Source organism: Enterobacter sp. 940_PEND, from assembly GCF_001059415.1.
Taxonomy (GTDB): domain Bacteria; phylum Pseudomonadota; class Gammaproteobacteria; order Enterobacterales; family Enterobacteriaceae; genus Enterobacter; species Enterobacter cloacae_M.
On the sequence record NZ_JUMS01000116.1, the window covers coordinates 1 to 57,671 of the forward strand.

Genomic DNA, 57,671 nt, shown 5'->3' on the forward strand with positions numbered 1-57,671 from the left:
GTGCCCACACAGATTGTCTGATAAATTGTTAAAGAGCAGTGCAACGCGGCGTTAAGCTCACCGTTGCGAGGTCCCGTATATTACGTTTTCCTCATTCAGAGTCAAGCGATTATTTTTGCTTTTCTCTGCCGGCGTTCATCTCTGAACCCCGCTAACCCGGCGGCCTGTAAGCCGTTGTTCAGTGTCAGTGGAGGCGCATTATAGGGAGTTCTCAGACGTTGACAACCCCTCTTTTAAAAAAAACTTTCAACCGTCTCTTTTTTGCTCAAAACCGTGCTACAGCGCCAGTTTTTCGAGCGTTTCAAAGCCATAACGGCGTAAAACGGGTAAAAGTTGCTCAGTCTCTTTCGTGATGGCCATACAAAACGCGATATTCGCGTCGGTAGATTTCGCATCCGGCGCTTCATGCTCCAGTAGCCAGGCCGTACGACGGGCGATAGCCGCGCCGGAATCCACCAGGCGCGTCCCCTCCGGCAATACCTCTAATAACTCTTCCTGTAATAGCGGGAAGTGGGTGCAGCCCAGCACAACGGTATCCGGAGGTTCGGGCATCCGCAGCCACGGACGAAGAATACGACGCAGCTCGTCGAGTGATACCGCTTTTCCATGCAGCTTCGCTTCAGCCATCTCCACCAGCTCAGCCGAACCCAGCATCGCAATCTGGCATTCGTTGGCAAAACGGTCGATCAGCTCGCGAGTATAAGGACGCTTTACCGTGCCTCGCGTTGCCAGCAAACCCACAATGCCGTTCGCCGTCAGGCGCGCGGCAGGCTTTATCGCAGGAACAACGCCCACAACCGGGAACTGGAATTTTTCACGCAGGGCGGGAAGAGAAACGGTGCTTGCCGTATTACAGGCGATGACGGCCAGCGCAAGGGGATAGCGCTTTTGTACAGCGGTGACGATTTCAACCACACGCTCAACAATAAAATCTTCGCTCTTTTCCCCATACGGGAAAGCGACGTTATCGAAGGCGTAGATGTAATGGAGATCCGGCAGGAGATGCCGAATCTCATCATAGACCGAAAGCCCACCGACGCCGGAATCAAACACCAGCACGGTGGGACGCGGATTAGAAGGTGTAGCTGCCAGACAAGGTGTATTCCCGTCCTGCAGTTTGGTAGCCATAAACTGTCTCGTAATCTTTATCGAACAGGTTGGCTATTTTACCACGAACTGTGAGATGTGAGGTGACAGGATACGAAACTGCGACATCCCACAGGCTGACACCACCCATTTTTACTTTCTCAGACGGATAAGCACCAAAGTCAGTGTCGTAACGCGTACCGAGATAGTGATAAGTCAGGCTCCAGTCGAAATCATAGATCTGCGTGTCGAGCTGATATTTCACCTGCTGCTTAGCACGACGGTCCAGAAGTTCGTTGGTTGCGGCATTGCGGGCATCCACATAGTCGTAGCCTACAGTATGCGTCAACGGGCCCGTATCAAACGATGCTGTCGCTTCCACACCTTTAATGCGCGCTTTACCGACGTTGTAATATTGCTGAAGGTTATTATCGAAGTCGATGAGATTATCGACGTCATTACGGTAGCCGGAGACGCGCCAGCTCACGCCCGCCGTCAGGCCTTCAAACGCACCTTCCCACTGCTTACTCTCTTCTGGATCAAGATGGTCATTGCCATAGAAACCATAGAGTTGACCCAGATTCGGAGCCTTATAGGCCGTACCATAAGAAGCAACGAAGCGGTAACCCTCCACGAACTCCCAGGCCGCACTACTTTGCCAGGTGCCATGGCGGCCGAACTGAGAGTTGTCATCGCTGCGAACCGCTCCTTCCAGAGTGAAGTCACCAAACTGCTGCAACCCGGTCAGGTAAACGCCGGTGTTACGCAGGTCGTAGCCGTTGGTCACGTAGTTTGTACCCGGCTCGGTGCTCTGCTTCTGCCAGTCAACGCCCGCGCCAATGTTTCCATGGCCAACATCAACGGAATTCAGCCACTGGACGTTGTACTGTTTGATTTCATCCAGGGTGGCTGTTGAATCGTAGCGGCCCAAATTTGGGTCGTAGTTATAGTCCTTGCTGTGGCTATAGCTGGTGAGCAGCTGTGAATGGAAGATGTCATCGTTGAAGCGCAATCCAGCATCCCAGGTCTGACTATAGAGCTGGCGGGTATCGACCAGTACATCGGGGGTAAATGAGCTGTAGTAACCGTCGTAGGCAGTACGGTTGCTATAGCCAAAGCCGCGAACAAATCCGCTCCACTGCTCCGAGAATGCGTGATCCAGTGCACCATAGAGCGTTTTATTCATAAAGCCGTCGCGATCGGTCTGGGCAAGGCCACCATTGTTGCCGTCCGCAACCACATCAAACCCTTTGGTATAGGTGTAATCACCCGCAAGCGTGACGCGCGTGCTGTCGCCCAATGTTTGCTGAGTACTGCCGCCATAATTCTGGTAACCATGCGACCCTACACCTGCGTTTAGCGTGGTACCGTCCTTCGCGCGAGTGGTAATAATGTTTACGACTCCGCCGATCGCGTCCGAGCCGTATACCGCCGAACGCGGTCCACGAACATATTCGATACGCTGCACCAGGGAGATCGGGAACTGGCTGAGATCGGATGACCCCGTGACGCCCGCCTGGTTAAGGCGGATCCCATCAACAAGGATCAGGACGTGGCTGGAGTTGGTGCCGCGTATAAAGAGAGAAGAGAGTTGCCCCATCCCGCCACTTTGCGCCGTATCCACGCCGGGCAGGCGACGCATAACATCCAGGACTGAGGTTGATTGCCAACGGTCAATATCGGCACGCGTAACAACGGAGGTTGCAGCCAGAATAGTTTTTTCAGGTTGTTCAAAACGATTTGCCGTCACCACCAACGAGTCGGCGCTATCCTGCGCCCAGCCCGAAAATGCCGTGACGGACAACGCCGTCAACAGCGATACTTTTTTAATCATTGTTAAAGCATCCACAATATAAGAAGGATGCCGCAGGCCTCATCGATAGCACGCGATGATGAAACCAAATGCGACGTGATCCCGGCAGGTCTTCGGGCTAGGTGGCTATATAAGGATGAAGACTTCCCATTTTCACAGTGTCTACAACGCTCATCCCGCCAGACTTTACCGCTGCGCGTCAGCTCCAGATTTACACTGGATTCCCTTTTCACTCTCAGGAGACCGGAAACAGAATGCTACAATTAGACACGTATGGATGTCCAGACAGCTATTGCCCATTAAATCTGGACATCCCCTGAACAATGCCTACAATCCCCGCGTAATTCTTTATCACTCAGGACGCATCATGACCCCAGAACACCTCCCGACAGAACAGTACGACGCGCAGCTGGCAGAGAAAGTCGTCCGCCTGCAAAGTATGATGACGCCTTTCAACGCGCCCGTTCCCGAGGTGTTCCGCTCTCCCGTCAGCCACTACCGCATGCGCGCCGAATTCCGCATCTGGCACGACGGCGACGACCTGTACCACATCATTTTCGATCAGCAGACGAAATCCCGTATCCGCGTGGACAGCTTTCCGGCGGCGAGCGAGCTCATTAACCAGTTGATGACGTTGATAATGGACGGCGTGCGCAACAATCCGGTACTGCGTAACAAGCTGTTCCAGATTGACTACCTGACCACGCAAAGCAATCAGGCGATTGTCTCTCTGCTGTATCACAAAGCGCTTAACGACGAGTGGCGCGAGCAGGCAGAAGCGCTGCGCGATGCGCTGCGCGCTCAGAACATCAACGCTCACCTGATTGGCCGCGCGACCAAAACCAAAATCATGCTGGATCAGGACTACATCGACGAGCGCCTGCCGGTGGCAGGTAAAGAGATGGTGTATCGTCAGGTAGAGAACAGCTTCACCCAGCCGAACGCTGCGATGAACGTGCAGATGCTGGAGTGGGCGCTGAAGGCGACGGAAGGATCAACGGGCGATCTGCTGGAGCTTTACTGCGGTAACGGCAACTTCTCGCTGGCGCTGGCGCGTAACTTCGATCGCGTGCTGGCAACGGAAATCGCAAAGCCGTCGGTGGCAGCCGCGCAGTACAACATTGCCGCCAACCATATCGACAACGTGCAGATCATTCGTATGGCCGCAGAAGAGTTCACGCAGGCCATGAACGGCGTACGCCAGTTTAACCGCCTGGAAGGGATCGATCTCAAGAGCTACCAGTGTGAGACGATTTTTGTCGACCCGCCGCGCAGTGGCCTGGACAGCGAAACCGAGAAGATGGTGCAGGCGTACCCGCGTATTTTGTACATCTCCTGTAACCCGGAGACGCTGTGCAAGAACCTCGAAACATTAGGCCAGACGCACAAGGTTGAACGTCTGGCGCTGTTCGATCAGTTCCCATATACGCACCATATGGAGTGCGGCGTACTGCTCACGGCGAAGTAATGTGGGGCTTGTAGGGCAGGTAAGCGAAGCGCCACCTGCCAAAAAAGCCGGATGGCGCTTCGCTTATCCGGCCTACAATGACGAAACCCTTTACTCTGATAACTGGCTTTTACGGCTACGCATGCGGGAGCCAATCCAGAACACCAGCGCCACAGACAGTACGGCAGGGAAGAAGTTAGAGCCGATATCCGGATATTCCGCGCGAACCACCGTGCTATACAGCAATACGCCCAGAATAAAGCTGGCAGCGGCCAGCCCCGGTAGCCCCACCGGCATGGTGCGGTTCAGGTAACGTTGATGCAGGCAGTAAACCGTCAGCACCAGCGCAATAAGCGGGAAAATCGAAAACGGCACGATTGAGCTAAAAATAGCGGCAAACGTACCATTAATGGATAAGCCAGCGATCAATGCCAGCAACAGCGTCCCTTTATCCTGACCTGACTGTTTCATTACTCACCTTCACTCTTCGGTTTGATGTGCCAGTTTCTCTTGTTCACGGCGATACCAGTAGTACGCGCCTTTGGAGATCATCCTGAGCTGCAATACCAGCCGCTCTTCGAGCTGCTTGCGTTGTTCAATGCTGACATCCAGCGCTTCGGCACCCGCGCTGAAAACAATCGTCACCATCGCCTCGGCCTGTGCTTCAGTAAACGCGCGCGGCATATGGTTTTCGAGTTCAAGATAGTCGGCAAGTTCCGCGATGAAATGCTGAATTTCACGCGCGACGGCGGCACGAAACGCCGCCGATGTGCCCGAACGCTCGCGCAGAAGCAGACGAAACGCGTTGGGGTTATTGCCGATAAATTCCATAAAGGTCGATACGGAGGTGCGGATCACGCTGCCCCCTTTGGCGATACGCTGACGCGCCTGGCGCATCAGCTGGCGCAACATCAGGCCGCTCTCGTCGACCATGGTCAGGCCCAGTTCATCCACATCACGGAAATGACGATAGAAGGACGTTGGCGCAATCCCGGCCTCGCGTGCGACTTCGCGCAGGCTCAAACTGGCAAAACTTCGCTCAGCACTCAGTTGACTGAATGCGGCTTCCACCAGCGAACGCCGGGTTTTCTCTTTTTGTTGTGCTCTTACGCCCATCACGATAGTTGAATCCTTCCAAAGGCCTGATGGCACTATACCAGAGAATAAAATTAATCTGTTTGCCTGGCTTTGTGAATGATTGTTTACGTGCGGTTTGTGCTCCACTGCCCGAAAAAAGCACAACGATAATTGGGTTACCCTGGCAATGATGTTATGATTCTGTTGCTTTTATGTATAAGAACAGGTAAGCCTTACCATGCCACATTCCTACGATTACGACGCAATAGTTATTGGTTCCGGCCCCGGCGGCGAAGGTGCTGCTATGGGTCTGGTGAAACAGGGAGCCAGAGTAGCGGTCATCGAGCGCTACCATAATGTCGGCGGCGGTTGCACCCACTGGGGCACCATCCCTTCGAAAGCCCTCCGCCACGCCGTTAGCCGCATTATCGAATTTAACCAGAACCCTCTTTACAGCGACCACTCCCGACTTCTTCGTTCATCCTTTGCTGACATCCTGAATCATGCGGATACCGTTATTAACCAGCAGACACGCATGCGTCAGGGATTTTATGAGCGTAACCACTGTGAAATTTTGCAGGGCAATGCGCATTTTGTGGATGAACACACCCTGGCACTCGAATGCCACGACGGTTCGGTTGAAACCATCACGGCTGAAAAATTTGTTATCGCCTGCGGCTCACGCCCTTACCATCCGGCCGACGTGGACTTCTCGCACCCGCGCGTTTACGACAGCGACTCGATTCTGAGCCTGCACCATGAGCCTCGCCACGTCATTATCTATGGCGCAGGGGTCATTGGTTGCGAATATGCGTCGATCTTCCGCGGAATGGACGTCAAAGTTGACCTGATCAACACCCGTGACCGCCTCCTGGCGTTCCTCGATCAGGAGATGTCGGACTCCCTCTCCTACCACTTCTGGAACAGCGGCGTGGTGATTCGCCACAACGAAGAGTACGAGAAGATTGAGGGCTGTGACGACGGGGTGATCATGCACCTGAAGTCCGGTAAGAAGCTGAAAGCAGACTGCCTGCTGTACGCCAACGGTCGTACCGGCAACACCGATTCACTGCAGCTGGAAAATATCGGGCTTGAAACCGACAGCCGCGGTCAGCTGAAGGTCAACAGCATGTATCAGACCGCCCTGCCGCACGTTTACGCAGTCGGCGACGTGATTGGCTACCCAAGCCTGGCCTCAGCCGCTTACGACCAGGGACGCATTGCCGCACAGGCGCTGGTAAAAGGCGAAGCGACGGCGCACCTGATCGAAGATATTCCGACGGGCATCTATACCATCCCGGAAATCAGTTCTGTCGGCAAAACCGAACAGCAGCTGACGTCAATGAAGGTGCCTTACGAGGTGGGTCGCGCCCAGTTTAAACATCTGGCGCGGGCGCAAATCGTGGGGATGAGCGTGGGAACGCTGAAGATCTTGTTCCATCGCGAGACCAAAGAGATCCTCGGCATTCACTGCTTTGGTGAACGCGCGGCGGAAATCATTCATATCGGCCAGGCGATAATGGAGCAGAAAGGTGGTGGTAACACCATTGAGTACTTCGTTAACACCACCTTTAACTATCCGACCATGGCGGAAGCCTATCGGGTAGCTGCGCTGAACGGCTTAAACCGCCTGTTTTAACGCGCTGTCGAAATGGCCATCCATCGAACCACGGATGGCCTCTGCCAGCTGCTCATAGCGGCTGCGCAGCGGTGAACCCGGACGATACACCAGGCCGATAGTGCGACGCGGCTCCGGCTTAATGCACGGCAGATAAACCACGCCATCACGTTTACGCTCGCGCGGCACGGCCAGCGCAGGCAGCAGCGTAATACCGCTTCCCGCCGCGACCATATTACGCAGCGTTTCCAGGCTGGTTGCGCGGAAATGGGTATCTTCATCCGCACCCGCTTCAAAGCAAAAGCCCATCGCCTGATCGCGCAGGCAGTGGCCATCTTCCAGCATCAGCAGCTTTTCACCGGCCAGATCGGCCATCGGTACGCGATCGCGGTTCGCCCACGGGTGATCTTCATAGATCGCCAGCATCATCGGCTCATCGAACAGCGGCACTTCAATAAAGGCTTCACTCTCTTTCACCAGCGCCAGAATGGCGCAGTCGAGCTTGCCGCTGTCTAACTGCGCCAGCAGCTGATGGGTCTGCGCTTCATGCAGGTACATTTCGAGTTTCGGGAACGTCTGGTGCAGCATCGGAATGATGTGCGGCAACAGGTACGGGCCAACGGTTGGGATCAGGCCAATATGCAGCGGGCCGGACATCGCCTCCCCCTGCTGGCTTGCCATTTCCTTGAGCACTTTGACCTCGCGCAGCACTGTGCGCGCCTGATCCACCAGCAGCAGACCTGCCTGTGTGAACAGAACCTTACGACTGGTGCGCTCCAGCAGCATCACGCCCAGCTCGTCTTCCAGCTTGCGGATCTGACCGCTCAGCGTGGGCTGGCTGACGTGGCAGGAATCTGCCGCGCGGCGAAAGTGACGATGCTCGGCTAACGCTACCAGGTATTCAAGATCACGAATATTCATTATTCATCCTCCGTCGCCACGATAGTTCATGGCGATAGATAGCATAGCAACGAACGATTATCCCTATCAAGCATTCTGTTGAATAATACACCACATAGACGAGGCGGCACGTGTTTGACCCTTGACGTCCCCGCTCCGTCAGCGAGTTTCTCTCAAAACTCGAACAACTAAAGCCAACGTGAACTTTTGCGGACCCCGTGGTCCGCTTTTTTTTGCGTAAAAAACCCCACAGATAAAAGCAAAATGGCAACCGAAGCTGCCATTTTTCGTGTTTACCCCTTTTCCCCGGTACATTCTCATAAGCATCTCTTATCTGACGCAATGGGAATTAAATTTCGTAAATTGCCCTCATTTATTCGTTTGCTGAACCGTTTTCGCAGCAATTGACGACGGGGGTTTTACGTGGCTTTATAAGGGGAGATGACAAAATAATGTCCAGAAAATTTTCGCCTGGGCATAAACAAAAATGATGGGGTGACTGGGTTTTTATGAACGAACAATATTCCGCGTTGCGTAGTAATGTCAGTATGCTCGGCAAAGTGCTTGGAGATACCATCAAAGACGCGTTGGGGGAGAACATCCTCGACCGCGTTGAAACCATCCGCAAGCTGTCTAAATCTTCCCGTGCCGGTAACGAGGCCAGTCGTCAGGAGCTGCTCACCACCTTGCAGAACCTCTCAAACGATGAGCTGCTGCCCGTTGCACGCGCATTCAGCCAGTTCCTGAACCTGGCCAACACCGCTGAGCAATACCACAGCATTTCGCCAAATGGCGAAGCTGCCAGCAACCCGGAAGTCATTGCCCGCACCCTGCGTAAACTGAAAGACCAGCCAGACCTCAACGAAGCCACCATCAAAAAAGCGGTGGAGTCGCTTTCGCTGGAGCTGGTGCTGACCGCACACCCCACTGAAATTACCCGTCGCACCCTGATCCACAAAATGGTGGAAGTGAACAACTGTCTGAAGCAGTTGGATAACAAAGACATTGCCGACTACGAACGCAACCAGCTGATGCGCCGTCTGCGCCAGCTGATTGCCCAGTCCTGGCACACCGATGAAATTCGTAAGCATCGTCCAAGCCCGGTCGACGAAGCCAAATGGGGCTTTGCGGTGGTGGAAAACAGCCTGTGGGAAGGGGTGCCTAACTACCTGCGCGAGCTGAACGAACAGCTGGAAGAGAACCTCGGCTACCGCCTGCCGGTCGACTTCGTTCCGGTCCGCTTCACCTCCTGGATGGGGGGCGACCGCGACGGCAACCCGAACGTGACCGCAGAAATTACCCGTCACGTCCTGCTGCTGAGCCGCTGGAAAGCGACCGACCTGTTCCTGAAAGACATTCAGGTGCTGATCTCCGAGCTGTCGATGGTTGAAGCGACGCCGGAACTGCGCGCGCTGGCCGGAGAAGAAGGCGCCAGCGAGCCGTACCGTTTCCTGATGAAGAAACTGCGTGGTCAGCTGATGGCCACTCAGGCCTGGCTGGAAGCGCGTCTGAAAGGTCAGCGCCTGCCAAAACCAGAGGGTCTGCTCAGCCAGAACGAACAGCTCTGGGAGCCGCTGTATGCCTGTTATAAATCACTGCAGGCCTGCGGGATGGGCATCATCGCTAACGGCGAACTGCTCGACACCCTGCGCCGCGTGAAGTGTTTTGGCGTGCCGCTGGTGCGTATCGACGTACGTCAGGAAAGTACCCGTCATACCGAAGCGCTGGGCGAGCTGACCCGCTATCTCGGCATTGGCGATTATGAAAGCTGGTCCGAAGCCGACAAACAGGCCTTCCTGATCCGCGAGCTGAACTCGAAGCGCCCTCTGCTGCCGCGCAACTGGGAGCCAAGCAACGAAACCCGCGAAGTACTCAACACCTGTAAAGCGATCGTGGACGCGCCGAAAGGATCGGTGGCCGCCTATGTGATCTCCATGGCGAAGACCCCGTCAGACGTGCTGGGCGTTCACCTTCTGCTGAAAGAAGCGGGAATCGACTACGCTCTGCCGGTCGCCCCGCTGTTTGAGACCCTCGACGACCTGAACAACGCCAACGACGTCATGACCCAGCTGCTGAATATCGACTGGTACCGCGGCTTTATTCAGGGCAAACAGATGGTGATGATTGGCTATTCCGACTCCGCGAAAGATGCGGGCGTGATGGCGGCATCCTGGGCGCAGTATCAGGCGCAGGACGCACTGATCAAAACCTGCGAGAAAGCCGGTATTGAGCTGACCCTGTTCCACGGACGCGGTGGCTCGATTGGCCGTGGCGGCGCGCCTGCACACGCAGCGCTGCTGTCGCAGCCGCCGGGAAGCCTCAAAGGCGGCCTGCGCGTCACCGAGCAGGGCGAGATGATCCGCTTCAAGTACGGTCTGCCGGAAGTGACCATCAGCAGCCTGTCGCTCTACACCAGCGCGATCCTGGAAGCAAACCTGCTGCCGCCGCCGGAGCCGAAAGCATCCTGGTGCCATATCATGGACGAGCTGTCTGATATCTCCTGCGATCTGTACCGCGGCTACGTGCGTGAAAACAAAGATTTCGTTCCTTACTTCCGCTCGGCCACGCCTGAGCAGGAGCTGGGTAAACTGCCGCTGGGCTCACGTCCTGCAAAGCGTCGCCCGACCGGTGGCGTAGAGTCTCTGCGCGCGATCCCGTGGATCTTCGCCTGGACGCAGAACCGTTTGATGCTGCCCGCCTGGCTGGGTGCCGGTGCCGCACTGCAAAAAGTGGTGGAAGACGGTAAACAGAACGAACTGGAAACCATGTGCCGCGACTGGCCGTTCTTCTCTACCCGTCTGGGCATGCTGGAGATGGTCTTCTCGAAAGCTGACCTGTGGCTGGCAGAATACTACGACCAGCGTCTGGTGAAACCAGAGCTGTGGGCGCTCGGTAAAGAGCTGCGCGAACTGCTGGAAGGCGACATCAAAGTGGTACTGGACATCGCCAACGACTCACATCTGATGGCGGACCTGCCGTGGATTGCCGAGTCTATTCAGCTGCGTAACATCTACACCGACCCGCTGAACGTCCTGCAGGCAGAGCTGCTGCACCGTTCGCGTCTGGCGGAAGAAGAAGGTAAAGAGCCGGATCCGCGCGTTGAACAGGCGCTGATGGTGACGATTGCGGGCGTTGCGGCAGGTATGCGTAACACCGGCTAATGCTTTACGCCCGGCGGCGCTACGCTTGCACGGGCCTACGATACGTAGGCCCGTGCAAGCGTAGCGCCGCCCAGCAATACCCTGGTATCTACACCATGCACCACGACATTACCCACATCCTGACTGACCTGATCAACGGCACAACGCCGCTGCGTCAGGTGCATTTTGCGAACCCAGCGATCCCCGCCCCCGAACTTGCCCTGCAGGTCGATTTCCCACGTCTGGAGATCGCGATCGAAGGTTCAATGAAAGACCAGGCTGGCTGCGTTTTACAGCAGGGGGATGTTTTATACGTCCCGGCTGGCGGCTGGAATAATCCACATTGGCAAGCACCCGCAACCACGCTGAGTATCCTGTTTGGCAAACAGCAGCTTGGGTTTAGCCTTTTGCATTGGGACGGTAAAGACGTTCGAAATCTGGCAAAGCAGCACGTTGCCCGCCGCGGTCCGCGTATTGGATCGCTACTCTTACAGACGCTCCATGAAATCCAGATGCAACCGCATGAGCAGCAAACCGCGAGGCTGATTATCGCCAGCCTGCTTAGCCACTGCGTGGACCTTCTGGGGAGTCAGATCCAAACCGCCTCCCGCAGTCAGGCTCTGTTTGAAGCGATTCGGGTCTATATTGACGAACACTACGCCACTCCCCTTACCCGGGAATCCGTCGCGCAGGCGTTCTATATCTCCCCAAACTACCTGTCGCATCTGTTCCAGAAAACGGGCGCAGTGGGTTTTAATGAATACCTGACGCATACCCGGCTGGAACACGCGCGCCAGCTGTTAAAAGGGTATGATTTAAAAGTGAAAGAGGTGGCGCATGCCTGCGGTTTTGTCGACAGCAACTATTTCTGCCGGTTATTCCGCAAGAACACGGAGCGTTCGCCGTCAGAATACCGTCGCCAGTATCACAGCCAGCTCACCGGGAAGGGTGCTAGTCCAGAATGATCTGAGTTTGCTGCGGAGCGGATAGCATTTTACGCACCGCGCCCATCACCTTTTGTGGGTCACGTAAAAAGGCGTTAATACCGCACTTCACGTAGCGCGTATGCTCGAAACGTTCACTGCCCGCCAGTTCGATATCAGTAATGAGCAATACGACATCAGCACGCCGGATGTCCTCTTCCGTAAGCTCACTCTCAACGCCCAGCGCTCCCTGCGTCTCAATGTTAACGCTCCACTTCTCCTGCTGGCAGAGCTTTTCCAGCCGTTCGGCAGCCATATAGGTATGTGCGACGCCACTGACGCACGCGGTCACCGCCACCAGATGACGTCCCGCTATCACTGTCATGTTCAGCCTCCCAGGGTAACATTGAAACCTTCGCACTCGGCCAGTTGACGCATCGCTGACACCTCATCTTCTGTCGGCGGGATCGCTTGCCGCATTCCCCACACCTGTCCCAGCAGACGGTATTTTGGCTCCCCATACTGATGGAAGGGCAATAAATGCAGCTGCCGTATTCCTGAAGGTAACAGGAAAGCCAGCACGCGCGCCATGTTCGTTTCGTTAAGCGTATAGCCAGGAATAAGCGGGACGCGGGGAATCACGTTTATCCCGTCAGCCACCAGCTGACGGAAATTATCCAGCACTCTGGGAAGATTCATTGCCACAATTGATTGGGCCAGCGCCGTGTCCATGATCTTCAAATCAAACAGCACTTCATCACACTGGCGGGCCAGCGGCATTAATCGGGACAAAGGCGCATCGCCTGCCGTTTCGATGGCCGTATGCACGCCGAAACGACGCAGCCTCTGTAGAAGCTGTGTCGCGAAAGGCGCCTGCAGCAACACTTCCCCGCCCGAAAGCGTCACCCCGCCTCCCGAGGAACGAAAGAAGACATCATCTTTCATCACCTCGTTTTCAAGCTCATCCAGCGTCACGTCGCGCCCGATGTGCTCGAACGCGCCGGAGGGACACTCCTCAGCGTCCCGCAGGCAGGGAGCACAGTGCAGACATTTACTCTCCCGGCGCACCGTCTCGATTTTCGGGGAGATCGACTCCGGATTCGCACACCACGGACAGCGGTGAGGGCAGCCTTTAAAAAAAACCACCGTGCGGATGCCGCTTCCGTCGTTCAGTGAGTAGCGCTGGATGTTGAAAATACGCGCCACGTCGACGCGCGTTTCAACCACGTCACAGCTGATGTGCTGTGCGGCGGATAATGTCATCCTGGATCTCCTTCGATAACTCGACAAAGAAGGCGCTGTATCCGGCAACGCGCACCACCAGCCCGGCAAAATCCTGTGGACGCTGTTGCGCTTCACGCAATGTTTCCGCGTTCACCACGTTAAACTGGATATGCTGCAGCTTAAGCTGGGTGAAAGCGCGAAGGAAATCCGCCAGCTTTTGCAGCCCGGCATCGCCTTCCAGCGTCGCAGGGGTAAATTTAACGTTTAACAGCGTACCGTTAGATAACAGATAGTTATCCAGCTTGCTTACCGATTTTAATACCGCCGTTGGGCCCTGCATATCTTGCCCAAGCATCGGCGAGAGCCCACCGTCAGCCAGTTGCTCTCCGGCAAAGCGGCCATCCGGTGTAGCTCCCACCACCGCCCCCAGCGGCACGTGTGCCGATACGGTATAAGAGCCTGGCGTGAACTGTCCGCCGCGCGGGTTCCGGTATTTTTCGACCTCTTTACAGTAATGGCGCAGCAGTTCAGCGCTGATATTGTCGACATCATCGATATCATTGCCGTATTTTTCGAAGCGATTGATCAACCTTGCACGCACCTTTTCGCCCTCTGGGGTGGCAAAGTTCGCTTTTAACACGGCTAAGAGCTCATCAAAACTTAAGCGCTGCTGTTCAAAGACCAGCCCTTTCAGGGCGTGCAGTGAATCGCTCAGGTTGGCTATCCCGATTCCCTGAACGCCAGAAAAGTTATACCGCGCCCCGCCGTCGGTAATATCTTTCCCTGATTCAAGACAATCGCTGATAAATGAAGAGAGCAACGGTACCGGTGCCCAGTCTCGATGGCCGATATCGCAGATGTTGCTCCCCTCAACCATCAGCGCAATGTAGTGATTAATTTTGGCGCGAATATGGTCCAGCAAGCCTTCATAACTCAGCGCTGCGTTGCCTTCGTTCTCCTGCATCGCGATTTCCATCACCTTCAGCAGGTTAAACATCGCGATATCATGCAGACCGTAGGTTTTACCCGGAATTGACAGTTCTACACAGCCAACCACCGCGTAGTCGCGCGCATCTTCCAGCGACACCCCCCGATTCAGGAAAGCGGGCACCACCACTTCGTCATTGAAAATCTGCGGGATACCGGTGCCCAGGCGGATCGTCTCCGCCGTTTTAAGCAGAAAAGGACGGTCGATAAGTTCGTTAACCCGCACGCCAAGGTTCGGTTGAGGAAGCTGAACGCTCTGATAAGCATCCAGGCACAGGAAGGAAAGCACATTCACCGCGCTACGACCGTTCTCCGTCAGGCCGCCCAATAGTGCGGTATACCCGGTCGGGAATCCGGCAAAATAGCGGGCGCTGCTGGTCGAGCGTAAAAGCACCACATCATTGCACTTCACCCACAGCGATTCCAGAATCTCTTTCAGGAAAGCGGGCGCTTCGCCCTGTGAGAGCGAGGCCTGATAAAAGGGCAGCATGTACTGGTCAAAGCGCCCGATGGAGAGCGAACTTGCGTTGGATTCATACTGCAAAATAACGTTCATGTACCAGAAGAGCTGACACGCCTGCCAGAACGTTTGCGGCTTATGCTGCGCGTTGTGGCGCGAGATTTCTGCCATCTTCCGTAATTCTTCACGCCGTGCTGCATCGCTGCTTGCAGCCAACTCTTCAGCCAGTGATGCATAGCGCAGTATATGACGCTGGGACGCTTCAAGCAGAATCAGCGCGGCGGCATAGAACGTGTTCTGCGCATCGCGGGCGCAGCGTTCGCGCAATTCCTCCACCAGCACACCCAGGCCGTTATTGAGCAGGCGCGGATAATCAATAATGATATGCCCCTGCCCTTTGTCCGTCTGGTTGACGCTGAAAATTTGCGTCCCCACAGCGGCTTTCACCTCATCCGTCATCTGGCTGTTAATGAAATCCTTCATTGACCGTTTTTCCCAGTAGGGATACAGCACGTCACGGTAGATCTGTTTATCCGCTTCGCCGATCTCGAAGCGGTCCTGTGGACGAGTGGAGAACTGGTCCAGCTCCTTAAGCAGCCAGTACGGATCCATCTCAGGCGACATAATGCCCGCACGCGGTTTAACGGTCCGGTTTCCGGCAATCAGTTCCTCATCACGAATCGCGATGTTCACATGGTCAAGAATGTACGCCGTGGCTTTTGCACGCCTGAGGATAACCGGCTCACCTTCCGTCTTCTGATGGCTGGCGGTATAGAGCAAAGCACGCTCAAGCGAGATTTCACGTGGGCTGGCAAAAAGTGCGTCTTTCAAACGCTGGGTACGATTCGTCATGAGGGAACTCCTGTAACGGAAAACGAGCCCGCCCCGAAGGGCGGGAGAGCGTCAGGCGGTTTGCGCCAGGTGGGCATCAATCTTGTTCATGATGGCGTCGGCGCGTTTTACCGCGTCGCTAATGTTGACGCGCACGATGGTTTTCCCGGCAAAGCGCTCTTCAAATTTAATGCCGATATCTTTGGTCAGGATCACCATATCCGCTGCGGCGATATCCTCAGCATTCAGCTCGTTCTCAAGACCAATCGACCCCTGCGTTTCAACCTTTACTTCCCAGCCTTTGGCTTTAGCGGCGCTTTCCAGCGCTTCGGCCGCCATGTAGGTATGGGCAACGCCAGACGGGCATGCTGTTACTGCGATAATTCGGGCCATCTTCTCTTCCTCACTCAGTTAATTTCAAAATCCAGATCCAGGTCGTCCTCTTTTTCCTCGACCTGTTTTGCATTCTTGCGGGCAATACTCTTCAGCACGTTGACGCTAATGGCCGTCACCACCGCCCCTACGGCAACCGCCGCGATGTAGCCCAGTTTGCCTTCCACCACAGGGAGAACAATAAGCCCGCCCCAGCCGGCATAACATTGCGCCCCCATCACGGCAGCCGTCACTGCGCCACACGCGGATCCCAGCATGATGGAGGGAATAACGCGCAGAGGATCGGCAGCGGCGAACGGAATGGCCCCTTCGGTAACCCCCACGCAGCCCATCACTAATGCAGCCTTACCCGCTTCACGCTCTTCACCGGTAAAATTCTTGCGATTAATCAACGTCGCCAGGCCTAATCCCAGCGGTGGCACACAGATACCGACTGCCGCAATCGCCACCACGGTGTAGACGCCCTGAGCAACGCAGATCAGCATGAAGGCATAGGCGACTTTATTAATCGGGCCACCCATGTCGAAGGCCAGCATCAACCCCATGATGATGGCCAACACAACGATGCTGCCCTGCTGCATCCCTTGCAGCCACTGGGTTAAGCCCGTCGTCAACGCACCAACAGGTTCGCCCAGACCCCACATCATGATGCCTGCGGTAACAAAGGTGCCGATGATAGGGATGATGAAGATAGGCATGACGGAGCGCAGGACTTTCGGGACCGGCAGTTTTTTCAGATACCAGACCACAATCCCGCCGAGGATCCCGGCAATAATGGCGCCGAAGAAACCGGCACCGAAGCTGTTACCTACCCACGCGGCAATAGCGCAGGGAGCAAGCGCGGCGCGCTCGGCAATGGAATAGCCAATATAGGCGGCCAGGAAAGGCACCATCAGCGTTAACCCCGCCACGCCGATATCAAATAGCTTTTTGAGGTTAGGATCGGTTGCGGCATCCGGTACCGCGCCCTTGCCGTACAGCATGACCGAAACCGCCAGCAAAATACCGCCCGCGACCACGAACGGGATCATGTGCGACACCCCGGTCATCAGATGCTGCCGCGTGTTCTTGAGAATATGCACCAACTCTTTCATATGTCGCTCCTGGCCTAAAACCATAAAGATGTTGTGGCAAACAATAGGCAATCAGGAAGGCGGCGGACAGGAGACAAAAAGGCCATTTACTGGATTTTTGTAATATCGAAATAAAAATGCGATCCGCCTCGACATTTCGGATAGACGTTACGCATAAGACAAACCACCATAACCTGTGAGTCAAATCTCACTTTTCACCTGATATTACATTTGTCCAGCTTTTGACAGATTTGTCACATGGCGCGCGCCATCAACACACTCGTATGCTGTTCCCCAATGAATGATGATGAGTTTCAGGAGTGTTTATGGCTCTGGTAGTGGAATTTACCTGTGAATTGCCCAACGGTGTTCACGCGCGTCCGGCAAGTCATGTAGAGACGCTGTGCAATACATTTATCTCGCAAATCGAGTGGCACAACCTGCGCACAGACCGCAAAGGGAATGCCAAGAGCGCACTGGCACTTATTGGCACCGACACGCTGGCAGGCGACGCCTGTCGTCTGGTGATCCACGGTGAAGATGAGCAGAGCGCCCATCAACAGCTGGAACAATGGCTCCGGGAAGAGTTTCCCCACTGCGACGCGCCGCTTGCGGAAGCCCCCAATACCGAGCTTGATCCGCTGCCAGAATCTCTCACGCGCCTTAATCCAACGCTTTTTCGCGCCCTGCCCGTTTGCAGCGGCAGCGCCCGGGGCGTGTTAACCTTGCTGACCTCGCTGGATCTCAATGCACTGACGGATTTACCCGACGCGAAAAACGTGGAAGAAGAGCAGTCAGCGCTGGATAAAGGCCTCACCCTGCTGGTGAAAAACATTGAGCTGCGCGCGCTGGACAGCGACAGCACCGCCAGCGCCATTCTTGAGGCACATCGTTCGCTGGCAACGGATACCTCTTTGCGTCAGCATCTCCTTGCAGGAGTGAGCCAGGGTTTGAGCTGCGCGCAGGCTATAATCGCCACAGCTAACCATTTCTGCGATGCGTTCTCTCGTTCCAGCAGCAGCTATCTGCAGGAACGCGTGCTGGATGTGCGCGATGTTTGCTATCAGCTGCTGCAGCAAATCTACGGTGAACAGCGCTTCCCCGCACCGGGCCAGCTGACGCAGCCGACCGTTTGTCTGGCGGATGATCTTACGCCCGGCCAGTTCCTGGAGCTCGATAAAACCTTGCTTAAGGGGCTGCTGTTAAAAAGCGGTGGAACAACCTCGCACACCGTTATTCTTGCACGTTCCTTTAATATTCCGACGCTGGTCGGCGTCGACAGTGAAAGCCTGCTGCAGTGGCGCAATAAACCCGTATTTATTGATGGCAATGCCGGTGCGGTCGTGGTCAACGCCAGCGATGCGGTGGCACGCTACTACCGCCAGGAAGCACGGGTACAGCAGGCACTCCGCGAGCAGCAGCGCATCTGGCTTGACCGGGAAGCCAGAACCGCCGATGACCTGCGCATTGAGATCGCCGCAAACATCGCCCACGCGGTGGAAGCGCAGGCAGCATTCGGGAACGGCGCCGAGGGCGTTGGCCTGTTTCGCACCGAAATGCTGTATATGGACCGTACCAGCGCGCCCGGCGAAAACGAGCTGTACAACATTTTCTGTCAGGCGCTGGAAAGTGCAAACGGGCGCAGCATTATCGTGCGCACCATGGATATCGGCGGCGATAAACCGGTGGCGTACCTGAATATCCCGGCCGAAAACAACCCGTTCCTCGGCTACCGCGCCGTACGTATTTACGAAGAGTATGCCGCCCTTTTCACCACTCAGCTTCGGGCGATCCTGCGCGCCTCTGCTCACGGCAGCCTGAAGATCATGATCCCGATGATCTCTTCCATGGAAGAGATCCTGTGGGTGAAAGAGAAACTTGCCGAAGCGAAACAGCAGCTTCGCGCTGAACACATTCCGTTTGATGAGAAAATCCCGCTCGGCATCATGCTGGAGGTGCCTTCGGTGATGTTCATTATCGATCAGTGCTGCGAAGAAATTGATTTCTTTAGCATCGGCAGCAATGACCTGACGCAGTATCTGCTGGCCGTCGACCGCGACAACGCCAAAGTCACACGCCACTACAACAGCCTGAACCCGGCCTTCCTGAGGGCGCTGGATTATGCGGTACAGGCCGTCCATCGCCAGGGGAAATGGATTGGCCTGTGCGGAGAGCTGGGCGCAAAAGGTTCAGTGCTGCCGTTGCTGGTGGGTCTGGGACTGGACGAGCTGAGCATGGGGTCGCCCGCTATTCCGGCAACCAAAGCGCGCCTGGCACAGCTTGATAGCCGCGCCTGCCGCCAGCTGCTGAATCAGGCCATGGCGTGTCGCACTTCGCTTGAAGTGGAACACCTGCTGGCGCAGTTCCGCATGAATCAGCAGGACACACCGCTGGTCACACCTCGCTGCATTTCACTGGATAACGACTGGAACAGTAAAGAAGAGGTCATGAAAGGGATGACCGATAACCTGCTGCTCGCCGGACGTTGCCGCTACCCCCGCAAGCTGGAGGCCGATCTGTGGGCGCGCGAAGCCGTTTTCTCCACCGGGCTTGGCTTCAGCTTCGCCATTCCGCACAGCAAGTCTGAGCATATTGAGCAATCCACCATCAGCGTTGCGCGCCTGAAATCCCCCGTCATGTGGGGAGATGAAGAAGCAAAATTCATCATCATGCTGACGCTGAACAAACACGCCGCTGGCGATCAGCATATGCGTATTTTCTCCCGCCTGGCCCGCCGCATCATGCATGACGATTTCCGCAGTGCGCTGGTCAACGCCAGCTCAGAAGAGGCCATCGCCTCCCTGCTGCAACACGAATTAGAACTCTGAAACGAGGAAGAGTAATGGAACTGTATCTGGATACCGCCAACGTGGCGGAAGTTGAACGTCTGGCCCGCATCTTCCCTATTGCGGGCGTTACCACCAACCCGAGCATCATTGCCGCCAGCCGTGAATCCATCTGGGACGTGCTCCCGCGCCTGCAAAAAGCCACTGGACCGGAAGGCACGCTGTTTGCTCAAACCATGAGCCGCGATGCTGAAGGCATGGTAGCGGAGGCAAAACGTTTGAGTAACGCCGTCCCCGGCATCGTGGTGAAAATCCCGGTGACGGCTCAGGGGCTCATCGCGATTAAGGCATTGAAAAAAGAGGGTATAACCACGCTGGGGACCGCCGTTTATAGCGCGGCACAAGGTTTGCTTGCCGCGCTGGCAGGCGCGAAATATGTCGCGCCGTATGTAAACCGCGTTGACGCGCAGGGCGGTGACGGCATTCGCATGGTCCAGGAGCTGCAATCCCTGCTGGAATTGCACGCGCCGGAAAGCAAAGTGCTGGCCGCCAGCTTCAAAACGCCGCGGCAGGCGCTGGACTGCCTGCTGGCGGGATGCGAGGCAATCACGCTTCCCTTAGACGTAGCGCAACAAATGCTCGGCACGCCAGCGGTAGAGTCAGCCATAGAGAAGTTCGAGCAGGACTGGAAAAACGCGTTTGGTAACCTCAACCTCTAAGGGAGAACTGTTATGGACCGTATCATTCAATCGCCGGGAAAATATATCCAGGGCGCTGATGTGCTTACCCGTCTCGGCGACTATCTGAAACCCCTGGCCAATCGCTGGCTGGTCGTCGGCGATAAATTTGTGCTGGGTTTTGCCGAAGAGACCCTGCGTCAGAGTTTTAAAAAAGCCGAACTGCATGCCGAAATCGCGCCGTTTGGCGGCGAATGTTCACAAAATGAAATCGACCGACTGAAAAAACTGGCCGACAGCGCCGACTGTCTGGCGGTGCTGGGTATTGGCGGCGGTAAAACGCTCGATACCGCCAAAGCGCTGGCCCATTTTATGGACGTACCCGTCGCCATTGCGCCAACCATCGCCTCCACCGATGCGCCGTGCAGCGCCCTTTCCGTCATTTACACCGATAGCGGTGAGTTCGATCGCTACCTGATGCTGCCGCACAACCCGAACATGGTAATCGTCGATACCAAAGTGGTAGCGGGCGCGCCGGCACGCCTGCTGGCCGCCGGGATTGGCGATGCGCTGGCGACGTGGTTTGAAGCACGCGCCTGCTCGCGCAGCGGCGCGACCACCATGGCGGGCGGCAAATGTACGCAGGCTGCACTCGCGCTGGCCGAGCTGTGCTACAACACGCTGATTGAAGAAGGTGAAAAGGCCATGCTTGCAGCGGAACAGCATGTGGTTACGCCGGCGCTGGAACGCATTATCGAAGCCAACACCTATCTCAGCGGCGTGGGCTTTGAAAGCGGCGGACTGGCCGCAGCGCACGCTATTCATAACGGAATGACGGCGGTACCGGACGCGCACCACTTCTATCACGGTGAAAAAGTGGCGTTTGGCACGCTGACGCAGCTGGTGCTGGAAAACGCGCCGGTAGAAGAAATAGAGACCGTCACCGCGCTTTGTCACAGCGTTGGGCTGCCAATCACGCTGGCGCAGCTGAACATCAAAGAGGATATTCCGGCCAAAATGCGTCTGATCGCGGAAGCCTCCTGTGCCGAAGGGGAAACTATCCACAACATGCCCGGCGGCGTAACGCCGGATCAGGTGTATGCGGCGCTGCTTGTGGCCGACCAGTATGGGCAGCGGTTCCTGCAGGAGTGGGAGTAAATAGCGTGAATAAAAATCCCCGCATCAGCGGGGATTTTTTTGCCCGTAAGCCGGGTAAGCGTCAGCGCTACCCGGCACAGGGGTTACTGCAGGTCAAACCGGTCCAGATCCATCACCTTCGCCCATGCGGCAACGAAGTCACGGACGAACTTCTCATGCGCATCATCACTGGCATAAACCTCTGCCAGCGCGCGCAGAACGGCGTTAGAACCGAAGACCAGATCGGCGCGGGTGGCGGTGTATTTCACTTCACCGCTGGCGCGATCGCTTCCGGCAAACAGTTCATTAGATTCGTCGGTCGCCTGCCACTGGGTGTTCATGTCCAGCAGGTTCACGAAGAAATCGTTGCTCAGCACGCCCTCGCGGTCGGTGAACACGCCATTCTTGCTGCCATCAAAGTTGGCACCCAGCACGCGCAGGCCACCGATCAGCACCGTCAGCTCAGGCGCGGTCAGCGTCAGCTGCTGGGCTTTATCAATCAGCAGTGACTCTGTCGTGGACACATCCACCTGCGCACGGTAGTTGCGGAAGCCGTCGGCAATCGGTTCGAGCAGGTTAAACATCTCGATATCCGTCTGATCCTGACGCGCATCGACGCGGCCCGGGGTGAACGGAACGTTGACGTAAACGCCTGCCGCTTTCGCCGCCTGCTCAACGCCCACCACGCCCGCCAGCACGATGATATCCGCCAGAGAGGCTTTGTTGGTGGTGCGCTGGATAGCTTCCAGAGCCGGCAACGCGCGAACCGCTGCGGCGTTCACATCCCAGTCGCGCTGAGGGGCCAGCGCCAGACGCGCGCCGTTGGCGCCACCGCGCTTGTCGCCGCCGCGGAAGGTTGAAGCTGACGCCCAGGCAACGGAAATCAGTTCGCTCACGGAGAGGCCAGAGGCAGCGATTTCCGCCTTCAGGCTTTCAATGTCTTCTTTCGACGGATTGAACACCGCCTGCGGCAGCGGGTCCTGCCAGATCAGATCTTCTTTCGGCACTTCCGGGCCAAGGTAACGCGATTTTGGCCCCATATCGCGGTGGGTCAGCTTGTACCACGCGCGCGCGAAGGCTTCGTTGAAGGCCTGCGGATCGTTCAGGAAACGGCGGGAAATTTTCTCGAATTCCGGGTCAAAACGCAGCGTCAGGTCGGTGACCAGCATGGTAGGTTTGCGTTTTTTCGACGGGTCGAACGGGTCAGGCATGATTTCCGGCGCATCCACGGCTTCAAACTGAATCGCTCCCGCCGGGCTGCGGGTCTGCACCCATTCGTATTTGAACAGGTTCTCGAAGAAGTAGTTGCTCCACTGGGTCGGGGTTTGCGACCAGATGACTTCCAGACCGGAGGTAATGGCATCTGCGCCAACGCCCGTGCCGTGCGTGCTGGCCCAGCCCAGGCCCTGCGCTTCAATCGGCGAGGCTTCCGGGTCGGTGCCGACGTGCGTGGCTTCACCCGCGCCGTGGGTTTTGCCGAGGGTGTGGCCGCCCGCGATCAGCGCAACGGTCTCTTCGTCGTTCATCCCCATGTTGCCGAAGGTCGCGCGAATCGCTGCCGCCGCTGACAGCGGTTCACCGCTGGCGTTTGGCCCCTCCGGGTTCACGTAGATCAGGCCCATTTCGGTGGCGGCCAGAGGACGCTTCGCCAGCGCCTCCGGATCACGGTGGGCCAGCCAGGCTTTTTCATCACCCCAGTTTACGTCCAGATCCGGTTCCCAGACGTCTTCACGCCCGGCACCAAAACCAAAGGTGCGGAAGCCCGAGTTCTCCAGCGCCACGTTACCCGCGAGGATAAACAGGTCGGCCCAGGAAATTTTTTGTCCGTATTTTTGCTTGATGGGCCACAGCAGACGGCGCGCCTTATCCAGGCTCACGTTATCCGGCCAGGAGTTCAGCGGCGCAAAGCGCTGTTGACCGCGTCCGGCACCGCCGCGTCCGTCAACGGAGCGATAGGTACCCGCGCCGTGCCAGGCCATACGGATAAACAGGCCCGCATAGCTGCCCCAGTCGGCAGGCCACCACGGTTGAGAGTCGGTTAAAAGGGCTTTAAGGTCGCCTTTAAGGGCGGAGTAATCAAGTTTGCTGAATTCTTTGCGGTAGTCGAAGTCTTCACCCAGCGGGTTCGAACGATTGGAATGTTGATTAAGAAGATCGATGCGGAGTTGTTTTGGCCACCAGTCGCGGCTGCCTGTACCTGCCCCCGCGCTGTGATCGACGCCGCCCTGGTGGAACGGGCATTTGCCGACCGATGCCGCTTTATTGGTCTCGTCTGACGTGCTCATCGCTATGCTCCCTTTTACAGTGTTACCGTTACGATATACACCACTAGCAATAAGTTATAGTTGAATTAATCCACAGATTCGATAGCTAATACCTTTTAACTATTCGCGTGATAAAAAAGCCCTCGTAAAACGAGGGCTTTGTACTTGTTACGCCGGACGAACGCCCAGCGTATGGCAAATGGCGTAGCTCATCTCCGCGCGGTTCAGCGTATAGAAGTGGAAATCTTTCACCCCTTCACGGCTTAAAATTTTCACCATGTCCATCGCGATATTGGCCCCCACCAGCTTGCGGGTTTCCGGATCATCGTCCAGCCCTTCGTACATTTTGGACATCCACAGCGGAATGCGAACATTGGTCATATCAGCAAACTTCTTCGCCTGTTTGAAGTTAGAGACCGGCAGAATACCCGGAATAATTTCAACGTCGATGCCCGCGGAGACGCAGCGGTCACGGAAACGCAGGTAGCTTTCCACATCAAAGAAGAACTGGGTAATGGCGCGGTTCGCGCCGGCGTCCACTTTACGCTTCAGGTTAAGCAGATCGGCCTGGGCGCTTTTCGCTTCCGGATGCACCTCAGGATAAGCGGCAACGGAGATATCAAAGTCAGCCACGTCTTTCAGCAGCGCGACCAGATCGGCGGCATACATGTCCGGCTTACCGCTGCCCGGCGGCAGGTCACCGCGCAGTGCGACGATATGACGAATGCCATTATTCCAGTAATCCTGGGCGATGGCCCGTAACTCGTCGCGGGTCGCGTCGATACAGGTGAGATGCGGCGCCGCTTCCAGACCGGTACGATCTTTGATGCCTTTAATGATGCTGTGCGTACGGTCACGCTCGCCGGAGTTAGCACCGTAAGTCACGGAGACGAACTTCGGCTTCAGGCTGCTAAGACGATCGATAGAGCTCCACAGGGTTTGCTCCATTTCACTGGTGCGCGGCGGGAAAAATTCAAAAGAGACGTTAATCTGGCCGTTTACTTCGGCCAGGCTCTGATTCAGTGCTTCCCGCTGGTTGGCGTGAAAAAAGCTCATACCTTACCTCTATCAATCGCATGTCGTTATTTGTTGTGTTGTGAACTTCTATACGTTTAGACGTCCAGATGTAAAAATGACGGAAAAGCGGAGGGACGTCAACATAAATAATCAACAATAACGGTGAGGTTTGCTCAGGAAAGATGAAGAAAGTTCATGATGGGTGGTAGGGAGTGAGACATCGCCTCCCCAGGACCGTACACCCCTTTGGGTAAAGGGGAAAAAACCGCATCGCGCAGTCCTCTCCCCTATGGGATGTACGGTGCGGTTTTAATGCCAGCAGAAGTGATGCACAACCTGGGTAATCAGTTCGCGGGTTGGCTTGATGAAGCGGGTTTCCAGATATTCATCCGGCTGGTGCGCCTGGTTGATGGAGCCGGGGCCCAGGACCAGCGTAGGGCAAAGCGTCTGAATAAACGGCGCTTCGGTGCAGTAGTTCACCACGTCGGTTTTCTCACCGAGCAGCTTTTCCACCACCTCAACCAGCTGATGGTCCGGCGGGCATTCGTAACCCGGGATCGGCGGATGCAGTTCGGAGACCGTCAGACGGCCCGGCCAGCGCTCGCTCACCGGAGCCAGCGCTTCATTCAGCAGGCCGTCGAGATCGCTGAGGGTCATGCCCGGCAGCGGGCGAATGTCCATATGCAGTTCGCAGCAGGCGCAGATGCGGTTCGAGGCATCTCCGCCGTGCAGGCTGCCGAGGTTCAGGGTCGGATACGGCACGGTGAACGCGTCGTAGTGGTAGCGCTCTTTCAGATCGTCGCGCAGGGTCATGATACGGCCGATGGCGTCATGCATCAGCTCAATGGCGTTCACGCCGCGCGCCGGATCGCTGGAGTGGCCGGACTGGCCCAGCACGCGCACGGCCGTAGAAATATGGCCTTTGTGCGCGCGGATCGGCTGTAGAGACGTCGGCTCGCCGATGATCGCGCAGTCCGGGCGAATCGACGTGTTTTCAGAGAAGTAGCGCGCGCCCGCCATGCTGGTTTCTTCATCGGCGGTCGCCAGAATGTAGAGCGGTTTTTTCAGCTTCGTCACGTCCACGTCACGCAGCGCGTCGAGGATAAAGGCGAAGAAGCCTTTCATGTCGGCGGTGCCCAGACCATAAAGCTTGTTGTCGTGCTCGGTCAGGGTGAATGGATCGCGTGTCCAGCGGCCGTCGTCAAACGGCACCGTATCGGTATGACCGGCCAGCAGCAGGCCGCCCGCACCGGTTCCGGTGCTGGCGAGCAGGTTAAATTTGTGGCGGGTTCCTGGGACGGGCTGAACCTCAACGTTAAACCCAAGATCGCTAAACCAACCCGCCAGCAGATTGATTAAAGACTCATTGCTCTGATCCAGCGCTTCTTCCGTTGCGCTGATGGACGGTGTGGCAATCAGGGCGCGGTAGATCTCGATAAATGGCGGTAAGTTCATTTTCATTGTTGACACACCTTAGGTCGTGATAGTATCAATATTCATGCAATAAATGTGAATAAAAATACACTAACGTTGAGCATAAAGGAAACCGATGTTGAATACGCTGATTGTAGGCGCTAGCGGTTATGCGGGCGCAGAGCTTGTAAGCTACGTGAATCGCCATCCACATATGACCATAACCGCTTTGACCGTGTCAGCGCAAAGCAATGATGCAGGAAAGTTAATTTCCGATTTGCATCCGCAGCTTAAGGGCATGGTCGATCTGCCGCTGCAGCCCATGTCTGACATCAGCGAGTTTACCGACGGCGTCGACGTGGTGTTTTTAGCCACCGCGCACGAGGTCAGCCACGACCTGGCGCCGCAGTTCCTGGCGGCTGGGTGCGTGGTCTTCGACCTCTCCGGCGCGTTCCGCGTGAATGACGGCGCGTTCTACGAAAAATATTACGGTTTCACCCATCAGCATCCGCATCTGCTGGAAACAGCGGTGTACGGCCTGGCGGAGTGGAGCGCAGACAAACTGAAAGAAGCGGACCTGATTGCCGTTCCGGGCTGCTACCCGACGGCGGCGCAGCTTTCCCTGAAGCCGCTGATCGACGCGGGCCTGCTGGATCTGAGCCAGTGGCCGGTGATCAACGCCACCAGCGGCGTGAGCGGCGCAGGCCGCAAGGCGGCTATCTCCAACAGCTTCTGCGAAGTGAGCCTTCAGCCGTATGGCGTGTTTAATCACCGTCATCACCCTGAAATCACGACGCATCTGGGCGCGGACGTCATTTTCACCCCGCACCTGGGCAGCTTCCCGCGTGGGATCCTCGAAACCATTACCTGCCGCCTGAAACCGGGCGTGACTAAAGAGCAGGTGAACGAGGCCTTCAAGCAGGCGTATGCGGACAAACCGCTAGTGCGCCTGTACGATAAAGGCGTGCCGGCGCTGAAAAACGTGGTCGGTCTGCCGTTCTGCGATATCGGCTTTGCCGTTCAGGGTGAGCATCTCATCGTGGTGGCCGCAGAAGATAACTTACTGAAAGGCGCTGCCGCACAGGCAATGCAGTGTGCAAATATTCGTTTCGGCTTCCCTGAAACGCAGGCTCTTATTTAAGGTGTGATGATGAACCCATTAATTATCAAACTCGGTGGTGTACTGCTGGACAGCGAAGAAGCGCTGGAGCGTCTGTTTACCGCGCTGGTGAACTATCGCGAATCACACCAGCGTCCGCTGGTGATTGTGCACGGCGGCGGCTGCGTGGTGGACGAGCTGATGAAAGGGCTCAACCTGCCGGTGAAAAAGAAGAACGGCCTGCGCGTCACGCCTGCTGACCAGATTGACATCATTACCGGCGCGCTGGCGGGCACGGCGAACAAAACGCTGCTGGCGTGGGCGAAGAAACACCACATCTCGTCCGTTGGCCTCTATCTGGGCGATGGCGACAGCGTAAAAGTGACCCAGCTCGACGAAGAGCTCGGCCACGTTGGACTGGCGCAGCCAGGTTCGCCTAAGCTGATTAACACGCTGCTGGAAGGGGGTTTCCTGCCGGTGGTGAGCTCTATCGGCGTGACCGAAGAGGGCGAGCTGATGAACGTCAACGCTGACCAGGCGGCGACGGCACTCGCGGCAACGCTGGGCGCGGATCTGATCCTGCTTTCCGACGTGAGCGGCATTCTGGACGGCAAAGGCCAGCGCATTGCGGAAATGACGGCTGAGAAAGCCGAGCAGCTGATTGCCCAGGGTATTATTACCGACGGCATGATCGTCAAAGTGAACGCCGCGCTGGATGCCGCACGCACGCTGGGCCGCCCGGTGGATATCGCCTCCTGGCGCCACGCGGAACAACTGCCTGCGCTGTTCAACGGCACGCCGATTGGCACGCGTATTTTAGCGTAAGTTTTTATTGAATGACCTTAGGCCGGGTAAGCGAAGCGCCACCCGGCAGAACTAACGAATAAAGGAATCATGTTATGGCACTTTGGGGTGGGCGTTTTACACAGGCAGCGGATCAGCGGTTCAAACAGTTCAACGACTCTTTGCGCTTCGACTACCGCCTGGCCGAACAGGATATTGTCGGCTCTGTGGCCTGGTCCAAAGCGCTGGTGACGGTGGGCGTACTGACCGCAGACGAACAATTACGGCTGGAAGAGGCGCTGAACAATCTGCTGGAAGAGGTACGTCTTAATCCGCAGCAGATCCTCGAAAGCGATGCTGAAGATATTCACAGCTGGGTGGAAGGCAAGCTTATCGACAAAGTCGGCCAGCTGGGTAAAAAGCTGCATACCGGCCGCAGCCGTAACGACCAGGTCGCCACCGATCTGAAGCTGTGGTGTAAAGATACCGTTGGCGAACTGCTGGCGGCTAACCGTCAGCTGCAGAGCGCACTGGTGGAGACCGCGCAGAACAACCAGGACGCGGTGATGCCGGGTTATACCCACCTGCAGCGCGCGCAGCCGGTGACCTTCGCACACTGGTGTCTGGCCTACGTCGAGATGCTGGCGCGTGACGAAAGCCGTCTTCAGGATACCCTGAAACGTCTGGACGTCAGCCCGCTGGGCAGCGGCGCGCTGGCCGGTACGGCGTATGAAATCGACCGTGAGCAGCTGGCAGGCTGGCTGGGCTTTGCCTCAGCCACCCGTAACAGCCTGGACAGCGTGTCCGACCGCGACCACGTGCTGGAGCTGCTATCCAATGCGTCTATCGGAATGGTGCACCTTTCGCGCTTTGCCGAAGACCTGATCTTCTTTAACTCTGGCGAAGCGGGCTTCGTCGAGCTGTCTGACCGCGTGACCTCAGGCTCATCACTCATGCCGCAGAAGAAAAACCCGGACGCGCTTGAGCTGATCCGCGGCAAATGTGGCCGCGTGCAGGGCGCGCTGACCGGTATGATGATGACCCTGAAAGGGCTGCCGCTGGCGTATAACAAAGACATGCAGGAAGACAAAGAAGGGCTGTTCGACGCGCTCGACACCTGGCTGGACTGTCTGCATATGGGCGCGCTGGTGCTGGACGGCATTCAGGTGAAACGTCCGCGCTGCCAGGAAGCGGCGCAGCAGGGCTATGCGAACTCTACCGAACTGGCGGATTATCTGGTGGCGAAAGGCGTACCGTTCCGTGAAGCGCACCATATTGTGGGTGAAGCGGTGGTGGAAGCCATTCGTCAGGGTAAACCGCTGGAAGATCTGGCGCTGGCCGACCTGCAGAAGTTCAGCGCGGTTATCGGGGATGATGTGTATCCGATCCTTGCGCTGCAGTCTTGCCTGGATAAACGTGCCGCGAAAGGCGGCGTGTCGCCTAAGCAGGTGGCGCAGGCGATAGCGGATGCGAAAAACCGGTTGGTTTAATCTGTCCTGACAGGTGCCCTCTCCCACTGTACGGTCCGGGGAGAGGGCCAGGGTGAGGAGTTACAGCAGCTTAGCCAGACGGTTGATGTCGGACTGAATGGCTCCAGCGGTGACATCGCGCCCCGCGCCCGGACCACGGATCACCAGCGGGTTATCGCGATACCAGCGGCTTTCGATGGCGAAGACGTTATCACACGGCAGCAGCGCCGCCAGCGGATGTTCAGGACGCACCGCCTCGACGCCGACTCGCGCTTTTCCGTTGGCCTCGAAACGCGCCACGTAGCGCAGCACCAGCCCCATCTCGTTCGCCGCCTCCAGACGCTGTACCATCTGCTCGTTAAGCTCTTCACCATTTTCAAAGAAATGATCCACAGAACCTTCTTCACAGCCGGCAGGCACCAGCGATTCGACGCGTACGGCATCCGGTTCGATATCGTAACCGGCCTCACGCGCCAGGATCACCAGCTTACGCATCACGTCTTTGCCGGAAAGGTCAACGCGCGGATCGGGCTCGGTTAAGCCCTGCTGCCACGCCTGATCCACCAGGTCGGTGAAGGGTACGGTGCCGTCAAACTGCAGGAACAGCCAGGAGAGCGTGCCGGAGAAGATACCGCTCAGCGCCAGAATGCTGTCGCCGCTTTCAATCAGGTCACGCACGGTGTGGTTGACCGGCAGGCCAGCCCCAACGGTGGCGTTATAAAGCCAGTGGCGCCCCGTTTTTTCAAACGCGTCGTGGATCTGGCGGTATTTATCGGTGCTGCTCGCCCCCGCCAGCTTGTTCGCACTAATAACGTGGAAACCGTGGCTGGCGAAATCCAGATACTGATCCGCAAGCTGTTCGCTGGCGGTAACGTCCAGCACCACCAGATCGTCATACGGGTGCGCGCGCATCCACAGGAACAGCGACTCTTCATCCTGCTCTACGGCTTCATCATTAAAGAAGGCAAGCGCGCGGCTGGCGTCCAGCCCTTCGTAGTTCAGCAGGCTGCGGCGGCTGTCCACCACGCCCGCAAGAACGAATTCGAATCCGGTACGCGCCGAGAGCGTCACCTGTTCGCGGGCAAACAGCTCCAGCCAGCGGGAACCGATGTTGCCTTTCCCGAACAGCACCAGACCGATGCGCTTTTCCGCGCGGAACAGAGAGGTGTGCAGGCCCTGGATCAGGCTCTCGGTTGGCCCTTTACGCAGAACGGCGACCAGGCTGATGCCCTCTTCCGACTGCCAGGTGAACTCCACCGGCTGGCCTTTCAGCTGCTGCCAGAAGCGGTGGCAGTGCAGCGGGTTACGGGTGACGCCCGCGCCCACCATCGCCACCAGCGCCAGCCCCTGACGCAGGCGAAGCTCGCCCGGCAGGCCAGCTTCATCCAGAATTTTCAGCGCGCTGTCCGCCACTTCAGCGGTGTAGCAGAACTGCAGCAGTTGACGATCGTTATGCACGCCAACGGCCAACGGACGCACCTGGGCGCGTTTCAGGATCGTGTCGATATCTTTATGCGCCAGCTTGAAGTCCTGGCCTGCAGGCACCTGGAACTCAATCAGGCAGATGTCGTCGTGGCTGGTGACAATACGCGCCCCGGTACCGGACGCCAGCACGCGCTCAATGCGCGTGGAGCCTTGATCCGGAGTGTAACTGCAGCGCAGCTGGAGGTCGATATCGCTGCCGGAAACCGGCTGCAGCGTGCGCGCGTGCAGCACTGGCGCGGCCAGACGCGCCAGCTCGCTGGCTTCGTCGAGACGCAGCAGCGGCAGCAGGCAGGCATCTTTTACTTTGCGCGGATCCGCGCTGTACACACCGGCCACGTCGCTCCAGATGGTGACGCGGGAGACGCCCGCCAGCGCGCCAATCTGCGTTGCCGAGTAGTCGGAGCCGTTACGGCCCAGCAGCACGGTTTCGCCCGCGTTGCTGCGGCTGATAAAGCCGGTGACGACAATACGTTTGCCCGGGTGCTGCACCAGCAGCTGTTGCAGCAGCGGGTAGGACAACCCTTCATCCACCTGCGGCTGCGCGGCGCGTTCGGCGCGCAGAAAATCACGCGCGTCGAGCCAGGCCGCTTCCACGCCCAGGTGCTGCAGCACGGCGGCCATCAGGCGCGCGGACCACACTTCACCGTGGCCCACCACTTCGGCATACACCGCGTCGGTAATCCCGCTGTCCAGCAGGGCAGCCAGACGCTCAAGGTCATGCGTGAAGGCGCCGATCAGCCCGTCCGCCACGTCCGCAGGCAGCAGGCCGGCAATCAGCTCGCTCTGGTAGCGGCGTAAGGACTGTTGCACCTGATGCGCAGAAAGGCGATCGGTCTGGCTCAGTTTCAGCCAGCTAATCAACTGGTTGGTGGTGCTGCCCGCCGCCGAGACAACCATCATGTCACCCGGCTGTGAATATTCCGTCATGATGCCTGCAACGCGCAGGTAACATTTCACATCAGCAAGACTACTACCACCAAACTTGTGCAGCTGACGACCCTTCGCCCCTGCCTGCGCTATCACACTCATGATTACCCCTTGGCTGCGACCCGGAAGCCATTTTCCAGATCGGCAATTAAATCTTCAGAATCTTCAATGCCGGTTGAGATACGCAGCAGCGTCTCGGAAATTCCGGCGGCGGCACGAGCTTCCGGTGCCATACCTGCGTGCGTCATGGTCGCGGCGTGGGAGATCAAGCTTTCAACCCCACCTAAGGATTCCGCCAGCGTAAACAATGACAGCCCGCTCAGGAAGCGACGCAGCGTTTGCTCGTCACCGTCCAGTTCAAAACTTAACATCGCGCCAAACCCTTTCTGCTGACGCGCGGCAATCTCGTGCCCCTGATTTTCCGGCAGCGACGGGTGATAGAGCTTCTTCACCAGCGGCTGGGTTTTCAGGAAATCGACAATCGCCTGGGCATTGCGCTGCGCCACGTCCATGCGCGGCGACAGCGTGCGGATGCCGCGCAGCAGCAGATAGCTGTCGAAGGCCCCCGCGGTGACGCCAATATTATTGGCCCACCATGCCAGTTCGGTGACAACGTCGGGATCTTTAGCAATCACCACGCCCGCCACCACATCAGAATGGCCGTTCAGATATTTAGTGCATGAATGCAATACCAGATCGGCACCCAGTGCGAGTGGGTTCTGAAGGGCCGGACTGAGGAACGTATTATCCACTACACTTATCGCTCCCGCATCCCTTGCGAGCTGACAAATTTTCGCAATATCGACAACGCGCAACAATGGATTGCTTGGACTTTCCACCAGAACCAGCTTCGGCTTCTCTGCCAGGGCCTGTTTCAGCGCCTGTTCATCGTTTTGATCGACAAACAGCACGCGATAGCAGCCGCGTTTCGCCAGGCTGTCAAACAGGCGATAGCTGCCGCCGTAGCAGTCGTGCGGCGCGACCAGCAGATCGCCCGGCTTCAGGAACACCGTGGTCACCAGGTGAATGGCGGACATCCCCGTATTGGTTAATACTGCACCTGCGCCACCTTCCAGCTCGGCCAGCGCGCGCTGGGTCACGTCACGCGTAGGGTTGCCACGACGCGAATAATCATGCGCGCGGGGTTCATTAAATCCGGTGAAGTTATAAGTACTGGAAAGATGAATCGGCGGGACAACGCAGCCGTACTGCTCGTCATCATTTAATCCGCTACGCACTGCAATAGTGGCCTGTTTACGCGTCATGGTGAGGGCTTCCTGGCGAATGAGGTGAAAAGTCAGGCACCAGAGTAAACATTGAAAGTATGGACGTCAATACATCTGGACATCTAAACTTCTTTGCGTATAGATTGAGCAATGCGCAAATAGCCGTTAAAATTATATGCTTTAGTGCACGCTGCAGCGGCAATATCCGTGCCACGGTATCGTCTCTACGGTAAACTAGACAAGATTGCGGTTCAAAACGGGTGGTTACAGGTTTTGCACCTTTAAATAAATGACTGAGAGGATTAAAGGTATCTCATGGCTGAATGGAGCGGCGAATATATCAGCCCATACGCTGAGCACGGTAAGAAGAGTGAGCAAGTAAAGAAAATTACGGTTTCCATTCCTCTGAAGGTGTTGAAGATCCTCACCGATGAACGTACGCGTCGTCAGGTGAACAACCTGCGCCACGCGACCAACAGCGAACTGCTGTGCGAAGCGTTTCTGCATGCGTTTACCGGTCAACCGTTGCCGAACGATGAAGATCTGCGCAAAGAGCGCAGTGATGAAATCCCGGAAGAGGCGAAGGTGATCATGCGTGAACTGGGTATTGACCCGGAGACGTGGGAATACTGAGAAGCGGATACAAAAAAGGCACCTTGCGGTGCCTTTTTTTCGGGAAACTTATTTAGCGCCCGGGATGCTGAAACGCTTGTTGAAGCGGTCAACACGGCCACCGGTTGCAACGTCACGCTGCTTACCAGTGTAGAACGGGTGGCATTTGCCGCACACGTCCAGGTTCAGATCGTGACCCACGGTAGAGCGGATCTGGATAGAGTTACCGCAAGAACAGTTTGCAGTAATCATTTCGTATTTCGGGTGAATATCTTTTTTCATGGGAGAACCTCAGTTAAGGCCGCGTCGCTCTTCCAGCCCTAACGCCAGACACCACGCGATGTTGATTGTAAGTTCTTTGGCGTAAAGTACACCAAAGGCGGCGAATCATACAGAATTTGACCAACGTATGCAAACTGATCCGCACGCCGCTTTTACTAATGTGTATACTAACGCGCCACTTTTCAAGTCAGGAAGATTCGATGCCCGTCGCTCACGTTGCCCTGCCCGTTCCGCTTCCCCGCACCTTTGACTACCTGCTGCCCGACAGCATGAGCGCCAAAGCGGGCTGCCGCGTGACCGTGCCGTTTGGCAAACAGCAGCGCGTGGGGATCGTCGTCTCCGTCAGCGATAAAAGCGAATTGCCGCTTAACGAGCTGAAGTCGGTCGTTGAGGTGCTGGACAGCGAGCCGGTTTACTCTACCAGCACCTGGCGACTGCTGCTGTGGGCGGCGGATTATTATCATCACTCAATTGGCGACGTGCTGTTCCACGCCCTGCCAATTATGCTGCGTCAGGGCAAGAGCGCCAGCCATGCGCCGATGTGGTACTGGTTTGCCACCGAGCAAGGCCAGGCGGTGGATATCAACAGCCTGAAGCGATCGCAGAAACAGCAGCAGGCGCTGGCGGCGCTGCGTCAGGGAAAAATCTGGCGACATCAGGTCGACGAGCTTGAGGTCAGCGAAACGGCGCTACAGGCCTTAAGAAAGAAAGGGCTGAGCGAACTGGCCAGCGAAGCCCCCGCTCTTTACGACTGGCGGGAGAGTTTCTCCGTTTCAGGGGATCGCCTGCGTCTGAATACCGAGCAGGCCACCGCCGTGGGTGCGATTCATAGCGCCTCCGATCATTTCTCTGCCTGGCTGCTGGCGGGTGTCACCGGTTCCGGCAAGACCGAAGTCTACCTGAGCGTGCTGGAAAACGTGCTCGCGCAGGGCAAACAGGCGCTGGTGATGGTGCCGGAAATTGGCCTGACGCCGCAAACCATCGCCCGATTCCGCGAGCGCTTTAACGCGCCCGTTGAGGTGCTGCACTCCGGCCTGAACGACAGCGAACGCCTCAGCGCCTGGCTGAAAGCGAAAAACGGCGAAGCGGCGATTGTGATCGGCACCCGCTCGTCGCTGTTTACGCCGTTTAAAAATCTTGGCGTTATCGTGATCGACGAAGAGCACGACAGCTCCTATAAACAGCAGGAAGGCTGGCGCTATCACGCCCGCGACCTGGCGGTTTATCGCGCGCACAGCGAGCAAATTCCCATTATTCTCGGCTCCGCCACGCCGGCACTCGAAACGCTGCACAACGTGCGCCAGCGTAAATACCATATGCTGCGCCTGACGCGTCGGGCGGGGAATGCCCGTCCGGCCATTCAGCACGTGCTGGATCTGAAAGGCCAGCAGGTTCAGGCCGGGCTTGCGCCGGCATTGATTACCCGCATGCGCCAGCACTTGCAGGCGGGGAACCAGGTCATTCTGTTTCTCAACCGTCGCGGATTTGCCCCCGCCCTGCTGTGCCACGACTGCGGCTGGATTGCCGAGTGTCCGCGCTGCGACCACTACTACACCTTCCATCAGGCCCAGCGGCATTTGCGCTGCCACCACTGCGACAGCCAGCGCCCGGTGCCGCGCCAGTGCCCGTCATGTGGCTCAACGCATATCGTGCCGGTCGGTCTGGGGACGGAACAGCTGGAACAGGCGCTTAGCCCCTTCTTCCCGGACGTGCCGATTTCTCGTATCGACCGGGACACCACCAGCCGCAAGGGCGCGCTGGAACAGCAGCTGGCGGAAGTGCATCGCGGTGGCGCACGCATACTGATTGGTACGCAGATGCTGGCCAAAGGCCACCACTTCCCGGACGTCACGCTAGTTGCCCTGCTGGACGTAGACGGCGCGCTGTTTTCGGCAGATTTCCGCTCAGCCGAGCGCTTCGCCCAGCTTTATACCCAGGTGGCAGGGCGTGCCGGTCGCGCCGGTAAACAGGGCGAAGTGGTGCTGCAAACGCACCACCCTGAGCATCCGCTGCTGCAAACCCTGCTGCATAAAGGCTATGACGCCTTTGCCGAACAGGCGCTGGCCGAACGCCAGACCATGCAGCTGCCGCCGTGGACCAGCCACGTCATCATCCGCGCGGAAGATCACAACAACCAGCAGGCGCCGCTTTTCCTGCAGCAGCTGAGAAATCTCCTGCAGGCCAGCCCGCTGGTGGATAATCAGCTGTGGATCCTGGGCCCGGTGCCGGCACTCGCACCAAAGCGCGGCGGGCGTTTTCGCTGGCAAATCTTACTTCAGCACCCCTCGCGCATTCGTCTTCAGCACATCGTCAGCGGCACGCTGGCGCTCATCAACACGCTGCCGGAAGCGCGAAAAGTGAAGTGGGTACTGGACGTCGATCCCATCGAAGGCTGAAGACGGATCGAAAAATTTAACGCTCCTCACACTTTTTATGAAAATTCTGTAACCGATTCCATTAACTATCTGTAAAAATGGTGATGTCAGAAGTTCGGTGTTCAGGCGAGGAGAAGACGTTGAAGTCCAGGAAAGAGGTTGCACCGGCGACCATGAAAGACGTTGCCCAGAAAGCACAAGTCTCTACGGCAACCGTGTCCCGCGCATTAATGAACCCGGATAAAGTCTCCCAGGCGACCCGTAACCGGGTAGAGCAGGCTGCGCTTGAAGTGGGCTATTTCCCACAGGCGATGGGGCGTAACGTCAAACGCAACGAGTCGCGCACCATTCTGGTGATTGTGCCGGACATCTGTGACCCCTTCTTCAGCGAGATTATCCGCGGTATTGAAGTCACCGCAGCGGAACAGGGTTACCTGGTGCTGATTGGCGACTGTGCTCATCAGAACCAGCAGGAAAAAACCTTCATCGATCTCATTATCACCAAGCAGATCGACGGCATGCTGCTGCTTGGCTCTCGCCTGCCGTTTGATGCCAGCATTGAAGAGCAGCGTAATTTACCGCCGATGGTGATGGCCAACGAGTTTGCGCCGGAGCTGGAGCTGCCGACGGTCCACATTGATAACCTCACCGCCGCGTTCAACGCCGTAAACTATCTCCAGGAACTGGGGCACAAGCGCATTGGCTGTATTGCCGGGCCGGAAGAGATGCCGCTGTGTCACTATCGCTTACAGGGCTACGTTCAGGCGCTACGCCGTACCGGCGTCACCGTCGATCCGCACTACATTGCGCGCGGTGACTTTACCTTCGCCGCGGGTGGACAAGCGCTGGAGAAACTTCTGGACCTGCCTGAACCGCCAACCGCCGTATTTTGTCACAGCGACGTGATGGCGCTGGGCGCATTATCGTACGCCAAACGCCGCGGCCTGCGGATACCGAAAGATTTATCGATCATCGGATTCGACAATATTTCGCTTTCAGAATTTTGCGATCCGCCGCTCTCAACGGTCGCTCAGCCGCGCTACCAAATCGGCCGCGAAGCGATGCTGCTTCTGCTGGATCAGCTTCACGGTCAAACAGTTAGCAGCGGCTCGCGGTTGCTGGACTGTGAACTGATTGTCCGCGGCACTACCCAGGCATTGACTTAAAGTAAACGTCTTTCGGATACCCTTATCTGGTCAAAGCCCCGCCGCTTAAGTAACATGGCGGACTGACGAACGAATAAATACAGCGAAACGATAGTGGCACAACGAGATTATGTACGTCGCGGCCAGCCGGCACCTTCGCGACGCAAAAAGAGTAGCTCAAGGAAAAAGCAACGTAACCTGCCTGCTGTCTCGCCAGCAATGGTCGCTATTGCTGCGGCTGTAGTCGTCGCCTTTATTGGTGGCCTGTACTTCATCACGCACCATAAAAAAGAAGAGTCTGAGGCGCTTCAGGCCAGTAAAGTTGCCGGAAACGGCCTTCCTCCGAAGCCTGAAGAACGCTGGCGCTATATCAAAGAGCTGGAAAGCCGTCAGCCCGGGGTGCGTGCGCCAACCGAACCTTCTGCGGGTGGTGAAGTGCAGAATGCGAATCAGCTGACGGATGAACAGCGTCAGCTGCTGGCCCAAATGCAGGCCGATATGCGCCAGCAGCCTACGCAGTTGAACGAAGTACCGTGGAATGAGCAGACGCCGGCACAGCGCCAGCAAACGCTGCAGCGACGTCAGGCGCAACAGCAGATTCAGCAGCAGCAACAACAACAGCAGCAGCAGTGGGCGCAAACCCAGCCGGTGCAGCAGCCGAAAGCACAGCCGCGGGTAACGGAACAGCCATACCAGCAGCCGACGCGTACGGCGCAGTCTCAGCCAGTCCAGCAGCAGCCGAAAACGCAGCCGCAGAAACAGACGGCTCAGCCGTATCAGGATCTGCTCCAGACGCCAGCGCATACCACCGCGCAGCAGCCGAAAACGCAGCAGGCAGCGCCGGTGACCAAAGAGACCGAAGCGCCGAAGCAGACGGCAGAGAAAAAAGACGAGCGCCGCTGGATGGTGCAGTGCGGTTCGTTCAAAGGCGCAGAGCAGGCGGAAACGGTGCGCGCGCAACTGGCCTTTGAAGGGTTTGATTCGCGTATTACCACCAATAACGGCTGGAATCGCGTGGTGATTGGGCCGGTCAAAGGCAAAGAAAACGCCGATGGCACCATTTCGCGTCTGAAAATCGCCGGCCACACAAACTGCATTCGACTCGCTTCCGGGGGTTGAAACCCCCAAAATCCCCCCCATCTATCATTTAATTCAGCCCTGAGCACAGGCTCAGGGCTTCTGTTTCCCGATTCTGTAACCAGGGGGTCTGCTCGTGACAACAATAGTAAGTGTACGCCGTAACGGCCATGTGGTAATCGCCGGTGATGGCCAGGCCACGCTGGGTAATACCGTCATGAAAGGCAACGTGAAGAAAGTGCGCCGTCTCTACAACGACAAAGTGATCGCCGGTTTTGCTGGCGGCACGGCGGACGCCTTCACGCTGTTTGAACTGTTTGAACGCAAACTGGAAATGCACCAGGGTCATCTGGTGAAAGCTGCCGTTGAGCTGGCGAAAGACTGGCGTACCGACCGCATGCTGCGCAAGCTCGAAGCGCTGCTGGCCGTGGCCGATGAAACCGCCTCGCTGATCATCACCGGTAACGGTGACGTCATTCAGCCGGAAAATGACCTAATTGCCATCGGCTCTGGCGGCCCTTATGCCCAGGCTGCAGCCCGCGCGCTGTTGGAGAATACCGACATGAACGCGCGTGATATCGCGGTGAAGGCGTTGGATATTGCAGGCGATATCTGCATTTATACCAACCACAACCACACCATCGAAGAATTGACCTCCAAAGCGTAAGGATCTCCCATGTCTGAAATGACCCCACGCGAAATTGTCAGCGAACTGAACAAACACATTATCGGCCAGGATAACGCCAAGCGTTCCGTGGCTATTGCTCTGCGTAACCGCTGGCGTCGGATGCAGCTTGACGAAGAGCTGCGCCACGAAGTGACGCCAAAAAACATCCTGATGATCGGCCCGACCGGCGTCGGTAAAACCGAAATCGCCCGTCGTCTGGCGAAGCTGGCGAACGCGCCGTTCATCAAAGTTGAAGCCACCAAGTTCACCGAAGTGGGCTATGTGGGTAAAGAAGTGGACTCCATCATCCGCGATCTGACCGATTCGGCGATCAAGATGGTGCGCGTCCAGGCGATCGAGAAAAACCGCTATCGCGCGGAAGAGATGGCCGAGGAGCGCATTCTCGACGTGCTGATCCCACCGGCAAAAAACAACTGGGGCCAGGCAGAGCAGCAGGCGGAACCGTCCGCTGCGCGCCAGGCGTTCCGCAAAAAACTGCGTGAAGGCCAGCTGGACGACAAAGAGATTGAGATCGATCTCGCTGCCGCGCCAATGGGTGTGGAAATCATGGCACCTCCGGGCATGGAAGAGATGACCAGCCAGCTGCAGTCCATGTTCCAGAACCTGGGCGGCCAGAAGCAGAAAGCGCGTAAGCTGAAAATTAAAGACGCGATGAAGCTGCTGATTGAAGAAGAAGCGGCGAAGCTGGTGAACCCGGAAGAGCTGAAGCAGGACGCTATCGACGCGGTTGAGCAGCACGGTATCGTGTTTATCGACGAAATCGACAAAATTTGTAAGCGCGGCGGCAACAGCTCCGGCCCGGACGTGTCCCGCGAAGGCGTTCAGCGCGACCTGCTGCCGCTGGTTGAAGGCTGCACCGTCTCCACCAAGCACGGCATGGTGAAAACGGACCACATCCTGTTTATCGCTTCCGGTGCGTTCCAGGTTGCCAGCCCGTCGGATCTGATCCCGGAACTGCAGGGCCGTCTGCCTATCCGCGTTGAGCTGCAGGCGCTGACCACCGAAGATTTCGAACGTATCCTGACCGAGCCAAACGCCTCTGCTACCGTACAGTACAAAGCGCTGATGGCGACCGAAGGCGTGAACCTCGAGTTCACCGAAGACGGTATCAAGCGTATTGCCCAGGCCGCATGGCAGGTCAACGAAACCACCGAGAACATCGGTGCGCGTCGCCTGCATACCGTGCTGGAACGCCTGGTTGAAGATATCTCTTACGACGCGAGCGACCTTAACGGTCAAACCGTTACCATTGACGCAGAATATGTGAGTAAACATCTGGATGCGTTAGTGGCAGATGAAGATCTGAGCCGTTTTATCCTATAATCGCGGTTACTGGATTCTCATCACGTTTAATGGGGGCTAATGCCCCCATTTTTATTGGCTAAATACTTATGACTGACATCAGCCGTACTCAGGCGTGGCTCGAAAGTCTGCGCCCTAAAACGCTTCCTCTGGCCTTTGCCGCAATTATCGTCGGCACCGCCCTTGCCTGGTGGCAGGGTTATTTTGATCCGCTGGTCGCCGCGCTGGCACTGATTACCGCCGGCCTGCTGCAAATTCTCTCCAATCTCGCCAACGACTACGGCGACGCGGTAAAAGGCAGCGACAAGCCGGACCGCATAGGGCCACTGCGCGGAATGCAGAAAGGGGTGATTACCCAGGCGCAGATGAAACGCGCGCTGATTATCACCGTAGCGCTGATCTGCGTATCCGGCCTGGCGCTGGTGACGGTGGCGTCTAAGACCACCAGCGATTTCATTGGCTTCCTGGTGCTGGGCTTACTGGCCATTATCGCGGCCATCACCTACACCGTCGGCACGCGTCCTTACGGTTATATTGGGCTCGGGGATATCTCCGTACTGGTGTTCTTCGGCTGGCTGAGCGTGATGGGAAGCTGGTACCTGCAGGCGCATACGGTGATCCCTGCCCTGTTCCTGCCCGCGACCGCCTGCGGCCTGCTGGCGACGGCGGTGCTCAACATCAACAACCTGCGCGACATCGACAGCGATCGCGAGAACGGCAAAAATACCCTGGCGGTTCGTCTGGGGCCGGTCAATGCGCGCCGCTATCACGCCTGTCTGCTCATTGGCGCGCTGGTTTGCCTGGCGCTGTTTAACCTGATTTCCTTGCAGAGCTTGTGGGGCTGGCTGTTTGTGCTTGCCGCGCCGCTGCTGATTAAGCAGGCCCGCTTTGTGATGCGTGAACTCAGCCCGTCCGCCATGCCGCCAATGCTGGAACGTACGGTAAAAGGCGCGTTGCTGACTAACCTGTTGTTCGTCATCGGGATTGTTTTAAGCCAGACGCTGCGTTAGCTGACAAATATCAATTAACAATTGATGATTTTGCCAACAACGCATTTCGCACGATATACTGAACACATTCGCAGCAACTGAGCGTTAAACCTATGAAATACGATACCTCCGAGCTTTGTGACATCTACCAGGAAGATGTCAACGTCGTTGAACCGCTGTTCTCCAACTTTGGTGGGAGGTCGTCGTTTGGCGGTCAAATCGTCACGGTGAAATGTTTCGAGGACAACGGGTTGCTGTACGATCTGCTCGAACAGAATGGCCGCGGCCGCGTTCTTGTGGTCGACGGCGGCGGTTCCGTGCGCCGTGCATTAATAGATGCTGAGCTGGCCGGCATTGCCGTTCAGAATGAGTGGGAAGGCCTTGTGGTGTACGGTTCCGTACGTCAGGTGGACGATCTGGAAGACCTGGATATCGGGATTCAGGCCATCGCGGCCATACCGGTAGGGGCGGCAGGTGACGGCATCGGCGAAAGCGACGTGCGCGTCAATTTCGGCGGCGTGACCTTCTTCTCCGGGGATCATCTCTACGCCGATAATACCGGCATTATCCTTTCCGAAGATCCGCTGGATATCGAGTAGTAAAAAGTCAGCGAGAACCATAAAAAAGCCGGGTGGCGGCGACGCCTTACCCGGCTTATTTCATCTGTATTTCCCGAGAGAAATTAGACTTCTTCCATACGTCCCAGCAGCGCCTGCAGGCGATCCTGCCAGCCGTTCTGCTGTTCGCGCAGCTGGTTGTTTTCGCGCTCCAGCTCTTCGCGGCCGTGCTGAGCGTTCTGAACTTCCTGCGCCAGGCTGTTGTTCTTTTCTTTCAGCTCTTCAATTTCCATCTGCAGCAGGGTGATGGTGTCAATCGCCTGCTGTACTTTCGATTCCAGTTTCTCAAACACTTCTAAAGACATGATGCTACCTCTCCTGAATTGCAAGGCGACGCTTTAACATAAACGCGCACGACATATACCGTCGATTGTATGGAGCGCGGCGCTCTGTGTCCAGCGACACACCGCGCAGATCGCGGTTTGCAACACTTTTAGGTCTGGTCCTGGTGTGTTCGCGTCATATACCCCTAAATTGTTAACTGATTCGTTAATGAAATGATTCAGCTCACATTCCTGTACTGATGCTAAAATGTGCTTTATGGCGCGAAAACGCTCATTTTATTGACACAGACCACACATTTTGATTTCGATATTTCTCGTTTTTGCTCGTTAACGATAAATTAACACTATGTCTACAGGGCATCGTGGCTGTCACGGGCGGCCATGCTAACAATAAACATCAATTTCTTCAGGATTCCGATTATGAGTCAGACATCAACCTTAAAAGGCCAGTGCATTGCCGAGTTCCTTGGTACCGGGTTGTTGATATTCTTCGGAGTGGGCTGTGTTGCTGCACTGAAAGTGGCGGGTGCCAGTTTTGGTCAGTGGGAAATCAGTATCATCTGGGGTCTGGGCGTGGCGATGGCCATCTACCTGACTGCAGGGGTTTCTGGTGCACATCTTAACCCGGCGGTGACAATCGCACTGTGGCTGTTCGCGTGCTTTGACGGACGCAAAGTTGTTCCTTTCATTCTTTCTCAGTTTGCCGGCGCGTTTTGCGCAGCGGCGTTAGTTTACGGGCTTTATTACAATCTTTTCATCGACTTCGAACAGACGCATCATATGGTGCGCGGCAGCGTCGAAAGTCTGGATCTGGCAGGCATCTTCTCAACCTACCCTAACCCGCATATCAATTTTGTGCAGGCGTTCGCAGTTGAAATGGTGATTACCGCTATTCTGATGGGCGTTATCCTGGCGCTGACCGACGACGGAAACGGCATTCCGCGCGGCCCGCTGGCACCCCTGCTGATTGGTTTGCTGATTGCGGTGATTGGCGCATCCATGGGCCCGCTGACCGGCTTCGCGATGAACCCGGCACGTGATATCGGACCAAAAGCCTTCGCCTTTATCGCCGGCTGGGGCGACGTCGCTTTCACCGGTGGCAAAGACATTCCTTACTTCCTGGTACCGCTGTTTGCGCCGGTTGTCGGGGCTGCGCTGGGTGCGTTTAGCTACCGCAAATTAATTGGTCGCCACTTACCGTGCGACACCTGTGTGGAAGAGGAGAAGGAAACGACTTCTACCGCACAACAAAAAGCTTCGCTGTAATCTGACTACGGGACACATACCATGACCGAAAAAAAATATATCGTTGCGCTCGACCAGGGCACTACCAGCTCCCGCGCTGTCGTAATGGATCATGACGCGAACATCGTCAGCGTGTCACAGCGCGAATTTGAGCAAATTTATCCTCGTCCAGGCTGGGTAGAACACGACCCGATGGAGATTTGGGCGTCACAAAGCTCCACGCTGGTCGAAGTGCTGGCGAAAGCCGATATCAGTTCCGACGAGATTGCCGCGATTGGTATTACCAACCAGCGTGAAACGACGATTGTCTGGGAACGTGAAACCGGTAAGCCCATTTACAACGCTATCGTCTGGCAGTGCCGCCGTACATCCGAGATCTGCGAACAGCTGAAGCGCGACGGTATGGAAGAGTACGTGCGCAGCGCCACCGGTCTGGTGGTTGACCCGTATTTCTCCGGCACCAAAGTGAAATGGATCCTCGACCACGTAGAAGGTTCACGCGAGCGTGCTAAACGCGGCGAGCTGCTGTTCGGTACCGTCGATACCTGGCTTATCTGGAAGATGACCCAGGGACGCGTTCACGTCACCGACTACACCAACGCCTCGCGTACCATGCTGTTCAACATCAATACCCTGGAGTGGGATGACAAGATGCTGGACGCGCTGGACATTCCGCGCGCGATGCTGCCTGAAGTGCGTAAGTCTTCAGAAGTGTACGGTCAGACCAACATCGGCGGTAAAGGCGGCACCCGTATTCCTATCGCCGGTATCGCCGGTGACCAGCAGGCGGCGCTGTTCGGCCAGCTGTGCGTCAAGGAAGGGATGGCGAAGAACACCTACGGCACCGGCTGCTTTATGCTGATGAACACCGGCGAGAAGGCGGTGAAATCAGAAAACGGCCTGCTGACCACCATCGCCTGCGGTCCGCGCGGCGAAGTGAACTATGCGCTGGAAGGTGCGGTGTTCATGGCTGGTGCATCCATTCAGTGGCTGCGCGACGAAATGAAGCTGATCAGCGATGCGTTCGACTCCGAGTACTTCGCGACCAAAGTGAAAGACACCAACGGCGTGTACGTGGTGCCTGCGTTCACCGGTCTGGGCGCACCGTACTGGGATCCGTATGCACGCGGCGCAATTTTCGGGCTGACGCGCGGTGTGAACTCTAACCACATTATTCGCGCCACCCTGGAATCCATCGCCTACCAGACGCGCGACGTGCTGGAAGCGATGCAGGCTGACTCCGGCATTCGTCTGCACGCCCTGCGCGTGGACGGCGGTGCGGTAGCGAATAACTTCCTGATGCAGTTCCAGTCCGACATTCTCGGCACCCGCGTTGAGCGCCCTGAAGTGCGTGAAGTCACGGCGCTGGGCGCGGCGTACCTTGCCGGTCTGGCGGTAGGCTTCTGGCAGAACCTGGACGAGCTGCAGGAAAAAGCGGTTATCGAACGCGAATTCCGTCCGGGCATCGAAACCACCGAGCGTAACTTCCGCTACAGCGGCTGGAAAAAAGCGGTGAAACGCGCCCTGGCGTGGGAAGAGCACGAAGAGTAATCCCCCTCACCCCGGCCCTCTCCCCAAAGGGGAGAGGGTGTTTTAGGTCCCCTCGCCCCTTTGGGGAGAGGGTTAGGGTGAGGGGAGTACAGACCGCACCTTACCCACTCTGTGATAAACTTCGTGCAATTCCTTTTGATTGCACGAGTACCTCATGAAACGTGAACTTGCTATCGAGTTTTCCCGCGTCACCGAAGCAGCAGCCCTTGCAGGCTATAAATGGCTGGGCCGTGGCGACAAAAATACCGCAGACGGCGCTGCCGTCCATGCCATGCGCATAGTACTTAACCAGGTCAACATTGACGGCACCATCGTGATCGGCGAAGGCGAGATCGACGAAGCGCCGATGCTCTACATCGGTGAAAAAGTCGGTACCGGCAAAGGCGATGCCGTGGATATCGCCGTCGACCCGATCGAAGGCACCCGCATGACGGCGATGGGTCAGGCCAATGCGTTAGCGGTGCTGGCCGTAGGCGATAAGGGCTGCTTCCTCAACGCGCCGGACATGTATATGGAAAAGCTGATTGTCGGTCCAGGCGCGAAGGGCGCAATCGACCTTAGCCTGCCGCTGGAAGAGAACCTGCAAAACATCGCCAAAGCCCTGGGCAAACCCCTTAGCGAACTTACCGTGACGATTCTGGCGAAACCGCGCCACGACGCCACCATCACGCAGATGCAAAAGCTCGGCGTGCGCGTGTTTGCTATCCCTGACGGTGACGTTGCCGCCTCGATCCTGACCTGCATGCCGGACAGCGAAGTCGACGTGCTGTACGGCATCGGCGGCGCGCCGGAAGGTGTGGTCTCTGCGGCGGTGATCCGCGCGCTGGATGGCGATATGCAGGCCCGTCTTCTGCCCCGTCATGAGGTGAAAGGCGACAGCGAAGAGAACCGCCGTATCGGGGAAAACGAGCTGGCGCGCTGCGAAGCGATGGGCATCGAGGCCAATAAAGTGCTGCCTCTGGACGAAATGGCGCGTAGCGATAACGTTGTCTTCTCGGCGACCGGCATCACCAAAGGCGATCTGCTGGACGGCATCACCCGCAAGGGTAATATGGCCACCACTGAAACGCTGCTGATTCGCGGTAAATCACGCACCATTCGCCGCATCCAGTCAATCCACTATCTCGACCGCAAAGACCCGGACGTGCAGACGCACATTCTGTAAAACCGTTTGATCGATAGAGCTTTCCGGCCCTGACGGGCTGGAAATTATCACCACAAGTACGGAAGATAGAACAGAGAAACAGCACAGGAGAAGATCATGGCGGACTGGGTAACAGGTAAAGTCACAAAGGTACAGTTCTGGACCGATGCGCTATTTAGTCTCACCGTACATGCTCCCGTTCACCCGTTTAAGGCCGGGCAATTTGCGAAGCTGGGGCTGGACGTCGACGGCGAGCGCGTGCAGCGCGCCTATTCTTACGTTAACGCGCCTGATAACCCGGATCTCGAGTTCTATCTGGTCACCGTTCCTGACGGTAAGCTCAGCCCGCGCCTTGCCGCCCTTGAGCCCGGCGACGACGTGCAAATTGTGAGTGAAGCGGCAGGCTTCTTTGTGCTCGAAGAGATCCCTGACTGCGACACGCTCTGGATGCTGGCAACCGGTACGGCCATCGGCCCTTATCTCTCTATTTTGCAGTACGGCAAAGATCTGGAGCGCTTTAAAAACATCGTGCTGGTGCACGCTGCGCGCTACGCCGCAGACCTGAGCTATTTGCCGCAGATGCAGGCGCTTGAACAGCAGTACGGCGGGAAGTTAAAGATTCAGACGGTGGTCAGCCGCGAAACCGTAGCAGGAGCGCTTACCGGCCGCGTGCCGGCGTTAATTGAGAGTGGAGCCCTGGAAGACGCGGTGGGTTTGCCGCTGAACGCTGAAACCAGCCACGTCATGCTGTGCGGCAACCCGCAGATGGTGCGGGACACGCAGCAGCTTCTGAAGGATACCCGGCAGATGACGAAACATCTTCGCCGCCGACCGGGCCATATGACCGCCGAACACTACTGGTGATCAGCGGTATTTCACCTCAAGGGTGTCTTTACCGTATTTGTTTTCGCTCTGGGTGCCAATAAACGCGCCCAGATCGACAATCATCATCACGAAGATGACCGACGGCAGCAGCCTGCCTACGACCCACGGCAGGATGGACGGAAGCATCGCCCAGTTTCCCGCCACCAGCATCCACGCCAGAATAATCAGAAATGCCCACGCGCCGGAACGTCCGCGATCGTGCAGCCGTTTTACGACAACCGCCGCCGTTGGCCATAGCAGACAGACCAGCGCGAAGGCCGCCGTTTGCGTGCTCAGCCAGGCGTTGTAAGCAACGAAAAACAGAAGCAGCATGGCGACAACCCACGTCACCATCCAGATCCAGAAATCACGGCGTCCAATACGCCCTTTGAATGAAAACAGCCACTGCTGTATGGTCATGTAAGGTTCCTTATTATCGTATAGTGCGCATTTTATCCTGGAGTTGTGACCTTTTGACAAGCCGACCAGATATCGTTTTAATCATGAGCACTTACGGCCAGGGGCAATGTTGATGAAAAGTTCGGCACGTTCTCTTTTCCTGTGTTTAGCGCTGCTCAGCGCGGGTTATCCCCTGCACGCCGCCGAAACCACTGCCCCGACCACAGCACCCTATCTGCTGGCGGGCGCACCGTCCTTCGATCAGTCCATCAGCCAGTTTCGTGAAACCTTCAATCAGACCAATCCAACGCTGCCGCTGGATGAGTTTCGTGCCATTGATGGCTCCCGCGATACCCCTACACTGACCCGTGCGGCAAGCAAGATAAATGAGAATTTGTATGCTTCCACGGCGCTGGAGCGCGGTACGTTAAAAATCAAAAGTATGCAAATCACCTGGCTGCCGATACAGGGGCCAGAGCAGAAAGCCGCTAAGGCGAAAGCGCTGGAGTACATGAGCGCGGTACTGCAGGCCTTTACCCCTGCGCTGACGAAAAAACAAAGTCAGCAAAAGCTGCAAAAACTCCTTACCGCCGGGAAAAACAAGCGTTACTACGCTGATACCGAAGGCGCGATCCGCTATGTTGTGGCGGACAACGGTGAAAAAGGACTGACCTTCGCTGTTGAACCGATTAAGCTGGCACTATCTGACACCCTCGGCGGGGCGAATTAATGACAAAAAGCAAAGCCTTTCGAGGGAAAATCTCTATACTGATTCACAGACCATGCTGCCCGACAGGGTGGCCATATTCCTTAATTCGCTTATTTAGCGTGGAGAATTGAAATGCGACATCCTTTAGTGATGGGTAACTGGAAACTGAACGGCAGCCGCCACATGGTAAACGAGCTGGTTGCGAACCTGCGTAAAGAGCTGGCTGGCGTGACGGGCTGCGCGGTTGCTATCGCTCCGCCGGATATGTACCTGGATCTGGCTAAACACGCCGCTGACGGCAGCCACATCATTCTGGGCGCGCAGAACGTTGACGTTAACCTGTCTGGCGCGTTCACCGGTGAAACCTCCGCTGAAATGCTGAAAGATATCGGCGCAAAATACATCATCATCGGCCACTCCGAGCGTCGCACCTATCACAAAGAATCCGATGAGTTCATCGCGAAGAAATTCGCCGTGCTGAAAGAGCAGGGTCTGATCCCGGTTCTGTGCATCGGTGAAACCGAAGCGGAAAACGAAGCGGGCAAAACCGAAGAAGTATGTGCACGTCAGATCGACGCAGTGCTGAAAACCCAGGGCGCGGCAGCGTTCGAAGGCGCGGTAATCGCTTACGAGCCAGTCTGGGCGATCGGTACCGGCAAATCTGCAACCCCTGCGCAGGCTCAGGCGGTTCACAAATTCATTCGTGACCACATTGCTAAAGCCGACGCGAAGGTCGCTGAGCAAGTGATTATTCAGTACGGCGGTTCCGTAAACGCCTCCAACGCTGCTGAGCTGTTCACCCAGCCAGACATCGATGGCGCGCTGGTTGGCGGTGCATCCCTGAAAGCTGACGCTTTCGCGGTGATCGTTAAGGCAGCAGAAGCGGCTAAACAGGCGTAATTGCCTTTGTGGCGGGTGGCGCTTGCGCTTGCCCGCCGCTCTTCTCCTCCCTCTCCCTTTGGGAGAGGGTTGGGGTGAGGTGAAACCGCTCGCACCGAACTACACTTTCCCCAGCAAACTAAACCACAGATAATCCAGCGGCAGCAGCACCAGATACGTTGCGATAGCCAGCGCCAGACAAAGCACCATCCCCGCCCTGGCAGGCACCTTTCCTAGCCCCATCGCCACCACGATCGGCGACGCCTGATACGGCAGCAGCGGCGTGGAATAGCCCAGCACCTGAATCATGATCACCGACAGCAGCGGGAAACCGGTCGCGTCCGAGAAGCTCTGCGCCAGCGTGGTGTAAAGCGCCGGCACGCCGTTGGCGGTCATAATGAAGTTGAGCGCCGTGGTAATACCGGTCAGCGCCAGGAAGCTGGTGAACGGTCTGTCTGCATCCAGCGGCATAATGCGAAGCAACGCCTCGCCCATTGCCGTTCCGATACCGGTTTGCGTCACGACGATCGCAAGCCCAAGAATCCCCGCGACGTAAATACAGGTGCGCATGTTCACCCCGGCAGAAAACTCTTCCCCGGTAATGAAACCAATGCGCGGCAGCATGACGATGATCGACGCCGCCAGCCCCGTCCACGCCGGCCCAACGCCGTGCCAGCTCTCCGTGACCCACATCCCCAGCACCACCGCCAGGAGCCAGGCAAGACGCTTTTCATCCCGCCCCATCGGCTCAGACGGCGCCTGTTCCTTCGGCGGTTTTGGGCTGCCGGGAAATAGCCAGCAGATGAGGCCAATCAGGATCAGGCCTTTGAGAATACCGAGCACCGGCGTGTGCAGCAGCAGATACGGGACATAGTTCAGATGGATGCCGTACGAGCCTTCGGCCGCACCGCTCATCACCAGGTTAGGGACGTTAGCAGGCAGGATCGTCGCCGAAAGCTGGAAAGTCCCGAACCCCACCGCCAGCGCCAGCCCGAACCAGGCGCGGGAGCCGTCGGCGATACCGGCGCGTTTTGCCATCGCCGCGACAATCGGCATCAGCAGCGCAATACGTCCCATGTTCGACGGCATCACAAACGCCAGCGCGTAGCTCAGCAGCACCACGCTCGCCACCATCAACACCCAGGAGTCGGTGAGCTTTGCCGACAGCGCCCGGGCGGCCCTGTCCGCCAGTCCGGTTTTACGGATCGCCACGCCAAGCACAAAGCCGCTGAATACCAGCCAGAAAGCCGACGAGGCAAAACCGCCGAAGATGACCTCCGGCGGAGCGATTCTGGCGGTCATCGCCGCCGTGAAGAACAGCAGCGCGGTGATAAATTCCGGCAATAGCGACGTCGCCCACAGCACGATGGTGACGCCAACAATCAGTGAGGGCAGCAGCAGAGGATACGTTAACCAGAGCGACATACCTGTCTCCTGTAGAATTTTTCAGCAAGTCTACGGTGACAGGCAGCCCGAGTAAACGCGATTTATGGTGGGGTTACTTCAGGATAGCGCATTGATGATCCTGCAATTCCTCCGCAGACGCGCGGTTAAGCGTGAGCAGGTTACGCTCGGTCGCCAGCAAAACAAAAGAGCCATCCGACTGCTGCGCCATCGCCAGCGCGAAACGCCCCATATGGTCGCGCGCTTCCGGCAGCTCTTCCGCCAGCATCATAAACGGGCTGCGCTGGACCAGTTCATTCTCCGTCACGCGGCGAGCAAGATACTCATGTCCTTCCAGTCCCCCGGGCAGAGGCAGCCACTGGGTGCTGATTTCTCCCTGTGCCGCGTTGAGCTTCTCGCGCACGTCCGGGCGCAGGCAGGAGATATGAATATGAAAATGGTTCTGCGTGCGGCCAGTCGGCGAGTTAATCGTCAGCGAAATGGCGCTATCAGGCACCTCGGATCCACGCTTCAGGGTCATAAAGCTGCGCGACTGCCACGCCAGCCAGAAAAAGTTCGGCGTATGAGCGTCGGTCAGCAGCGGGCTCTCGGTACCGTTGATGCGATATGTTGGCATCAGCAGGTATTGCAGCGGCCCGTTGCGATCTTTAAATACCACATAGCCTGCATCCGTTTTCACCTGCGCACAGGGTGCCGGGTTACGGTTCTGGATCTGATTCGGCACACACTGGTCGAGAACGATATGGCGCAACGCATTCGGATTACCCGCTTTCATCCAGTACACGCCGCCAGCGGCAAGGGCGATGACAATGAGGATCAATAAGATAATTTTTTTCACAACGCGTTCCCTGTTTTCAATAGAGGCAAAAGAGTAACGCAAAATGATGACCAAATAAAAAACCCGGCGGATTTCTCACGCCGGGTCACCGTGTCACAGGCTAATGGTTAGCGCTGGCTAATTTGGTCGAAGGTACCGCCATTGGAGAAGTGCTCTTTCTGCGCTTTCGTCCAGCCGCCGAACACATCGTCAATAGTGAATAGCTTCAGTTTTGGGAACTCCCCTTCGTATTTCTTGGCGACCGCCGCATCGCGTGGACGATAGAAGTTTTTCGCCGCAATTTCCTGGCCTTCTGGCGAGTACAGATACTTCAGGTAGGCTTCCGCCACCGCTTTGGTATCTTTCTTCTCAACCACTTTATCGACCACGGAAACGGTCGGCTCAGCCAGAATCGATTCGCTCGGGGTCACGATCTCGAATTTGTCTTTACCCAGCTCGTGGGTCGCCAGCAGAGCTTCGTTTTCCCAGGCAATCAGCACGTCGCCAATCCCGCGCTCAACGAAGGTGTTGGTGGCACCACGCGCGCCGGAGTCCAGCACCTCAACGTTTTTATACAGCGCCTTCACGAATTCCTGAGCTTTGGCCTGGTCGCCATTGTTGTGATGCAGTGCATATCCCCACGCGCCGAGGTAGTTCCAGCGAGCGCCGCCGGAGCTTTTCGGGTTCGGGGTAATCACAGAAACGCCCGGTTTGATCAGGTCGTTCCAGTCTTTAATTTGTTTCGGGTTGCCTTTACGCACCAGGAAGACGATGGTCGAAGTGTATGGCGCAGAGTTATCCGGCAGGCGTTTGATCCAGTTTTTGTCGATACGGCCACGCTCGGCGATCGCGTCGACGTCGTAGGCCAGCGCCAGGGTCACCACGTCGGCTTCAATACCGTTTATCACGGACGTCGCCTGCTTGCCGGAGCCGCCATGCGACTGGCGAACCACCACGTTGTCACCGGTTTCCTGCTTCCAGTGTGCCGCGAACGCTTTGTTGTATTGCTCGTACAGTTCACGCGTCGGGTCGTATGACACGTTCAGTAACTGGATATCCTTAGCCAGAACGCTGGTCGATGCCAGCAATAATGTTAAACCCACGCCCCATTTATTCATCGCCCAGCTCTCTTGTGTAGTGTTTTGATGAATGCAGCGTGCCAGAAAGCGAATCGAGGAATAAAGAATAAAAAAAGATTGGCTATAACGTAGTGGAATAAAAGAAGTGGATGAGCGGCCTGATGCCCTCACTCCACCCCTCTCCCACGGGAGAGGGAGCAACCATAAAAAAACGGTAACCCAAGGGTTACCGTTTTGCATTTACCTTGCCGCCACCGGGCAACAGAGCCGATCAGTACAGTTTTTTCGCGCAGTCCAGCCAGTCACCTTTGAACGGACGCTTCATGTTTTCAATCGCGTCGATGATGTCGTGGTGAACCAGTTTTTCGTTCTGAATACCGACGCAGCGGCCGCCGTGGCCCTGCAGCAGCAGATCGATAGCGTACGCGCCCATACGGGACGCCAGAATACGGTCGTAAGGGCCTGGGGAACCGCCGCGCTGGATGTGACCCAGTACGGTCGCGCGAGTTTCGCGTTTGGTTTCGGCTTCGATGTACTTCGCCAGCTCGTCAACGTCACAGATGTGCTCGGTGATAGCCACGATTGCGTGTTTTTTACCTTTCGCGATGCCTGCTTTGATTTCAGCCACCAGATCTTCACGGCTAAATTCGACTTCCGGCACGACGATAAATTCACAACCGCCCGCAATGGCTGCCGCCAGCGTCAGGTCACCGCAGTAACGGCCCATCACTTCAACGATAGAGATACGCTGGTGAGAAGAAGAGGTGTCACGCAGACGGTCAATCGCTTCAACAACGGTACCCAGCGCAGTAAAGAAGCCGATAGTGTAGTCAGTACCTTTGATGTCGTTGTCGATGGTGCCCGGCAGACCGATGCACGGGAAGCCCATTTCGGTCAGACGTTTTGCACCCATGTAGGAGCCATCACCACCGATAACCACCAGGGCGTCCAGGCCGCGTTTCTTCATGTTTTCGATAGCCACTTCACGAACGTGTTCATCACGGAATTCCGGGAAGCGCGCGGAACCGAGGAAAGTACCGCCACGGTTGATCATGTCAGACACGCTGTAACGGTCGAGCTGAACCATACGATCTTCATACAGGCCCAGATAACCGTCATAAACGCCAAAAACTTCCAGGCCTTCCGTCAGCGCTGCACGGACAACACCACGAATTGCCGCGTTCATGCCCGGCGCATCACCGCCGCTTGTCAACACACCGATTTTCTTAATCATGACTACCTCTGAACTTAGGAATGCAAAATTGAAATCTGTTGCCGGAAGAAACTTATCGACCAACGAATACTGCAAATAGTATATCAATCCCTTCCAGCTGAATTGATTCAGGTCAGACCAAACGGCGGTAATTTATACACAAAATGCTGGCCTGGCTCACTTTTTTACAACGAATTACGAAAGCCCAACATGACCGGGTACAACCGAACAGGGATCCTGGTGAATGATGACGTCTGAACCAGGAAAACGCTGCAAAATCGCCTGCTCGACCTGTTCAGCAATAACGTGAGCCTGAACCAGTGGCAGGTTGTCTTCCATTTCAATATGAATCTGAATAAAGCGGGTCGGCCCTGACTGCCGCGTTCGAAGATCGTGTGCACCGCTGACGCCGGGCCAGGAGGTCACGATAGAAAAAATTTCATTACGTTCTGAGTCCGGGAGGGCGCGGTCAAGCAGTGATTGCACCGCTTCATACCCCATCCGCAGGGCGCTATATAAAATATAGATACCAATCCCTAACGCAAATAACGCATCGGCGCGATGCCAGCCATACCAGGCCAGACCGAGCGCAATAAGAATAGCCCCATTCATCATAACATCAGATTGATAATGAAGCATATCCGCCCGTACGGCCTGACTTTGCGTTTTGCGAACGACCCAGCGCTGGAACGTTACCAGAACAAGTGTGCAAATAAGCGCAACGATCGTCACAACGACGCCGACGCCGGGATCGTTCATCGGTGTCGGCGAGACGAGATGCTGAATGCCGGTGAGAAACAGGAACAGCGCAGAACCGGATATAAACATACTTTGCGCCAGCGCGGCCAGCGACTCCGCTTTACCGTGCCCAAAGGTGTGCTCTTCATCCGCTGGCTGCAGCGAGTAACGCACGACCAGCAGGTTGGTCAACGAGGCGGCAATGTCCATTAGCGAGTCCACCAGCGCCGCCAGAATACTGACCGAGCCGGTGTACCACCAAGCAAAGATTTTAATCAGCAACAGGCTGGAGGCCATGACGGTCGCCGCAATGGCGGCCCGGCTTACCAGTCTTCCATAGGATTGATTCATAAACGCTCCTGTCATGTCATGCCGCTATTATAACGGAAGCATGGGGAGTCTAAGGATGAATAAACGGTTAACAGGGCGGATGCGGGGCAAAAAAAACCCCCACATCATGTGGGGGAAGACAGGGATGGTGTCTATGGCAAGGAAAACAGGGTTTACTGGTTACTACGGGTACTGCTATTGCTACTGAAAAACGACGTTTCTGAGCTTCGCTGCATCCGTGCAACCTCACGCAGCTGGTCCATTCGCTGCTGATGTTTAGTGTTCAAAACCGCTTGCTGCTCAGGCGTTAGCAGATGGAACATCTGGTTGCGGACCTTCGCCATCTCTACCTGGCGGGCAACCTGTTCCTGTGCCATTTTTTCGGCCTGAGCGCGTACAGCGCTTTCGTCAAAATTTTCTGCGGTGACAAGGCGATGCATTGTCTCCATTTCGCTAACATTAACAGGGGGCTGGTCGTGTCGTGCCCTCTGCATCAGATCTCGCATCTGTTGACGCTGATGTTCGGTTAAACTTATGCCGTCAAACATATGGCTTTGGCTGCTGTTCTGCGTTGCACCCTCTTGTAAGGGACTGTTATCGCTGATGATAGCTTCAGCAGCCTGGCTAAACGCACTGAACGCCAGCGTTGAGGCCATGACGGCAGCGGTAACTTTGCGCATCACTTGCTCCCAAAATCTTTCGTGTCGCGATTCAACGAGAGACAGTCTACGATTCAGGCTGCAAACATGCGTCAGGGGGTGTAAAACAACGTAAAGTCATGGATTAGATAGCCTTGATGTCGTAATTTCTGCCTCGGAGGTATTTAAACAATGAATAAAATCCTGTTAGTTGATGATGACCGAGAGCTCACATCCCTTTTAAAGGAGTTGCTCGACATGGAAGGTTTCAACGTCCTGGTTGCCCATGATGGCGAGCAGGCGCTGAGTCTCCTTGACGACAGCATCGATTTACTTTTGCTCGACGTGATGATGCCGAAGAAAAACGGTATTGATACGTTGAAAGAGCTTCGCCAGACACACCAGACTCCCGTAATCATGCTGACCGCACGCGGCAGCGAACTTGACCGCGTACTCGGCCTTGAGCTGGGCGCGGATGACTATTTACCGAAGCCGTTTAACGACCGTGAACTGGTTGCCCGTATTCGCGCTATCCTGCGCCGTTCGCACTGGAGCGAGCAGCAGCAAAATACCGACAACAGCTCACCCACCCTTGAAGTCGATTCCCTGAGCCTGAACCCGGGCCGTCAGGAAGCAAGCTTTGATGGCCAGACGCTGGAACTGACCGGCACGGAGTTCACCCTGCTGTATCTGCTGGCGCAGCACCTCGGCCAGGTGGTTTCGCGTGAACATCTAAGCCAGGAAGTGCTGGGCAAACGCCTCACCCCGTTTGACCGCGCCATCGACATGCACATCTCTAACCTGCGCCGTAAGCTGCCGGAGCGTAAAGACGGTCACCCATGGTTTAAAACCCTGCGTGGTCGCGGTTATCTGATGGTTTCTGCTTCATGATAGGAAGCTTAACCGCCCGCATCTTCGCCATCTTCTGGCTGACGCTGGCACTGGTTTTAATGCTCGTACTGATGTTGCCAAAACTCGACTCACGCCAGATGACGGAGCTTCTCGACAGCGAGCAACGTCAGGGCGTGATGATCGAGCAGCACGTGGAAGCCGAGCTGGCAAACGATCCGCCGAACGATTTAATGTGGTGGCGCAGGCTGTTTCGCGCTATCGACAAGTGGGCGCCGCCCGGACAACGCCTGCTGCTGGTGACCAGCGAAGGCCGCGTGATTGGGGCCGATCGCAATGAAATGCAGATTATCCGCAACTTCATTGGCCAGGCGGATAACGCCGATCATCCCCAGAAGAAGAAATATGGCCGCGTAGAGATGGTGGGGCCTTTCTCCGTCAGGGACGGAGAGGATAATTATCAGCTCTACCTGATCCGTCCGGCGAGTAACTCCCAGTCTGATTTTATCAACCTGCTGTTTGACCGCCCTCTCCTGCTGCTGATTGTCACCATGCTGGTCAGCTCGCCGCTGCTGTTATGGCTGGCGTGGAGCCTGGCAAAACCGGCGCGTAAGCTGAAGAATGCCGCCGATGAGGTGGCGCAGGGTAACCTGCGACAGCACCCTGAGCTGGAAGCAGGTCCGCAGGAGTTCCTTGCCGCCGGAACCAGTTTTAACCAGATGGTGAGCGCCCTCGATCGCATGATGACAGCGCAGCAGCGTCTGCTGTCGGATATCTCGCACGAGCTGCGTACCCCGCTTACGCGCTTGCAGCTTGGCACCGCGCTGCTGCGCCGCCGCAGCGGTGAGAGCAAAGAGCTGGAGCGTATTGAAACGGAAGCGCACCGCCTGGACAGCATGATCAACGACCTGCTGGTCATGTCGCGCAATCAGCAGAAAAACGCGCTGGTCAGCGAAACGGTGAAGGCGAATCACCTCTGGCACGAGGTGCTGGACAACGCGGCGTTCGAAGCGGAACAGATGGGTAAATCCTTCACCGTCAACTTCCCGCCGGGCCCGTGGCCGCTGTACGGTAACCCCAACACGCTGGAAAGCGCGCTGGAGAACATCGTGCGTAACGCTCTTCGCTACTCGCATACGAAGATTGAGGTGGCGTTCTCGGTGGATAAAGACGGGATCACCGTCAT

At 56.6% G+C, this 57,671-nt stretch carries 50 protein-coding genes and 1 riboswitch (1 of these 51 running past the window's edge); of the genes, 26 read left to right on the forward strand and 24 right to left on the reverse strand.

Annotation, left to right across the window (positions count from 1 at the left end; translation table 11 throughout):
• Positions 1-276 precede the first annotated feature (276 nt).
• Both murI and btuB read right to left on the reverse strand, forming a co-directional pair.
• Positions 277-1,128, reverse strand: coding sequence for a glutamate racemase (gene murI, locus ADJ24_RS16160; protein WP_023309660.1), 852 nt, complete (start codon positions 1,126-1,128; stop codon positions 277-279).
• Positions 1,073-2,920: a TonB-dependent vitamin B12 receptor BtuB gene (gene btuB / locus ADJ24_RS16165; RefSeq protein ID WP_023309661.1), complete on the reverse strand. Its 1,848-nt coding sequence runs from the start codon at positions 2,918-2,920 to the stop codon at positions 1,073-1,075. The genes murI and btuB overlap by 56 nt, the downstream gene beginning before the upstream one ends.
• 66 nt (positions 2,921-2,986) lie before the next feature.
• Positions 2,987-3,162, reverse strand: a riboswitch (cobalamin riboswitch).
• A gap of 104 nt (positions 3,163-3,266) precedes the next feature.
• On the opposite strand from btuB, the gene trmA reads away from it, so the two are divergent.
• Complete coding sequence (gene trmA, locus ADJ24_RS16170) at positions 3,267-4,367, forward strand: tRNA (uridine(54)-C5)-methyltransferase TrmA (protein WP_023309662.1); 1,101 nt, start codon at positions 3,267-3,269, stop codon at positions 4,365-4,367.
• A 90-nt stretch (positions 4,368-4,457) separates the two neighbouring features.
• On the opposite strand, the gene ADJ24_RS16175 is transcribed toward trmA, so the two are convergent.
• Both ADJ24_RS16175 and fabR read right to left on the reverse strand, forming a co-directional pair.
• Positions 4,458-4,817: a YijD family membrane protein gene (locus ADJ24_RS16175; protein WP_023309663.1), complete on the reverse strand. Its 360-nt coding sequence runs from the start codon at positions 4,815-4,817 to the stop codon at positions 4,458-4,460.
• 9 nt (positions 4,818-4,826) lie between these two features.
• Positions 4,827-5,465: an HTH-type transcriptional repressor FabR gene (gene fabR, locus ADJ24_RS16180; RefSeq protein ID WP_008501784.1), complete on the reverse strand. Its 639-nt coding sequence runs from the start codon at positions 5,463-5,465 to the stop codon at positions 4,827-4,829.
• 196 nt (positions 5,466-5,661) lie between these two features.
• Here fabR and sthA point away from each other — a divergent pair, with 196 nt between their 5' ends.
• Entirely contained in the window at positions 5,662-7,062 is a 1,401-nt protein-coding gene (sthA, locus tag ADJ24_RS16185) for a Si-specific NAD(P)(+) transhydrogenase (RefSeq protein WP_008501785.1), read from the forward strand.
• Here the strand turns inward: sthA and oxyR are convergent.
• Complete coding sequence (gene oxyR, locus ADJ24_RS16190) at positions 7,045-7,962, reverse strand: DNA-binding transcriptional regulator OxyR (RefSeq protein ID WP_023309664.1); 918 nt, start codon at positions 7,960-7,962, stop codon at positions 7,045-7,047. The two genes, sthA and oxyR, sit on opposite strands and share 18 nt — an antisense overlap.
• A 488-nt stretch (positions 7,963-8,450) precedes the next feature.
• Between oxyR and ppc the strand changes: the two genes are divergently transcribed.
• Positions 8,451-11,102 (forward strand): phosphoenolpyruvate carboxylase, encoded by a 2,652-nt coding sequence (gene ppc / locus ADJ24_RS16195; protein ID WP_023309665.1) that lies wholly within the window; start codon positions 8,451-8,453, stop codon positions 11,100-11,102.
• 95 nt (positions 11,103-11,197) lie between these two features.
• The gene (locus ADJ24_RS16200; protein WP_032667980.1) at positions 11,198-12,046 is read left to right on the forward strand and encodes a helix-turn-helix transcriptional regulator; all 849 of its coding nucleotides are present in this window, start codon (positions 11,198-11,200) and stop codon (positions 12,044-12,046) included.
• Here ADJ24_RS16200 and ADJ24_RS16205 read toward each other — a convergent pair.
• Genes ADJ24_RS16205 through ADJ24_RS16225 form a run of 5 tightly spaced genes read right to left on the reverse strand, consistent with a single transcriptional unit; the run spans position 12,033 to position 16,993 of the window.
• Entirely contained in the window at positions 12,033-12,389 is a 357-nt protein-coding gene (locus tag ADJ24_RS16205) for a PTS fructose-like transporter subunit IIB (protein ID WP_023309667.1), read from the reverse strand. The genes ADJ24_RS16200 and ADJ24_RS16205 overlap by 14 nt on opposite strands.
• Before the next feature lie 2 nt (positions 12,390-12,391).
• Complete coding sequence (locus tag ADJ24_RS16210) at positions 12,392-13,267, reverse strand: [formate-C-acetyltransferase]-activating enzyme (protein WP_023309668.1); 876 nt, start codon at positions 13,265-13,267, stop codon at positions 12,392-12,394.
• Positions 13,233-15,527 carry a formate C-acetyltransferase gene (locus ADJ24_RS16215; RefSeq protein ID WP_023309669.1) on the reverse strand — a complete coding sequence of 765 codons (2,295 nt, stop codon included), beginning with the start codon at positions 15,525-15,527 and terminating at the stop codon, positions 13,233-13,235. Before ADJ24_RS16215 ends, ADJ24_RS16210 begins: the two co-directional genes overlap by 35 nt.
• 51 nt (positions 15,528-15,578) lie before the next feature.
• Complete coding sequence (locus tag ADJ24_RS16220) at positions 15,579-15,899, reverse strand: PTS fructose-like transporter subunit IIB (protein ID WP_023309670.1); 321 nt, start codon at positions 15,897-15,899, stop codon at positions 15,579-15,581.
• A gap of 14 nt (positions 15,900-15,913) precedes the next feature.
• A complete protein-coding gene (locus ADJ24_RS16225; protein WP_023309671.1) occupies positions 15,914-16,993 on the reverse strand; it encodes a PTS fructose transporter subunit EIIC in 1,080 nt (359 codons plus the stop codon).
• Between the two features lie 305 nt (positions 16,994-17,298).
• On the opposite strand from ADJ24_RS16225, the gene ptsP reads away from it, so the two are divergent.
• From ptsP to gldA, 3 genes are read left to right on the forward strand one after another with little or no spacing between them, the layout of a single operon-like run.
• On the forward strand, positions 17,299-19,800 hold the full coding sequence (gene ptsP, locus ADJ24_RS16230) for a phosphoenolpyruvate--protein phosphotransferase (RefSeq protein WP_048702970.1): 2,502 nt from the start codon (positions 17,299-17,301) through the stop codon (positions 19,798-19,800).
• Between the two features lie 14 nt (positions 19,801-19,814).
• Complete coding sequence (gene fsa / locus ADJ24_RS16235) at positions 19,815-20,477, forward strand: fructose-6-phosphate aldolase (protein ID WP_023309673.1); 663 nt, start codon at positions 19,815-19,817, stop codon at positions 20,475-20,477.
• Between the two features lie 12 nt (positions 20,478-20,489).
• Complete coding sequence (gldA, locus tag ADJ24_RS16240) at positions 20,490-21,593, forward strand: bifunctional L-1,2-propanediol dehydrogenase/glycerol dehydrogenase (RefSeq protein WP_023309674.1); 1,104 nt, start codon at positions 20,490-20,492, stop codon at positions 21,591-21,593.
• An 83-nt stretch (positions 21,594-21,676) separates the two neighbouring features.
• Here gldA and katG read toward each other — a convergent pair whose 3' ends face one another.
• The 3 genes from katG to argE all read right to left on the reverse strand — a co-directional run bounded on the left by katG (position 21,677) and on the right by argE (position 26,314).
• Positions 21,677-23,857, reverse strand: a complete 2,181-nt coding sequence (katG, locus tag ADJ24_RS16245) for a catalase/peroxidase HPI (protein WP_023309675.1) — start codon at positions 23,855-23,857, stop codon at positions 21,677-21,679.
• A gap of 147 nt (positions 23,858-24,004) precedes the next feature.
• On the reverse strand, positions 24,005-24,892 hold the full coding sequence (gene metF / locus ADJ24_RS16250; RefSeq protein WP_023309676.1) for a methylenetetrahydrofolate reductase: 888 nt from the start codon (positions 24,890-24,892) through the stop codon (positions 24,005-24,007).
• A gap of 270 nt (positions 24,893-25,162) precedes the next feature.
• Positions 25,163-26,314: an acetylornithine deacetylase gene (gene argE, locus ADJ24_RS16255; protein WP_023309677.1), complete on the reverse strand. Its 1,152-nt coding sequence runs from the start codon at positions 26,312-26,314 to the stop codon at positions 25,163-25,165.
• Between the two features lie 88 nt (positions 26,315-26,402).
• On the opposite strand from argE, the gene argC reads away from it, so the two are divergent.
• The 3 genes from argC (at position 26,403) to argH (ending at position 29,638) form a co-directional block, all read left to right on the forward strand.
• Positions 26,403-27,407 (forward strand): N-acetyl-gamma-glutamyl-phosphate reductase, encoded by a 1,005-nt coding sequence (argC, locus tag ADJ24_RS16260; RefSeq protein ID WP_023309678.1) that lies wholly within the window; start codon positions 26,403-26,405, stop codon positions 27,405-27,407.
• Positions 27,408-27,413: 6 nt separating this feature from the next.
• Positions 27,414-28,190 (forward strand): acetylglutamate kinase, encoded by a 777-nt coding sequence (gene argB / locus ADJ24_RS16265; RefSeq protein ID WP_100247348.1) that lies wholly within the window; start codon positions 27,414-27,416, stop codon positions 28,188-28,190.
• A 74-nt stretch (positions 28,191-28,264) separates the two neighbouring features.
• Positions 28,265-29,638, forward strand: a complete 1,374-nt coding sequence (gene argH, locus ADJ24_RS16270; RefSeq protein WP_023309680.1) for an argininosuccinate lyase — start codon at positions 28,265-28,267, stop codon at positions 29,636-29,638.
• A 60-nt stretch (positions 29,639-29,698) separates the two neighbouring features.
• On the opposite strand, the gene ADJ24_RS16275 is transcribed toward argH, so the two are convergent.
• Entirely contained in the window at positions 29,699-32,131 is a 2,433-nt protein-coding gene (locus ADJ24_RS16275) for a bifunctional aspartate kinase/homoserine dehydrogenase II (protein WP_023309681.1), read from the reverse strand.
• A gap of 2 nt (positions 32,132-32,133) precedes the next feature.
• The gene (gene metB, locus ADJ24_RS16280) at positions 32,134-33,294 is read right to left on the reverse strand and encodes a cystathionine gamma-synthase (RefSeq protein ID WP_021242813.1); all 1,161 of its coding nucleotides are present in this window, start codon (positions 33,292-33,294) and stop codon (positions 32,134-32,136) included.
• A 276-nt stretch (positions 33,295-33,570) separates the two neighbouring features.
• Between metB and metJ the strand changes: the two genes are divergently transcribed.
• Positions 33,571-33,888, forward strand: a complete 318-nt coding sequence (gene metJ / locus ADJ24_RS16285; RefSeq protein ID WP_015966498.1) for a met regulon transcriptional regulator MetJ — start codon at positions 33,571-33,573, stop codon at positions 33,886-33,888.
• A 48-nt stretch (positions 33,889-33,936) separates the two neighbouring features.
• On the opposite strand, the gene rpmE is transcribed toward metJ, so the two are convergent.
• Positions 33,937-34,149, reverse strand: a complete 213-nt coding sequence (gene rpmE, locus ADJ24_RS16290) for a 50S ribosomal protein L31 (protein WP_003862040.1) — start codon at positions 34,147-34,149, stop codon at positions 33,937-33,939.
• 200 nt (positions 34,150-34,349) lie between these two features.
• Here rpmE and priA point away from each other — a divergent pair, with 200 nt between their 5' ends.
• The 7 genes from priA (at position 34,350) to rraA (ending at position 42,324) form a co-directional block, all read left to right on the forward strand.
• Positions 34,350-36,545: a primosomal protein N' gene (gene priA, locus ADJ24_RS16295; RefSeq protein ID WP_023309682.1), complete on the forward strand. Its 2,196-nt coding sequence runs from the start codon at positions 34,350-34,352 to the stop codon at positions 36,543-36,545.
• A gap of 119 nt (positions 36,546-36,664) precedes the next feature.
• Positions 36,665-37,690, forward strand: coding sequence for a DNA-binding transcriptional regulator CytR (gene cytR, locus ADJ24_RS16300; protein WP_023309683.1), 1,026 nt, complete (start codon positions 36,665-36,667; stop codon positions 37,688-37,690).
• Between the two features lie 93 nt (positions 37,691-37,783).
• Complete coding sequence (gene ftsN / locus ADJ24_RS16305) at positions 37,784-38,788, forward strand: cell division protein FtsN (protein WP_032667981.1); 1,005 nt, start codon at positions 37,784-37,786, stop codon at positions 38,786-38,788.
• 94 nt (positions 38,789-38,882) lie between these two features.
• Positions 38,883-39,413, forward strand: a complete 531-nt coding sequence (gene hslV / locus ADJ24_RS16310) for an ATP-dependent protease subunit HslV (RefSeq protein ID WP_008501802.1) — start codon at positions 38,883-38,885, stop codon at positions 39,411-39,413.
• A 9-nt stretch (positions 39,414-39,422) separates the two neighbouring features.
• The gene (hslU, locus tag ADJ24_RS16315; RefSeq protein ID WP_023309685.1) at positions 39,423-40,757 is read left to right on the forward strand and encodes an HslU--HslV peptidase ATPase subunit; all 1,335 of its coding nucleotides are present in this window, start codon (positions 39,423-39,425) and stop codon (positions 40,755-40,757) included.
• Between the two features lie 68 nt (positions 40,758-40,825).
• Positions 40,826-41,746, forward strand: coding sequence for a 1,4-dihydroxy-2-naphthoate polyprenyltransferase (gene menA, locus ADJ24_RS16320; protein ID WP_023309686.1), 921 nt, complete (start codon positions 40,826-40,828; stop codon positions 41,744-41,746).
• 92 nt (positions 41,747-41,838) lie between these two features.
• Positions 41,839-42,324, forward strand: coding sequence for a ribonuclease E activity regulator RraA (rraA, locus tag ADJ24_RS16325; RefSeq protein ID WP_023309687.1), 486 nt, complete (start codon positions 41,839-41,841; stop codon positions 42,322-42,324).
• A gap of 83 nt (positions 42,325-42,407) precedes the next feature.
• Here the strand turns inward: rraA and zapB are convergent, their stop codons facing one another.
• On the reverse strand, positions 42,408-42,647 hold the full coding sequence (gene zapB, locus ADJ24_RS16330; protein WP_010436935.1) for a septal ring assembly protein ZapB: 240 nt from the start codon (positions 42,645-42,647) through the stop codon (positions 42,408-42,410).
• Between the two features lie 399 nt (positions 42,648-43,046).
• On the opposite strand from zapB, the gene ADJ24_RS16335 reads away from it, so the two are divergent.
• The 4 genes from ADJ24_RS16335 to fpr all read left to right on the forward strand — a co-directional run bounded on the left by ADJ24_RS16335 (position 43,047) and on the right by fpr (position 47,430).
• Positions 43,047-43,892: an MIP/aquaporin family protein gene (locus tag ADJ24_RS16335; protein WP_014885705.1), complete on the forward strand. Its 846-nt coding sequence runs from the start codon at positions 43,047-43,049 to the stop codon at positions 43,890-43,892.
• 21 nt (positions 43,893-43,913) lie between these two features.
• The gene (glpK, locus tag ADJ24_RS16340) at positions 43,914-45,422 is read left to right on the forward strand and encodes a glycerol kinase GlpK (RefSeq protein ID WP_023309688.1); all 1,509 of its coding nucleotides are present in this window, start codon (positions 43,914-43,916) and stop codon (positions 45,420-45,422) included.
• Positions 45,423-45,576: 154 nt separating this feature from the next.
• Positions 45,577-46,587, forward strand: coding sequence for a class II fructose-bisphosphatase (gene glpX, locus ADJ24_RS16345; RefSeq protein WP_023309689.1), 1,011 nt, complete (start codon positions 45,577-45,579; stop codon positions 46,585-46,587).
• 96 nt (positions 46,588-46,683) lie between these two features.
• Positions 46,684-47,430: a ferredoxin--NADP(+) reductase gene (gene fpr / locus ADJ24_RS16350; protein ID WP_023309690.1), complete on the forward strand. Its 747-nt coding sequence runs from the start codon at positions 46,684-46,686 to the stop codon at positions 47,428-47,430.
• On the opposite strand, the gene ADJ24_RS16355 is transcribed toward fpr, so the two are convergent.
• Complete coding sequence (locus ADJ24_RS16355) at positions 47,431-47,850, reverse strand: DUF805 domain-containing protein (RefSeq protein ID WP_023309691.1); 420 nt, start codon at positions 47,848-47,850, stop codon at positions 47,431-47,433.
• A gap of 112 nt (positions 47,851-47,962) precedes the next feature.
• On the opposite strand from ADJ24_RS16355, the gene ADJ24_RS16360 reads away from it, so the two are divergent.
• Complete coding sequence (locus ADJ24_RS16360; RefSeq protein WP_023309692.1) at positions 47,963-48,559, forward strand: DUF1454 family protein; 597 nt, start codon at positions 47,963-47,965, stop codon at positions 48,557-48,559.
• A 111-nt stretch (positions 48,560-48,670) separates the two neighbouring features.
• Positions 48,671-49,438, forward strand: coding sequence for a triose-phosphate isomerase (gene tpiA, locus ADJ24_RS16365; protein WP_014172206.1), 768 nt, complete (start codon positions 48,671-48,673; stop codon positions 49,436-49,438).
• Between the two features lie 99 nt (positions 49,439-49,537).
• Here tpiA and ADJ24_RS16370 read toward each other — a convergent pair whose 3' ends face one another.
• The 6 genes from ADJ24_RS16370 to cpxP form a co-directional block, all read right to left on the reverse strand.
• Positions 49,538-50,842, reverse strand: coding sequence for an SLC13 family permease (locus ADJ24_RS16370; protein WP_023309693.1), 1,305 nt, complete (start codon positions 50,840-50,842; stop codon positions 49,538-49,540).
• A 73-nt stretch (positions 50,843-50,915) separates the two neighbouring features.
• A complete protein-coding gene (locus tag ADJ24_RS16375; RefSeq protein ID WP_023309694.1) occupies positions 50,916-51,659 on the reverse strand; it encodes a CDP-diacylglycerol diphosphatase in 744 nt (247 codons plus the stop codon).
• Positions 51,660-51,766: 107 nt separating this feature from the next.
• Positions 51,767-52,756 carry a sulfate ABC transporter substrate-binding protein gene (locus ADJ24_RS16380; protein WP_023309695.1) on the reverse strand — a complete coding sequence of 330 codons (990 nt, stop codon included), beginning with the start codon at positions 52,754-52,756 and terminating at the stop codon, positions 51,767-51,769.
• 232 nt (positions 52,757-52,988) lie between these two features.
• Positions 52,989-53,951, reverse strand: a complete 963-nt coding sequence (pfkA, locus tag ADJ24_RS16385) for a 6-phosphofructokinase (RefSeq protein ID WP_023309696.1) — start codon at positions 53,949-53,951, stop codon at positions 52,989-52,991.
• A gap of 174 nt (positions 53,952-54,125) precedes the next feature.
• A complete protein-coding gene (fieF, locus tag ADJ24_RS16390) occupies positions 54,126-55,019 on the reverse strand; it encodes a CDF family cation-efflux transporter FieF (RefSeq protein ID WP_023309697.1) in 894 nt (297 codons plus the stop codon).
• Between the two features lie 152 nt (positions 55,020-55,171).
• Positions 55,172-55,678 (reverse strand): cell-envelope stress modulator CpxP, encoded by a 507-nt coding sequence (gene cpxP, locus ADJ24_RS16395; RefSeq protein WP_023309730.1) that lies wholly within the window; start codon positions 55,676-55,678, stop codon positions 55,172-55,174.
• A gap of 150 nt (positions 55,679-55,828) precedes the next feature.
• Between cpxP and cpxR the strand changes: the two genes are divergently transcribed.
• Complete coding sequence (gene cpxR / locus ADJ24_RS16400) at positions 55,829-56,527, forward strand: envelope stress response regulator transcription factor CpxR (protein ID WP_006179159.1); 699 nt, start codon at positions 55,829-55,831, stop codon at positions 56,525-56,527.
• On the forward strand, positions 56,524-57,671 hold the 5' portion of the coding sequence (gene cpxA, locus ADJ24_RS16405; protein ID WP_023309731.1) for an envelope stress sensor histidine kinase CpxA. The gene runs 226 nt beyond the window's last position; 1,148 of the gene's 1,374 nt are visible here — the first part of the coding sequence; its start codon is at positions 56,524-56,526; its stop codon lies beyond the right edge, outside the window. The genes cpxR and cpxA overlap by 4 nt, the downstream gene beginning before the upstream one ends.

Bases quoted from the DNA above. Each gene is read 5' to 3' on its own strand.
- murI (WP_023309660.1), bottom strand. From the start codon at position 1,128: ATGGCTACCAAACTGCAGGACGGGAATACACCTTGTCTGGCAGCTACA.
- btuB (WP_023309661.1), bottom strand. From the start codon at position 2,920: ATGATTAAAAAAGTATCGCTGTTGACGGCGTTGTCCGTCACGGCATTT.
- trmA (WP_023309662.1), top strand. From the start codon at position 3,267: ATGACCCCAGAACACCTCCCGACAGAACAGTACGACGCGCAGCTGGCA.
- ADJ24_RS16175 (WP_023309663.1), bottom strand. From the start codon at position 4,817: ATGAAACAGTCAGGTCAGGATAAAGGGACGCTGTTGCTGGCATTGATC.
- sthA (WP_008501785.1), top strand. From the start codon at position 5,662: ATGCCACATTCCTACGATTACGACGCAATAGTTATTGGTTCCGGCCCC.
- oxyR (WP_023309664.1), bottom strand. From the start codon at position 7,962: ATGAATATTCGTGATCTTGAATACCTGGTAGCGTTAGCCGAGCATCGT.
- ppc (WP_023309665.1), top strand. From the start codon at position 8,451: ATGAACGAACAATATTCCGCGTTGCGTAGTAATGTCAGTATGCTCGGC.
- ADJ24_RS16200 (WP_032667980.1), top strand. From the start codon at position 11,198: ATGCACCACGACATTACCCACATCCTGACTGACCTGATCAACGGCACA.
- ADJ24_RS16205 (WP_023309667.1), bottom strand. From the start codon at position 12,389: ATGACAGTGATAGCGGGACGTCATCTGGTGGCGGTGACCGCGTGCGTC.
- ADJ24_RS16210 (WP_023309668.1), bottom strand. From the start codon at position 13,267: ATGACATTATCCGCCGCACAGCACATCAGCTGTGACGTGGTTGAAACG.
- ADJ24_RS16215 (WP_023309669.1), bottom strand. From the start codon at position 15,527: ATGACGAATCGTACCCAGCGTTTGAAAGACGCACTTTTTGCCAGCCCA.
- ADJ24_RS16220 (WP_023309670.1), bottom strand. From the start codon at position 15,899: ATGGCCCGAATTATCGCAGTAACAGCATGCCCGTCTGGCGTTGCCCAT.
- ADJ24_RS16225 (WP_023309671.1), bottom strand. From the start codon at position 16,993: ATGAAAGAGTTGGTGCATATTCTCAAGAACACGCGGCAGCATCTGATG.
- ptsP (WP_048702970.1), top strand. From the start codon at position 17,299: ATGGCTCTGGTAGTGGAATTTACCTGTGAATTGCCCAACGGTGTTCAC.
- fsa (WP_023309673.1), top strand. From the start codon at position 19,815: ATGGAACTGTATCTGGATACCGCCAACGTGGCGGAAGTTGAACGTCTG.
- gldA (WP_023309674.1), top strand. From the start codon at position 20,490: ATGGACCGTATCATTCAATCGCCGGGAAAATATATCCAGGGCGCTGAT.
- katG (WP_023309675.1), bottom strand. From the start codon at position 23,857: ATGAGCACGTCAGACGAGACCAATAAAGCGGCATCGGTCGGCAAATGC.
- metF (WP_023309676.1), bottom strand. From the start codon at position 24,892: ATGAGCTTTTTTCACGCCAACCAGCGGGAAGCACTGAATCAGAGCCTG.
- argE (WP_023309677.1), bottom strand. From the start codon at position 26,314: ATGAAAATGAACTTACCGCCATTTATCGAGATCTACCGCGCCCTGATT.
- argC (WP_023309678.1), top strand. From the start codon at position 26,403: ATGTTGAATACGCTGATTGTAGGCGCTAGCGGTTATGCGGGCGCAGAG.
- argB (WP_100247348.1), top strand. From the start codon at position 27,414: ATGATGAACCCATTAATTATCAAACTCGGTGGTGTACTGCTGGACAGC.
- argH (WP_023309680.1), top strand. From the start codon at position 28,265: ATGGCACTTTGGGGTGGGCGTTTTACACAGGCAGCGGATCAGCGGTTC.
- ADJ24_RS16275 (WP_023309681.1), bottom strand. From the start codon at position 32,131: ATGAGTGTGATAGCGCAGGCAGGGGCGAAGGGTCGTCAGCTGCACAAG.
- metB (WP_021242813.1), bottom strand. From the start codon at position 33,294: ATGACGCGTAAACAGGCCACTATTGCAGTGCGTAGCGGATTAAATGAT.
- metJ (WP_015966498.1), top strand. From the start codon at position 33,571: ATGGCTGAATGGAGCGGCGAATATATCAGCCCATACGCTGAGCACGGT.
- rpmE (WP_003862040.1), bottom strand. From the start codon at position 34,149: ATGAAAAAAGATATTCACCCGAAATACGAAATGATTACTGCAAACTGT.
- priA (WP_023309682.1), top strand. From the start codon at position 34,350: ATGCCCGTCGCTCACGTTGCCCTGCCCGTTCCGCTTCCCCGCACCTTT.
- hslU (WP_023309685.1), top strand. From the start codon at position 39,423: ATGTCTGAAATGACCCCACGCGAAATTGTCAGCGAACTGAACAAACAC.
- menA (WP_023309686.1), top strand. From the start codon at position 40,826: ATGACTGACATCAGCCGTACTCAGGCGTGGCTCGAAAGTCTGCGCCCT.
- rraA (WP_023309687.1), top strand. From the start codon at position 41,839: ATGAAATACGATACCTCCGAGCTTTGTGACATCTACCAGGAAGATGTC.
- zapB (WP_010436935.1), bottom strand. From the start codon at position 42,647: ATGTCTTTAGAAGTGTTTGAGAAACTGGAATCGAAAGTACAGCAGGCG.
- ADJ24_RS16335 (WP_014885705.1), top strand. From the start codon at position 43,047: ATGAGTCAGACATCAACCTTAAAAGGCCAGTGCATTGCCGAGTTCCTT.
- glpK (WP_023309688.1), top strand. From the start codon at position 43,914: ATGACCGAAAAAAAATATATCGTTGCGCTCGACCAGGGCACTACCAGC.
- glpX (WP_023309689.1), top strand. From the start codon at position 45,577: ATGAAACGTGAACTTGCTATCGAGTTTTCCCGCGTCACCGAAGCAGCA.
- fpr (WP_023309690.1), top strand. From the start codon at position 46,684: ATGGCGGACTGGGTAACAGGTAAAGTCACAAAGGTACAGTTCTGGACC.
- ADJ24_RS16355 (WP_023309691.1), bottom strand. From the start codon at position 47,850: ATGACCATACAGCAGTGGCTGTTTTCATTCAAAGGGCGTATTGGACGC.
- ADJ24_RS16360 (WP_023309692.1), top strand. From the start codon at position 47,963: ATGAAAAGTTCGGCACGTTCTCTTTTCCTGTGTTTAGCGCTGCTCAGC.
- tpiA (WP_014172206.1), top strand. From the start codon at position 48,671: ATGCGACATCCTTTAGTGATGGGTAACTGGAAACTGAACGGCAGCCGC.
- ADJ24_RS16370 (WP_023309693.1), bottom strand. From the start codon at position 50,842: ATGTCGCTCTGGTTAACGTATCCTCTGCTGCTGCCCTCACTGATTGTT.
- ADJ24_RS16380 (WP_023309695.1), bottom strand. From the start codon at position 52,756: ATGAATAAATGGGGCGTGGGTTTAACATTATTGCTGGCATCGACCAGC.
- pfkA (WP_023309696.1), bottom strand. From the start codon at position 53,951: ATGATTAAGAAAATCGGTGTGTTGACAAGCGGCGGTGATGCGCCGGGC.
- fieF (WP_023309697.1), bottom strand. From the start codon at position 55,019: ATGAATCAATCCTATGGAAGACTGGTAAGCCGGGCCGCCATTGCGGCG.
- cpxP (WP_023309730.1), bottom strand. From the start codon at position 55,678: ATGCGCAAAGTTACCGCTGCCGTCATGGCCTCAACGCTGGCGTTCAGT.
- cpxR (WP_006179159.1), top strand. From the start codon at position 55,829: ATGAATAAAATCCTGTTAGTTGATGATGACCGAGAGCTCACATCCCTT.